Source organism: Gilliamella sp. WF3-4, assembly GCF_001690275.1.
GTDB lineage: Bacteria > Pseudomonadota > Gammaproteobacteria > Enterobacterales > Orbaceae > Gilliamella > Gilliamella apicola_C.
Window position 1 is genome coordinate 1 of the sequence record NZ_LZGW01000022.1, and the last position, 57,671, is coordinate 57,671.

Below are 57,671 nucleotides of genomic sequence, written 5' to 3' on the forward strand. Positions count from 1 at the left end.
AAGATGGTCAACTCAATTCAAGCGCAAGTTATTGGCATGATTTTCCGTTATCATTAGCGAACATCCCTACAGAGGAAGACAAAAATACGGTATTAAGCTCACGCACCCTATCGCTCAATGCATTAGCGCATGACGGCTTGATAGCGATAGATGAAGACAACACAACATGGGTAAAAGTGACAGCACTGGATAAGCAAAGCCTAATGATACACGGTTGGGTCAATATAAAAGACAATGCGCAAGCACATATCAAACGGTGTAGCCCATGGCACTGGCCTGGGTTTGAAACGATAGAAGAAAAAGCCTCGATAGGTGAATTATCTAACAAGATTGGCAAAAATAAAGTGGCGAAATTGGATTTAGAAGATTACACGCCAGCGATGCACGCATTACACCAAATTTTGACAGGAACACTGATATATTCAACACAACGAAAAAAAGGTCTACCGCCACCTACTTTTACAGAAAGGGATTTAAAGGAAGCGCTACGCAGAAGTTGGGCCGCAGAGCTGATAGGGCATTTACTGGTCAAATATGAAAGTGAATGGTATGCCGATGAAGCATTAAGCAAATGGAACGAAGTTGATGACTTGTTTGAAGAAGAAAGACAACAGAAAAAAGAGATGATTGAAGCAGGCTTAAACGAGCTCGGCATCACCCAACCTTACCTACGTGATTATGCCTTCAAGTTGGTGGACGAAGCGTTTAAATATATTCAAACTAATTGGAAAATAGAAAAAGAGCAACGCATTAAACCGTCACTGTGGTGGAAAGAAGTGGCACAGGCACAAGCTCAAAACCCAACCGCAAACACTGATGCCAATACCCCTAAACTGTCCAATCTATCCGCAGACGGCAAGGCATGGTTTATTCATCCCGTGGCGATGATAGATTATTTTAATGTTATTAAAACTAGAACAACATTTGATGAAAAATATATCCCAGAAGATAATGAGGTTTATATAAATGTCATTGTACCTTCGCACCGTGGATTAGAGGGGCCTTTAATTGTATTTGATAGAAGTGAAATTTATTTTAAAACTCATGCACTTTGTCTTGGGACTAGTACGAATCGTACAAAAGCAAGTGGAGATGGCGATACACCTACTGGTAGGACAAAGACAACATATTATCCAAATAGGCATAAAGGTGAATGGAGTTTTGGTAATTATGGATTTATTGAACTAATCGGAGATAGTGGTGAATTTTTAACTGCAACTAAAAATGGACGAGATGGAATAGGCATACATTCTGGGCATACTTCAGGGTATTATAGAAAATCTTTGGAAGATTTAGGTAATCTTATGAACACTCATGGGTGTATTCGGGTTTATAATGAAGCAATGAAAGAGTTAGGGGCTTTGTATACTAGGTTAAAAAGTGAAGGTAAAACAATATATTGTTACATAGAAGATTATGTTGGAGATATAAAAGATGTTTATGAATATTATGGTTTAGCTCCCGATCCTAAAGACACTGTAAGAAAAGGGAGAGTAAAAACACAATGATTCTAAATAAAATCCCCTGTTTTGTTTTTTTTGCTTTTTTTACGTTAATAGTTTCAGCTCAAACTGAAAAAGAAGAGTTAGATCAATTAATGCATATATGGGCAGAAAGAGATTTTGCCGAAGAAGTCAGTATAGTTTCTGACTTTTTGAAAAGCAAAGGTTATAAAATTCCTAGCGAAAAGAGCTTTAAACAAAGAAGTTTAGATTATTTTGGTATTGATGTGGATACAATAACATTTGATTGTCAATATATGATTAGTAAATATGATTATAGCTGTTTTACTAAGAATGGACGTTTTTTACTAACATACACAGAATCATTTCTGATGAGTGAATACAAAGGATTTGATGTTCCGCTTACTCCTAAGCAGGGTTTAGAGTTATTAAATAGCCCTAATAATGAGTATTCTCCTCATCTTATTGCTTATAATAAATTACTTTTTAATGATAATACTGATACTTTTGTAAAAAACTATTTTTTATCAAATCGGAAAAATTCGTTGCAAGAAGTTGTGATTTATTTCAATTATGAAAAAAATAGTTTGTTATATGAGGTTTCATTACCTGTATGGGATGACGATCTGAGAAATATGTGGCATTTCATTTTTTATAACAATTCACAAAAAGGGTATCGGAAACGTTTATTAAATGATTTGTATATACAATCGGGTGAACATGTTATTTCAATTTTATTAAAAGATTTGTCCGATAATTGGTATATTTACCCAACAGGAATTCCTATTTCAGAAAATAAAAAAATTACGATTACCTCAGCATCACAAGATAAAGCTTTATTGCATCTGATTAAATTACAAAGTCAGCATCAGAGCGAGGAAGCAAGTTTAACCGATAGCCAACGTAAAGCCTACCAATACCTGATTAATTTTTACGAAATAGATAATAAACTTGAATCAAGGCTTAAGGAAAATAATTTTTATAATATGGGGTTAAAAGTATCCGCTGAAGAACAAAAAGTCATTTCGGAAAGTAAAAACACACTAATAGAAAATCACTATATTACGAAATCAAATGATAATTATATTAATTTCCGCAGCCAACCAAATTCTAAAGCACCGATTATAAATAAATTATTAAATGATATAGATCTTATCAAAATTAATGTACAAGGTGAATGGTTATATGTCAAATTAAAGGACTCCCCCTCCATAAAGGGTTATGTTCATCTTAGTCAATTAGAATATAACGATAATAATTGAATGCATGTATCAATAAACATGATTAACTAGGTTAAATAATAATGATTAACAAAATAGGAAAGAAACTTATTATAGTTCTCGCTCTTTTTTCAATAAATGTGTTGGCTGATACAGAATCAGAGTTTGCATCAGCTAATTATTCAGATAAAACTATAAATATGATTTCAAAAATGCTTCAGCAAGAACATTATCAACTACTTAATTTAGAAGAATTTAAACAAAAAATTGATGATTATTTTGGTTCAGATACTGGCCTCAGCAAGAATAAAAATATTTGTCAAACATATACAGGTGAAGATAACTATTATGGCATAACAAATAATGGTAAATTTATTTATTCTTGTTTATTAACGAATTCATTTACGAATGGAATATTAGATAATTCAAATAATAAATATGTTCAACAGTTAGTTGCTTATAATAAACTACTTTTTAATGATGATGATTCTGCTAAAAAATATATATTAAATCATAAGTATGATTATTTACCTGAAATCGTGATTAACTTTAATTATGAAAATGATGCTTTACTCTATGAAACAGCTGTTGTGAATCCATATATTTCCGACGAGTATAAATGGCATTTTTTATTTTATAATAACGAATTAAAAGGGTACAGAAAGCGTTTTTTAAATGACATGCTATTGGATAAAGCTTATTTTCGTGGTTTATTGATATCTTTATTTGTTAATTGGAATGTTGAACATAAAGACATTGGTATACAAGGAAAAAAGGTAAGAATCCCACAATCTACTAAAGATAAAGTATTAATTCATCTAATTAAATATCGTAGTCAACTACAAAGTAATGGTGAAACTTTAGAACGTAGCCAACACTTAGCCTATCAATACTTGACGGATTTTTTTAACAAAGATAACCAGTTAAAAGAGAGATTGGAGAAGAATGAATATTATAACATGGGTATAACTGTTTTAGAGGATAAAAAAAAAGTAATTTCCTATAGTCATGATGAATTATTGGAAAATCACTATTATACAAAGTCTTCAGAAAAAGTTGTTAACTTATTAAATAAGCCAGATATAAAATCTTCTATTATCATGACACTACCGAATAAAACTGATGTGATCAAGTTATATTCGAAATTTATTGATAGAGAAAAAAAACAAGAATGGTTATATGTTGGTTTAGCTAATGATAGAACTACAACGGGGTATATACATCTTAGCCAATTAGAATTTAAGGATAAACATTTCTAATAAATTGTTGTAGTTATAGGCTAGCGATAGATATTAAAGCAATTTTAGGGGGGGATTTCCCCATGGCACTGGCCTGGGTTTGAAACGATAGAAGAAAAAGCCTCGATAAGTGAATTATCTAACAAGATTGGCAAAAATAAAGTGGCGAAATTGGATTTAGAAGATTACACGCCAGCGATGAAGGAATTACATCAAATCTTAACGGGAACTTTGCGTTATTCCAATCAGCGAAAAAAAACACACTTACCTTCTTTTACGGATAACTATTTAAAGGAAGGTCTACGCCGAAGTTGGGCCGCAGAGCTGATAGGGCGTTTACTGGTAAAATATGAAAGTGAATGGTATGCCGATGAAGCATTAAGTAAATGGAATGAGATAGATGAGCTGTTTGAAGAAGAAAAGCAACAAAAAAAAGAGTCTATTGAAGCGATATTAGATAAAATAGGCATAATCGAGCCCTATCATCGAGACTTTGTCATGAAAAAATTGGACGAAGCCCACGAGCATGTCAAAAACAACTGGCAATTGGAAAAAGAGCAACGCATTAAACCGTCACTGTGGTGGAAAGAAGTGGCACAGGCACAAGCTCAAAACCCAACCGCAAACACTGATGCCAATACGCCTAAACTGTCCAATCTATCCGCAGACGGCAAGGCATGGTTTATTCATCCGGTGGCGATGATGGATTATTTTAATATTAGAAATACTGAAATTATTTTCCCATTAAAAGTAAAACCAATAAACAATTTTGATATGCAATTTGGTAAAAACTTTAATTGGACTAAAAATAATAATCAAACAGCATTTGTAACTATCCCCTAAAATAGTACAGCCAAAAAGTAGAAAATTCTCTATGATAAAAGTAAAAGAGGATTTAATTATGAAAAAAATGACTGAACATCAAATCATCGCTATTTTAAAAGAAGCTGAAGCGGGTATTCCCGTTAAAGAGCTGTGCCGTAAATAGGGCATGGGTAATTCAACTTTCTATAAATGGCGGGAAAAATAGGGCGGAATGGAAACGCCGGATATCAAACGATTAAAGGAGCTAGAGGCTGAAAACCGCAAGCTTAAGCAGATGTTTGCCGAACTGAGCTTAAAATCCCAGCTTCAGGAAGAAATCATAAAAAAGCTTTAGTGCCAACTGAGGCACGTAAAACGTGGGCACAGCAACTACAACAAAATCATTCAGTTACTATTGCTATGAGCTGTGCCATTGTTGGCTTAAGCCGTTGTGCTTACTATTATCAATCTAAGTTACAGGATGATTCGGTGATTGTTTCGGTGTTGAATGCTATCACAGACCGGCATTTACGCTGGGGCTTTCCTAAATGTTTTAATCGTATCAGAAAGCTCGGCTATCAATGGAATCATAAACGGGTATATCGGGTGTATTGTGAGCTAAAGCTTAATCTTAAAACAAAACGAAAACAACGAATTCCACCTCGGGCGCCAGAAAAGTTATCGGTTCCCAATAAACAAGGCGAATGTTGGTCAATGGATTGTATGAGTGATAGTCGTTGCAATCAACGTCGCTTTAGAACATTCAATGTCATCGATGACTTTAATCGTGAGGCGTTAAGAATTGATATTGCAGTTATTTTACCTGCAGGAGGGTTATCCGTTATCTAGATAAACTGGGCTAAATCACATGATATAGCCATTGATTATATCCAGTCCGGTAGCCCATATCAAAATGGCTATATTGAACGATTTAATCATACCTATCACACTGAGGTACTCGATTTATATCTATTTAATAATCTAGAACAAGCAAGAAAGGTAACCGAAGAATGGCTAACCATTTATAACACCGAAAGACCGCATGAGGCATTAAATAACATGACACCGATTGAGTATAAAACACTAAAACAAGCAGCGTGATTTTCTACGTGAGTTATGTACTAAGTTTGGGGTATTTACACAGCCCAGTTTTTCTGTCTAAATATTGTCCCTGATGTCTGAGGTTTTGTTCTACTGAGTCGTGTTCGATTTCATGAATCCGTTTACCCCAGAGCGGATAGCTACATTCCCAGATGATGTCACCGTTTGCTACGGTAAGCTCTTCTGGTGCACCGTTTAGAACGGTGTAGGAGTACATAACTTTTTCGGAGCATTACCTCTTTTATCTATGCGTGCCAGTAGTTGGTAGCTGCTTTGGTCGGTATAGATATACAGCCTGCTGTGCTGATTCGAGCTGGTTTTCTGATCATTTTTTAGCCGAACCATAGAAAGCGGGCACGATTGTAGGGGTTGCCTGCATTGTTTAGTTGATGTTTTTCAACACGTACTTCGCTCAAGCGGTAGTTGGCGTTGTAGTGGTAGTGCCACTAATCATCCTGATTTAATTTCAGTTTTTTAACTTAGAAATATTTTTTCAATATATTCGCTTAATTTTGAATTAATATTACTTATATACTTCATGTCTTCATAAGAGCCAAATTTTAAAGCGCCCTCTAAATTGTCATGCAGGACTAAAAGATTATATGCCAATTCCTTTGAAATAAGATCTTTTTCTTTATAATGAGTTACCATTTCATCCAGTGAAGTATAGAGATCATTAATTGTTTTTTCATCTAACTTATCTTGTAATCTAATTTTTTCAATTACACTGATAATCTTTTCATGAACATCAGAATTTATAATTTTCATAAAATACCTAATTAATTATTTTTATTGCATTTGTTGGTATAGGGCAGTCAAATAGTGCTTCTCAAGCACCTTTAGTTAATCGTCTTTAAATTGATTACTTAAAAGGTCAAGACCTTTAGTAAAAGATATATCAATTGTTCCACCCAAAATTTTACTTAAGTCTATTTCAACTATTCTAGTTCCAATTTTATTAGCCCATTTTTCAGCAATACTTAAATCTTTGGTTGCAGATATAAACTGAGATGGAGAACGACATCTCTGATGTTACATGTCCTACAACTGTTTCTATATTATTAGGGTTTAGTGAAAACAATCCAGAAGATATGTTTTTGCCTTGTCTAATAACTGTATAGACTTTGCCACTTTTTATACGATCGAACTCACTTACTTTAGCACATGGTGCTAATCCTAATGGATCAATCAAAGTTAACCCATTAGGCGCATACTGATAAAGATTAAACTCGCCCAGCAGCCCAATCGGATCCGGCTGGGTAAATTTACCTATATCCGGATGATAGTACCTGAAAGTATTGTAATGTAAGCCAGTTTCTCTGTCTAAATATTGTCCCTGATATCTGAGGTTCTGTTGTATCGGGATGTGTTCGATTTCATGAATTCGCTTACCCATAACTGAAAGCTGCAGTCCCACAGTATTTTACCGTTTGCATCGGTGAGCTCTTCTGGACAGCCATTCAGGTCGGTGTGGGAAGTAGCGGATATGTTGTTCATGGTTGCCGTCTATGCCTATTGCGCTAGTGGTTCGTAGCTGTTCTAGTTAGTATATATGAAAAATTCAATTATCCTTGCCAAAATAAATATTAGACAGTATTTAATTCTATCACTCTAGTTGATTTTTCTATTTAAAATTTAAATAATTGTTCATTTTTATATTTCCTTTTATTTATATGGTGACATCAATTTATTAACATCTTCAACAGATAAGCTAAAGGAATCTATGATATTAATGTTTATATTCATATTTAGTTGGTCATTTATTCGGTTCAACCAATGATAAAAATCAATAAAGATATTCTCATTCTCTTTTGTTAACTCCATAAAACCAGAGTCTGTATGAGATAGCTCTAATGAATCTAAGATAAATCGAAAAATATCTTTATTTTGGATTAAATCATCAGTTTTAATGATCATTAATTCTTTAATTATTAATATTTCTTCTGATATACCCATTATGGTTGGGAGGGATAAAACTCTATCCTTTATTTTTTGTAAATTCATATTAATTACCTTAATAAAATGATCCGTTAAGGGGAATATGTGCACTGTTAGGATCTGATTTGAATGTTCCCCATATCCCATCAGTTCTATAATTTTGCCCATTTATAGTATTTTTAATACTAGCCGTTGGGCCATTTGCTGAGTTAGCTGTTGGCCATTTTGCTTTTGTAGTAGGATCTATGCCATTTCCATGTCCATGTACTTGGTACCCTTGACCTTCATATCTAAACTCTCCACTCGGGAAACGCTTAGGATCTGCATGCCAAGTATTTGGTATTCCTCTTTGTGTGGCCCATGCATCTATGTCTGCTTTATTTACCTTCCCATATCTAGCTAATTCTGATGGATCAGTTGGGCGTTTGGTAAAACGTCCTGTTTCATTATTACGCCAACGATTCGACTTACTATTAAAACTACAGCTCAAACCAAACGGATCCACCCGAATCAACCCACTAGGCGCATACTGATACAGATTAAACCAGCCCAACAACCCAATCGGATCCGGCTGAGTAAATCTACCTATATCTGGATCATAATACCTGAAAGTATTGTAATGTAAGCCGGTTTCTCTGTCTAAATATTGTCCCTGATATCTGAGGTTATGTTGTATTGATATGTGTTCGATTTCCTGAATCCGTTTACCCCAGAGCTGAAAACTGCATTCCCAGACGATGTCACCGCTTGCTACGATAAGCTCTTCTGATGCACCGTTCAGATCGGTATGGAAGTTCATGACTATTTCGGGGGCATTACCCCTTTTTATCTATGTGCGCCAGTGGTTCGTAGTTGTTCTGGCCGGTGTAGATATACAACCTGCTGTGCTGATTCGGACTGGTTTTTTGAATTATTTTTAACACGTCCCACAGGAAGCGGGTACGGTTGTAGGGGTGCCTGCGTTGTCTAGCTGATGTTTTTCGATACGCCGGCCAAGGGCGTCGTAGACTCCGCCGTAACGCTGGCTGCGGTCTGTTTGTTCAATGCGTACTTCGCTCAGGGGGTAGTCGTCGTAGTGGTGGTGCTGGGGGCACCGATGGTTTGTTTGTTATGGGGTTGACCGTGCTCATCGTAGCGGTAGTGGTGTCCTCTGAAATTCAGGATCTGGTTACAGCAGATGACGTTCTGATTACTAGGGTCTAATTCTATTGGTCGTCTGTGATCTAATAGGTTGGTGGTGGCATCGTATTGCGGGATTTTCCTGTATCTGTGGTTGCGACAGCCTTCAATTCTGCCGGTGCGATCATAGTAGTAATCGGCCTGTCTGTGCTTGCTGTATTTTTTGTTTACCAGTCGGTCGAGGTTGTCGTACTGGTAGCTGCGTTTGATGTGGATATCAGGAAGAATCGAATTTTGATTACGCCGAATCTGCTTGTGTTGCAGGGCGGCTGTAATAATTATATTTTTTAAAATAGTTTGCAAGATTAATTCAATTAAAAAGCCTGTGCAATAAGGCTAAGATTTGTGTGGCAGGCAAAGCTTACCAACTATTTGCATGTTAATATTAAAGCTTAAATGCGTCTATATATTTAAGCCCGTTATAATTTTCTTTATAAGGTTTTTTTAACACTACTTCTCTTGCTTCATACCAAACTAAGGCATTGGTTTTGCTTAGTTGATGACATTTGAGCGAGATTAAATTATCAATGAGTTCTCCTATATCAATCTATTTTTTCAATAGTTTATAATATTCAGTCAAATCTTTAATAATATAAATGTATAAAAATATATTTTTTATTTTAATCTTTTATAGTTAAATAATCTGAAAAAATTCTAAATATAGATAGTAATTCATTAAATGAAGTAAATTCTTCCCTTTTATTAATTTTATATTGATCAGTATTTAAATCTATTATTTCGGACATGCAACTTAGATTATCCCAAATAGTAAATCGGGCAATATAAATATCATTTTCAAAATCAATAACGATACTTTCTGATAAATCATTTTTATGATAAACATAAGAATAGTTAGTATGTTGGGATATCCAAAATTTAAATTTATTTAACATATTGATTGTATTTTCCTTTAATTTTTTCTACTTTAACACGAATGTTATTTGCTTTAGGCACCTCAGAGACAGGAACTCCCTTACGTTGTGCAAAGCGACTTTCTAAAGAATTTGGCTCTACTATTTTTGCTTATTCTTGATTTGTGGGAATTATAAATTTTTTAGGAATATTAAATTCAACATATAAAGTTCCATTTTTTGCTTGTTTATCAAAAGCCTTAACATCTGCTAGGTAAGCCATGTGAGTAGTTGTCCCTGTTATGTTTTGTATTGTTTTATCGCTATCTATTATTTCTTGATATTCTGCTGCTGCCATCCAGTTGCCAACTGTAACTAATGATAGTTGCCACGGAACAATCCAAATCAACCCATTAGGCGCATACTGATACAGATTAAATTTTCCCGAGTAATTTAATGCTTAGAGTAAAATTTGAACTCCTAAGATTAAAAAAATGTTCGAGCGTTATAAGTATTAGAGATTTTTCAAATAAATAACCTTTACATTGAGGATTTATTACAATTTAGAGGCTATTTATTCATAGTTCTTTTTATTAATAGTTCTTTTTATTAATAGCTGAATCCATGGATTTCCATTTTCTAATAATTGCTTATCTACTGAAAAATCGGCACTCGATTCAATAAGATGTAATAGTGACCAAGCTAATCCATAACTTTCATTATTACCAAAAAAGGTAATTAGTTTAGTTGCTTCTTCATTTGATAAAGGTGGTTGAATGTTATGTAAAATATTTTGATATTTTTGAATAAAGTCAATGTCATAACTCTCCTCTGAAGGCAAAGACCCCATTTTAATAAGTTCATTAAAAGATTGCCTCATAGAATCTCCAAATCATTTTTTCATTAATTCTGGATAGTTTGGTATAGCTAGTAATGGCACGCCAAACTATTTCCCGTTGTTCATTAGTGAGCTCAATTGGCAAAATATTGGTTAAAGTCGCTTAAATATAATCTGAATTTAAAAACAAAAAAATCCGAAAAAATATAGAAGATCTTTCCAGCTTTTTTATTAAAGTAATGCATATATTTTCTTTAACTGTTCACAATATTTTTTACTATAAGGTATTTTGATTTTTTTTAGATAATTAATCAGGTTACCTGCATCGCTAGTAATTAAATAATATTCTAATAAATGAATAATAAGAAAATCTTCATAGGGATCATCCACTGAAATAGTGACATCTTTCTCATCATTTCCTTCTTGTTCATCTGGTTCATCTTGAAGGACGACTAACTTAATTGCTATATACTTCAAAAAAGAAGTAAGACTATTCGACAATATGTTTTCTAAATCAGATAAAGTAGCGCCAGATAAATGGATTTTATTTGCATCATATTCGAACAATACCGATGGCAATTCTTCTCCGTTTGTCGTAATTTTATATTTTTGTTGCAATTTATTTAATGCTGTTTTATATAATGCACTATTTATAAAATCTTGAATTTCATTGATATTTACCATTAATTAATATCCTTTATTATATTTATAACATCATAATCAGTATGTTTATACGGAGCAACTGCTTCATGCTCCCACGGAGTTAATTTTGCAAGATTGTCATGATTATGAACATTGTCACCCCCAACCTATTGTAAAATATCTTTATGGCGCAATTCTATCTGTACATCTTTTGGTTTCCTTTTTGCCGGATTTTCTATTATTACTTCAAGTTGTAATTTGGGTGCTTTACCCTCCTTTATTAATTTAATATTATTTTTCGAATACATACTAGGATTATTTTTAGCTTCATTTTTCCAAAATTTCTTTCTTGGTGCACGCCAACAACTCAATTCTCACGGAGCATAGTATCTGAACGTATTGTAATGTAAGCTGGTTTTTCTGTCTAAATATTGCCTTGATATCTGAGATTCTGCTCTATGGGCTCGGGTTTGATTGCCTGAATGTGCTTTCCCCATAACTGAAAGCTATATTCCCAGAGCAATTCGCCGTTTGTATCGGTTAGCTCTTCCTGACAGGCATTTAGGTCGGTGTGGTAATAGCGGATATGCTGTTCTTGGTTGCCGTTTGTGCCTATCCATACCAGTGGTTCGTAGCTGTTTGGGTCGGTATAGATATACAGGCTACAGTGCTGATTCGGGCTAGTTTCCTGAATCATTGTTAAGTTGTTCCACAGGAAGTGGGTACGCTTGTAGGGGGCCTGCGAGGTCTAGCGGATGTTTTCGATGCACCGACTTAATGAAAATTTATTTCATCTTTATTTTTAATCCCATCTTTCATCTATATAGGGAGTTATACTTTCTATAATTAAAAACTTTGATTTACAGTAAAGCTGTAATTTATCATGTTTAACGGTTATTTCAGAATAATCAGTAAAAGAAGTGATCGTTGGTGAACAGAAAAAACCAACTCTTGAACCAGACATATTTAACTGAACTATCTCATTAAAAGTAATAATTAAACTTAATGCATTAAATTCAACTTTATCCCATTTTTTAGGGTAAATTTTGGGAATTTCTTTGCAAGTTAAATGGCATTTCACCTCAGAATAGCTTTCAAATGAAACACTATTTAATTCAATAGATTGAAAGTTAAATTCATTATTAAACATAAATTGAATTTTTTCTCTGCCTAACGCGTTTTTAAACCACATATCCATTCCTTAAGGGAAATTATAATGACCATAAGTTCCAGAAACATGATCAGTATTCAGGTTATTTGAAAGTCTAACATTAAAGTGTGGCTCAGCACCATGATCTGATTCTGCTTTAGTGTGCTAAAGACTATAATATTGAATAAAATTGATTTTTTGTTTTTATCAATAAATTCATATTGCCGAGTCTTTATTGGTTGATCGTTTCTAGCGATCATAGTATTGCCATGACATCTCGTAAAGATAGTCGTGTAATGGCTCTAGGCTATTGATTCATCGGTATACCTGCATTGTGCTTAACCTGTCTAAATGGATCTCTTCGACTTTTACTATCATACGATGTTTTCTTATTTTTTACCCCACATGCTTTTAAACCAAATGGATCAATCAAGCCAACCCATTAGGCGCATACTGATACAAATTCAAGCCACCCAGCAATCCTATCGGGTCAGGTTGAGTAAATCTACCTATATCCGGATCATAATACCTGAAAGTATTTTAATGCAGTCCAGTTTTTCGTCTAAATATTGTTCCTGATATCCGAGGTTTTGCTCTATTGATTGGAGCTCAATTTACTGAATCTTCTTTCTCCATAACTGAAAGCTACATTCTCAGAATAATTCGCCGTTTGCATCAGTTATCCCTTCCGGACAGCCAAATATATAAAATTTAATAGAATCTAAAATAATTAATAGATTCCATTCAACTAAAAAATTATTCCATTGAAATCATTATATATTTCTTTGGAAGATACTGTTTCGGTTTTTAACTAACGCTATTTTTACAAAAGTCCTTCTTCTTTAAATTTAGCGAGTACTTCGCGCCCTTTTTCAGATAACTCCAATTTTTTTAAATAAATTTTGAGTCTATTTTCTGACGCCGTAAAAAAAAACTTTGAATATTTGAGCATTGACGGTAATGCTTCATCTGGGAAAGGAATGTTAGGATTATTATATTCATCTTCATCAGGATCATAATCATCCTCAACTTCACTTTTAATAATCATTGATAAAAAGGCATCAAACGAATTTGCAACAAACTTCAGATTAGTATTTTGTTCTAGATAACCATTTTTTACAGACATGTCAAAATAGAGATCATTCACTTCATGATCCCAATAATAGACTTCACCATTTGGGCTTAAGCAAAGCAAATCGCCGTAATTAAGTGTTGCTACGGCAAAATAATCCTCAGGTATCCTATTTAAATAGCCATCGTTGGTAGCCAATAAATCTTCTCTATCTTCCTTTGAAAAACCCAAAATGACCTCTAAGGGCAATGACTCGCCCTCACAATCAATACAGTAGTCAATATTGGCTTCATTATCAAAAACAACAACATTATATTTTTTCAAAAAATCAATATAAGAATTGTTTGAATCTATTTTTAACTTTAACTTTGAAATGCGTTTATCAATGTTTTTGGGAACATTATATTTTGATTTAAACATTCTAACTCCTAAATATTACCATGTATAAGAACGGATGCACTGCCAGTGTGAGGAAAACTGTTATGCAAATCTGCATCCAGAATAATCATATAATCTTTATCAACATGATGCCAAACCTTTTCAGGAAGGGCCTTGTCACCAGAATAGCCAATTTGTTTATTTGCTATCCTATTATCATGTTTTCGATTGCCATTAAACTTGTTTGATTTTGCATATTGTTCCTTATATGGACTAAAATCTGGAATGCCGTCTTTACTATATGTTACTTAAGCCGTCCTACAGGAAGCGAGTATTGTTGTAGGGGGCGCTGTCTAGCTGATATTTTTCTATACGCTGGCTTAAGGCATCGTAGATGTAGTCGTAACGCTAACTGTCGCTAACAATTATTTGGTCTTACAATAAGCCTACTGTGATATATTTTCCCGCCTCTATTTATCATAATAAATGTACTGTTCCATTGTTAGTTTATGTGCCAGTTGACTCGTTTTACCCCATTTATAGTCTGCCTTTTGCTCTAGATCGTATAGCTATAGCACAAAATATTGCTAATATATAATGCTTATTTATATTTACTAAATTTTTCTATCCAGCCTTTTTTTGTGACCAGTTCACCAGATAAACTATCACTGATATCAAGAATGTTTTTTTCATTTTTACCATTTTGAGATATTAATAATTTTATATTTTCTTCATTTTGTTCTAGCATATTTAATGTATTGTAAATAACACTATCAATAGCAGTCAAAACAACTTTTTTTAAAATTTCAATCTGGTTTTTGTCAAATGTTTTTAATTCATTATTTAATTTAACCGTATTTTCAGATTTCATTTTACCTTGAACCATTGCTTCAAATTCAAAAATGGCTTGATCTCTAACACTACAAATGATCTTTTGACCAAAAATATCAAGTAATTCTTTATCTAACATATTAATATTCTCCAGTTTAATTCCAAGGGATATTTCATGGGGAAGTGACACCTTGAGAGCTTACATTCCATAAAGATTGGGCAACAAGATTTTTTGCTTGTTGATGAGTAACTTCACCTGCTTTCAAAGCACTTACATCAATTCTCGTGTGCTCTGCCAAGGTATTTGGTTGACCACTATTAAAAAGTTCTTCTATTGACCGTCTGAGGTCTAACAGGTTGGAGGGATCATCATATTGCAGGGTTTCTCAGTATCTTTGGTTACTGTAGCTTTCAATTCTGCCGGTGCGATCATAGTGGTAATCGATTTGCCCGTGTTTACTTTGTTTTTGCTTAATAGACGGTCGAGGTTGCCGTATTGGTTTCTGTGTTCGATGAGGATGTCGGGTAGGTGAAATTCTGATTACGCCGTATCTGTTTATGTTGCAGGCACTGTAATGATTATATTCTTAAAGTAGTTCGCTAGATTAATTCAATTAAAAAGCCTGAGAGGTAAGACTCAGACTTTTGTTGCAGATTATTGCAAAGCTTACCAACTATCTGCATGTTGATATTAAAACTTAAGTACGCCTATATATTATGAAGTATTTAATATTTACCGTCAGCATTCATTAAAGGATCTTGATAAATTTAATGTTCGAATTAATTTTCTTAACCATTGAAGCATTAAACCAGAGGATTTTTTTACTTTTGGGCTGTACTATTTTTGGAAATCGTGACAGCTAACATGATATTTTATTTAAACATCTTTACTTGAAGAGAAAGGATGTAAACATGCTTTAAATAATTCTAATATCAATTTTTCATCTGCTTTGTTTAGCGTTTCATCCTGATCTTTTTGTATTTTTTTACGGATAAATTGCTCATTAGTCACATTTTCCTGTTTATAAAAATATTTAGATTCTGCTTTAAAATCATCAATTTCCAATAATTTATCAAAGATATTGTTAATTAGTGGGCTACCTGCATATAATAGCGATTCTGCTTCTTTACATGAAAATTTAATGTACATAATCAGTTTTTTCAATGCGTTGATTTCGCTTTGTTTTAAAACTAAACATTTTTCTGTAGTATTACTCATGTTAATAACAACCTCTAGCTTTTAGTTGATTTTGCATCATGTTAAGTCTTTTATCATAGTTTAGGCTATTAAATCTTTCATAAGGGTTTTTATCTATATGAATTATTTGAGAGCGTTCTAATTTAATTTTACCTGTATGATAATATTCTAATTCTGATGACTTTTTTATATTAGTCATGTAAACCTTAGCTTTTACATGCTTTTCTATTATACCAGTATTTTGAATTCCTTCTAATCTTGCTAGATTGGTATAATATATAAATACATTTTCACCGCTTAGTCCTAAAGGATCAATCCAATTCAACCCATTAGGCACATACCGAGATTGTAGGGATTGCTTGCGTTGTCTCGCTGAAGTTTTTCGATACGCCAGCCAAGGCGTCGTAGACATAGCCGTAACGCTGGCTGCGGTTTAGTGGTTTTATACATACTCCGCTTAGGCGATGTGCGGCATCGTTGTAGTAGCGTTGGATGCTGATGGCGGTTTGTTTTTTTTGCTTACCCACAGGGCATCAGTAAAGCAATTTACACCAAAATATCAGAGAATAAATTAACAGCGTAATACGCGACGTCATCAAAAAAGTATAAAGTCTTCTCGGCTGATGATTTGGTAAAGAAAGTAATTTATTTAGCAATATAAATTAGTATGAAGAAGATAAACAGATATTGACTTGCAACTGGAAAGCATAATGAACCGCTTTATGACAGAATTTGGTGACAGAATTAACGGTTATCTGTAAAAGAGAAATACACAAAAAATTAAGATGTGGCCTATAATATTCAAATTAATACTCATGGTATTTGTTGTAAAATAGCTCTTTTAGTTGCCGGTGAGAAATATTTTGGCCAAATAGTATATTTATCATATATTGCCCCTATAAAACTAGCCTCATTTATTCTGATTGCATTTACATTTGCACCTTTTAAATTACTTCCGTTGAAATTTGCATTAAATAAATCAGCTCCTGATAAATTAACTCCTTGCAAATTAGCATTTAATAAAAAAGCTCCATTTAACTTACAGTTAGACATATCAGCATTTAATAATGATGAATTCATTAAATTTGAATTCATTAATAATGAATTTGTAAAATCAGTATTATCTAAAATACAACCTGAAAAATTTGCACTACGTAAATTAGCATATTTAAAATTTGCATTACGCAAAGAATACCCTGCAAATATAGCGGTATGTAATATCGAACTACTAAAATCGAACCCCTCAAATGTTGTTACATCAAATTCTTGCGTGCAACCAGATTCAAAATGAATTTTAATCATTAATAATTTCCCTAGCCAAAAGGTCAATTTTTGTGTCAGACATAGGTTTAATTTTTGGAATATTACTTGGTGCAAGTGTTCCTTGAGTTTTAGGTGGTAATACGCCTACAATTTTTTCAGCCACATAACGTTGAACTGCTGGAAGAAAAATGATTCCTTGTGTTGTCTGCATAGCATCCTCCTTTTAAAGCTTTTTTAACCACACTAGGGGCAATTTAGAAGACTTTGGTAATTGGATATTTAGCTAACCCCCACGGATCGACCAAGTTAACCCATTAAGCGTATACTGATACAGATTAAAATCACCAGTCAGCCCAATCGGCTTAGGCTAGGTAAAGCGTCCTATATCCAGATCATAATACCTGAAAGTATTGTAATGTAATCCGGTTTCTCTGTCTAAAATATTGTCCCGTATTTGAATTTGGTGTTCAGGCATCCCTGACCCTGAGTGCGTGATATTTCGTGGTGTAGCTTGTCGTGTTCGATGTCGCTGATGAAGTGGCCGTCGATATTTATCTGGTGCAGGTGGCTGGAGACGTAATACAGGCTGTTGATGGTGCGTCCATCCGTCAGGGTGGTAGCGATGCGGTTGCAGTGGGTCGTAAGTAACTCTATTTGTAGTTTTAAACCTATTTAGACGAATTTATTATTCGCATCGTGATCAGCCGCATCACCACCTGTACCAGTAATTGATGTCATATTATCAACAGCCCAAAATCATCAATTAGGACTAGTAGCTATCTATATAGTCCTACTTCTACTTTCCATCTATCAAATTACCAAACGCTAAAGTAAGATAATGAACGGGCTGGATGTAAGTCTGTATTATGACGATAAAATTAAAGGTTATAGACAAATTTTTGCTATTTAATTTACGTTTGAACTAGCTCATAAAATTCTAAAAATGAATGATCAAAATCAAGTGATAATATTTTATTTTTAAGTTTTTCTGAAATAATAATATTAAATGCCCCATCCCATTCATTTAAACAAAATGCATCTAAATGTTTAGGAATTTTATTTACGTGGATAGCTGGTTTTAGAAAAAAACGCCCACGTTTTGATTCCCATTCTTTTGGAACATAGCCTGATGGCCATAAGTCTATTTCAGATAAATCCTAGTTAACACAATCAACACATTCAAAAGGGTACATTATTAAATATGTTTTTTCTGGCTTCTCACTATCAGAAATAGGAATTAATTTAACACCATTACCTGATATATTGTTTATTTTATTAATTTTACTATCAAAAAGGAGATATTTAGCTCCAATTGTACTTATTGGTGAGAAATAACCATCCCTTAATTTTTTTTAAAAAAGCTTTTTGTTTGTAGGTATTTTTATTAAAGACAAAAAATCAACGGGAATTACATTATCTCCATCATCAATCAACTCATCACGTGGAATAATACATCCTCGCCACTTTTTGCTGTTAACATTTGGATTCAGTTTAAAGTATTTCATTTATTAATCACTGTTAGTTAATATTTTATTTAACCATGAATTGGGGTCACGGCTTCTTTACCAAGTTCTGCTAAAGCTTATTTAAATGCTTCTGGACTTTTATCACTAGCTTGTTTTAAACGTTTATATATTTCTTGATGTATTTCTTCTGGGTATAGACCTTTATGTCCTGGAACATCTATTTTATTTAATGGATCATTAAAAACATCCTTTCGCCAATTTCCATTCTTAAATTTACCCAGCCCATTCTTTTTAAATAGGTTTTTAAATAGATCAAACCAATAAGAGTGTTTGTTTGTGGCAAGATGATGGGGCGGCGCATAAGCAGAAAGTCCCCATGGATCAATCCAAGTCAACCCATTTAGGCGCATACTGATACAGATTAAAATCACCAATCAGCCCAATCGGCTCAGGCTAGGTAAAGCGTCCTATATCAAGATCATAATACCTGAAGGTATTGTAATGTAAGCCGGTTTATCTGTCTAAATATTGTCCCTGATATCTGAGGTTTTGCTCTATTGAGTGATGTTCGATTTCATGAATCCGTTTACCCCAGAGCTGAAAACTGCATTCCCATAGTATTTTACCGTTTTCGTCGGTCAACTCTTCAGGACAGCCATTCAGGTCGGTGTGGATTACCCTTTCTGGGTGATTACCTCGTTGACACGATTCATAATAGCTTTCTTTAAGCACTCAGCATAGTTGTTTAGCTGTAACTTCTTTACCCCAAGGTATTTTAGTGTGTATATTTAAGTCAATAACCTCATATCTGATACTTTTGCTAATTTCTATTTATATCTAGATTAGGTTCCCATTCGACTATTCTATCGCTTGCTGAGTGGAGTAACTTCGGCAGGAGTCCAAATTGACCGTTTCCATTGTATGAAGTTATTAGTTAGAATTTCTTTTATGTAACTTTCAAATTTAGAATTAAAGTATTTATCAGATGTTATTGTTATTTTAAGAGTATAATGTTCATCACATAATAACTCACTAAGCCTATCAATTTTGTCGATAACGGCAATGCTAAAATTATCCAACTCCGCTCTGGCAATATAACGACCTTTTTCATCTTTACAGGATAATTTACATTTAAATGCCAGTTCTATCTTAGTCAGCATTTCTTTAAATGAATTATTACTATCAATCAGTACAAAAGTTAATCGTCTTTCATTTATATTCATAAATCTATTATCCTTGAAAAATTTAACGTTGAAATATTAAATCCAACAATTATATCTTATAAAAAACAAAAAATTCGTTTTTATTTACAGCCAATTTTGCGCTGAATGTCACCCTTTCGAGCAAATTCCATTAACTCGTGAGTTTTAAAAATTCTAAAACCAAAGGATTCTTTTTTTAGCCACGGAAAAATTAAACGTAATTTACGGTCTATAGACGCTTCTATTTCCTTCATACCTTTAATTTCTGAAGCATCACGGCGTCTGTTTGTATATACCGGATCATGAGCTTTACTAATACCACTAGCAGCACTTCCTCTATAACCTATTTCGGCATTAGGATCGATTGCTTGTATTGCTGGCAAGTGTTCTCTAAGAATATCGTCAATTTGTTGTTGAACTCTATTTAAACTAATTAACCCCCACGGATCCGCCCAAGTCAACCCATTAGGCGCATACTGATACAGATTAAAGCCACCGGCTAAACCTATCGGATCAGGCTGGGTAAAGCGACCTATATCCGGATCATAATACCTGAAGGTATTGTAATGTAAGCCGGTTTATCTGTCTAAATATTGTCCCTGATATCTGAGGTTTTGCTCTATTGAGTGATGTTCGATTTCATGAATCCGTTTACCCCAGAGCTGATGGCTGTATTCCTTGAATAATTCGCCGTTTGTATCGGCAAGCTCTTTTAGTGCACCGTTTAGAGCGGTGTGGAAGTACATTACCTTTTGTGGTTCATTACTTCGTTTGTTTATGCGTGCAAGATGTTCGTAGCAGCTCTGGTTAGTATAGCTATACAGGCTGTTGTGCTGATTAAGACTGGTTTCCTGAATCGTTGTTAAGCCATCCCACAGTAAGTGGGTACGGTTGTAGGGGGTGCCTGTGCTGTTTAACTGATGTTTTTCGATACGCCGGCCAAGGGCGTTGTAGATGTAGCCGTAACGCTAACTGCGGTCTGATTGTTCGATGCGTACTTTGTTCAGGCGGTGTTCGACGTCGTAGTGGTAGTACAGGGTAGAGCCGATGGTTTGTTTGCTCTGGGTTCGACCGTGCTCATCGTAGCGGTAGCTCTAGTCTCTGAATTTAAGTAGCTGGTTACAGCGGATCAGGTTGTGGTTGCTTGTCCAGATATTTTTTGCTAGTACACTTCTAATTAATTCAAGTTTGACTGACCCTTATTCGTAAAAAGCATCTACCCTTGAGCCATTGCTAGACCCATAATACTTTCTGTTTTATTTAAGTTATACTCCTAAATAAATACAAAATAATTCCTCACATTGGATTTTTAAAAATATATTTAATCAATCATAAATAGAATTGTTGATAACAATATAATTCAATTAATAAGCAACTTTGAATTGACAGCTTTTTAGAACAGTAAACAAAATTTTAATTTTATATAGCGGATTAGAATATTTAAATTTAAAAAGTAATTGATATATCTAATGCTTAGCTATTATTTTGCTTTTTCCAGATATTTAATCGTATTTACGATAGAATTCTAGTAATTATTACAATGGATATTTGTCCCAATTATTATCAAACTTATCATATACCTCTTTTTTATCAATACGCCACTCATGTTTTTTGTAATGCAAGGTATAACGAAATTGACTTTTTGTACGATTTTGTTGTTGAGTGTAAATAACTACTTTATTCCCTTTGAGTTCTTCTATTTTTAATATTTCTTCATCTGGTGAGTACTCTGGTGGGTTTCCACAAGATAATGCTGCTTGTCGACCATATTTTCGTTCTTTTTTTGTACAGAATTTATCAAATATAAAATTCAAATCTTTAGTCATTTGTAAATAAGCTTCTTCTGAAGAATCACTTTTTAATTTTGGATAGCAACGTATTTCCCAATGATTCATCGCAATAATGAATTCTTTTAATACGTTTTTCGCAATTTCAATATTCATTTAGTTTACCTAATTTTTAAAAATATTATTTAATACATTCTTACCACTTTTGGAAAACTGAGTATTCTATTTGGGGGGCTTGTGCCTTCTTTGCCATAAATAAAATTCCATTTAATATCCACAGCTCCATATTCTTGAATATACTGTTTAATTGTTTTTTCAAAAGCTCGATATTGACCACGATTTATTCCTTTTAACTGAGGGAAAACATTATCTATGCCTCCTGAACCGCCTAATATTTTCGCTAAAATATATCCCGCATCATCATCTGCGTTACCTAACCTTCTAGCAAATGCGCTTGGAAAAAGGTTAGTTGCTGTGCCTGATCCTATATCAGCTCTTGAAACTGTCGCTTTTGCTGAAAGAGGTTGCCCCTGTGCTCCTCGTTTACCTTTTACTTCACAAATCCATCTCCACGGATCAATCCAAGTTAACCCATTAGGCGCCAGATTCAACCCACCTAGCAATTCTATCGGATCCGGCTGGGTAAAACGACCAATATCCGGATCATAGTACCCGAAAGTATTGTAATGTAAGCTGGTTTCCCTGTATAAATATTGTTTTCAATACCAACAGAGATGCAGTTAACCTTACGGTTATTATTTATAAACCATATAAATCATTTATATCATCTTCACACACTAATTTAGAAATAAATTCATTAAAACTATTGCATAGAAAAAAAGTACTCTTATCTTGATTATCCGTTAAAGATAAATTATCAGACCATGTGTCAAGAGTATAGTAGTATATTTTCCCATTATTAATATCGATGCAGAAATAATTACCACCCGCGTCAATCGCAAAAGGTAAAAAAGTTTCCGGTAATAACTTTCTACTCCATAAATTTTCTGCTTTGGAAGGCATTAAATAGTTCTTGTCATTATTAAACTTTTTATAGTATTTAACGGGTATTAGTTCATGAATTGCAACCCATTCAAATTCACTTTCAGGATCCAGCCAAGCATTATTCTCTGGCATTCCTCCATTGTGTTGTAACAGGAATTGTCTTAGTTGAACAGGAATTTTTATCTTTAAAAGTTTTTCAACCTCATTTAGGTCAGTGGTATTAATTGCTTGTTGAGAATTGTAGAATTTGTTGCTTGTTCTTGGTTTAATATCTTCATCTTCAATGGTTTCTATTTTGTCTTGATCTTCATCACAAATTAAAGCATTTAAGAAATTTTCTAATGAATCAGATAAATAGATACTATTTTTTTTAAAATTTTGCTCTGTATTTAGGGTGTCATCCCATTCTAATCTGAGATATTGATATATCGCACCAGTATTAATATTCATACACAAAAAACCATTACTTAAATCGCGAGCAAAAGGTAACAGCTCCTTAGGTAACTTTTTATTATCCCAATGTTTGAAAGCAATACCTTCCATGATAAAATCTGGGTCATTCCTAAATGCTTTATTATATTTTATAGGAATAAAATTAAAAACTTTAAGTTTGTATGGAGGAACAGTTGTTTTCCAAATATCTTTATATACCATTCCTCCATTACAATTAAGATAAAACTGTCTTAAAGAATCTGGAATTGTGATACCTAACCTCTTTTCACAAGCATTTAAATCTTTATCAGTCAGCTTTTTTTCGCAGTCATAAAAGTTATCTATATTAATCATATTAATTCCCAAATTATATTGCGTCTTTAATTAACAAAATTTACTTATTAGCTCTTTTAGTCTCTTCGGTACTCTACCTGTTAACCACCCTTGTGTATATGAATAGTCTACTGCTTGTGGTGAGCCATATTTAGTGCCCGAATGTGCACCAAATTGAGAAACTGAACCTTTATGACGAATTGCTTTATGAGTTTCCGTTTTAATTAATTGCATAGTAGTTTTACCAGTTTTCGGATCAAAATCGTCAACATGATGCCAAGTATATCCTACGGCATCTTTCTTTTTGATTCCAGCCGCTTTAAATGCAGCAGCAAAATCTCTAGACCTAGTCCCTTGCATTGTGATTTGAACAATATTTTTTTGACCTTCTTTTACAGGGCATAATCTGGAGAATCTGTAAAATCTATTCCTTGTAATGCTAGCCTCCATGGATCAACCCAAGTTAACCCATTTAGGCGCATACTGATACAGATTAAAGTCACCAATCAGCCCGATTGGCTCAGGCTAGGTAAAGCGTCCTATATCCGGATCATAATACCTGAAAGTATTGTAATGTAAGCCGGTTTCTCTGTCTAAATATTGTCCCTGATATCTGAGGTTTTGCTCTATGGGCTCGAGTTCGATTTCATGAATCCGTTTACCCCAGAGCTGATAGCTGTATTCCCAGAGTAATTTACTGTTTGCATCGGCAAGCTCTTTTAGTGCACCGTTTAGAGCGGTGTGGAAGTAAATTATCTTTTGTGGTTCATTACTTCGTTTGTCTATGCGTGCAAGATGTTCGTAGCTGTTCTGGTCGGTATAGATATACAGGCTGCTGTGCTGATTAAAACTGGTTTCCTGAATCATTGTTAAGCCATCCCACAGGAATCGGGTACGGTTGTAGGGTTTGCCTGCGCTGTCTAGCTGATGTTTTTCGATACGCTGGCCAAGGGCGTCGTAGATGTAGCCGTAACGCTGGCTGCGGTCTGTTTGTTCGATGCGTACTTCGCTCAGGCGGTGCTCGGTGTCGTAGTGGTAGTGTTGGGTTGCGCCGATGGCATCGCGTTTGAAACGGTGGATGATTTCGGCACTGCTGCCGGCAGCAAAGTGTATATTGCTGACGTTGTCGAGTAGTTCATAATCTAAATTTTATTTGCGTTCTTCCGAGAAATGTTTGCTCTTTTAATCAGCCTTACCAAATAAAGACTACAATATTTTTAATTTTTCGGTTAACTCTTTTATACATGTGTCTGCCAATTTTTTGTATTCTATAGCAATTTTTCCTGAATACTTCTCATCAACCATTTTTTCAAACTCTTGAAATGTGCCAAAAAAGTCATTCATTTGAATAGCGAATCCGTTATTAACCCAACAAGCAAAAATAGTTTGTGAGTTATCTTCGCAGTTTTTGCAATAAGCTATATTTTGTATTTTATCTATATCTAAATATAAACCGGTGCCAACAGATAAATTGTCAGGTAATTCTCGAATACTTGTTGATTCTATACTTAATTTACCTCCAATCGATAAATTTTCAGGTAATATTTTGATTTTTGAGTATTTTAAATCTAAATCACCTTTAATTGAGAAATTTTCAGGTAACGCTTCTATTTCAGTAAACCCTAAATATAAACTACCTCCAATAAAAAAATTTTTAGGTAATACTTTGATTTTTGTCATTGTTAAATTTAGATCACCTTTAACAGATAGGCTTTCCGGTAGTGCTGTTATTTCTGTATTCGCTAAATTTAGACTACCACTTATAGAAAAATTTTTAGGTAATGCTTTGATTTCCGTATTTGTTAAATATAAATAACCTCCAATAAATACCTTTTCAGGTATAGTTTTGATTTCTGTATTTCTTAAATCTAAATCACCACTAACAGAAAAATTTTTAGGTAGTGCTTCAATTTTTGTATGAGTTAAAATCAAATCACCGTTAATAGATAAGTTCTCAGGTAATGCTTTAATTCCTCTGTTTCTTAAATTTAAATTACCATCAATAGTGATTTTATTGTCTTGAATGAGATACTTTATACCTTTTTTATTTAGTAATTCTAAAAGTTTCTTCATAATCTCTCTTTAGCAATAAAAACGGCTTTAAATAGGCTGCATTAATGCGATTGACAACGGTAAATCTTACTATTACAGATTTATGCTTAATACTGGAAAAGTCAAAAAAAGACCTTTCCAGTATTATTAATCTAAAAAATCATCATTTTCAAGGTAGTAAATAATAGCATCTAATAAATCTTCTTTTGTAGCATTAGGATGATGATCTAATTTATTGTCAATAATATCTAAAAAAGTTTGATATTCCAACCAATCTCGATATTTATCAGGGTACTTATTACACAGCTCACCCATTTCATCATCATCATCATCAGTTTCAGGAAGGTAAAAAGTACCTTCTCTTATATCCTTTTTTTTATTACCTATCTTAATATTTGTAAATAAAAAATACCATAATTCAGGACGATCTTTATAAATAGTTAATAGTCCATTGATACCTTCGATAATTTTCATTCATAATCTCCAATTATTATTTACGACAAATTGTACCACCGCCCCATTTTTTGCGACCACCCGAACCATCTGGGTGATATATTTTATGATATTTATTGTGATCTTTTCGATCAACTAATTTTAATGAACCTGGGGTATTTACACTTTCAACTTACAATGCGAAATCTATAAATCAATATTTAATAATGAGTTATCAATTAAATTTGAATCTATTACTAACGAATTTGTAAAATGAGTTTATCTAAAATACAATCAGAAAAAATCTACACTTGTAAATACCCCAAACTTAGTACACAACTCACGTAGAAAATCATGTTGCTTGTTTTAGTGTTTTATACTCAATCGGTATCATGTTATTTAATGCCTCATGCGGTCTTTCGGTGTTATAAATGGTTAGCCATTCTTCGGTTATCTTTCTTACTTGTTCTAGATTATTAAATAGATATAAATCGAGTACTTCAGTACGATAGGGTTCAATATAGCCATTTTGATATGGGCTACCGGGCTGGATATAATCAATGGTTATACCATGTAATTTAGCCCAGTTGGTAAAGGTTTTTCCTGTAAATTCTGGGCCATTATCGACCCGTATTTTTAATGGATACCCATGATATTCGGCCAGTTTATCTAAGTAACGGGTAATCCTTCCTGCGGGTAAGCTTACTGCAATATCAATCCCTAATGCATCACGATTAAAGTCATCGATGACATTGAATGTTCTAAAGCGACGTTGATTACGGCTACTGTCACTCATAAAATCCATTGACCAACATTCACCTTGTTTATTGGGAGCCAATAACTTTTCTGGCTCCCGAGGTGGCATTCGTTGTTTTCGTTTTGTTTTAAGATTCAGTTTTAACTCACAATACACTCGATAAACACGTTTATGATTCCATTGATAGCTGAGCTTTCTGATACGATTAAAACATTTAGGAAAGCCCCATCGTAAATGCCAGTCTGTGATAGCATTCAACACCGAAATAATCACGAATCATCCTGTAACTTAGATTGATAGTAGTAAGCACAACGGCTTAAGCCAACAATAGCACAACTCATAACAATAGTAACTGAATGATTTTGTTGTAGTTGCTGTGCCCACGTTTTACGTGCCTTTGTGGGCACTAAAGCTTTTTTATGATTTCTTCCTGAAGCTGGGATTTTAAGCTCAGTTCGGCAAACATCTGCTTAAGCTTACGGTTTTCAACCTCCAGCTCCTTTAAGCATTTAATATCCGACGTTTCCATACCGCCGTATTTTTCTCGCCATTTATAGAAAGTTGAATTACCCATGCTCTATTTACGGCACAGTTCTTTAACGGGAATACCCGCTTCTGCTTCTTTTAAAATAGCTACGATTTGATGTTCAGTCATTTTTTTCATAATTGAATCCTCTTTTACTTTTATCATAGAGAATTTTCTACTTTTTTGCTGTACTATTTTAGGGGGATAGTTACAGTACCTTCTATTAAATTTATTTTTATAGCAAATATAGAGCAATTTTCGAACTCTCTTAACTATAGTGGTGAAATATGGATTAGTTGTTTAATTTGGGATAATTTTGTTAACGATCTGGTTACATTAAAAAAAATAGCTATTTTGTATGATATGAATAAAATGTTTTCTATAAAAATAGAAAAAGATGAAAAAAACATTAAATATTCATGGTCTGTGACTCGTCAGGGAATATTTAAGGATATTGTGCAGTCAAGTTATCAAACCATTATTTCAGAAGATACATTGAATTATGTTAAATCACAATTTACCAATTATCCTAAGTGGTGGTAATTATAAAATTCCACGTTTTAAAACAGCTAGAATGTTTCTTTTTTACTTTGTTATTTTATTTATCATTAAAAAATCAAATAAAATCAATGATTTTTCTGAACAATTATTATAAAAATAACACAATAACCTTTTCGTATATCCAAAAGTTATTTTACTATATTAGTACGACAAATACGGCAATGTTAATTGAGAAAGAGTTTGAAATCATTTATTTGATGAATGTTTAAAGGAATTTAGCATTCAGCGGTCATTAAGTCATAAGGGATGACCCTATGATAATGCGATTGCTGATGCGACATTTAAAGCGGTGAAGACTAAATTTGTGTCAAAAAAGTATGGACACACCATTTGCGCTAAAATCAGCTTATATGACAAATAGTCTAAAACATAACAATACATAATTAATCTCATTTTTTTGACAATAAATTATCATTATTAAATAATTAGTTAGAATTTTATGCTTAAATCTTATTGGTTATTAGCGTTGTTAAAATTTCACTTTGCAAGTAAATAATCTAAAAAATAATACTATAACATTTTCATTTATTTAGATATTTTATAAATGATAGTGCTTGCTATTACGTTTATTTTGATTAGAATTTCTGCAATTTTTAATTAATAAGGCGTGAGTGTAATGAGCATTAGTAAATCAATCATTTTAATCACTCAATTTATTGGTATTACATATTATCCTCCTTTTTGGGGGATTTTTTTTACCTATTCCATACAATTATTTCACTCCTATTTAAAACAATTGAATTATAGAGGCTAATTATGATTGAGCATAAAAAAATGTTGTTAACCACAAGAGACCAAAGTTTAAAAGCCTATTTAATGAATAAAATTAAGCAAAATGGCGGATGGGTTAATGCTCATATGCATGCTGATCGAGCTTTTACCATCTCGGTTGATAGCTTTGATGTTTATCAAAAGCAGACTTTGATTGAAAAATGGGACACCCTTGATAAAGTGAAAGCAGCAATGAGCGAAGATGATTACTATCGTCATTTTAGTATGGCTGTTGAACGAATGATTGAGCAAGGTGTGAGTGCGATGGGATCTTTTGTTGATATCGATCCGATTGCGGAAGAACGAGCAATTAAAGGCGCTTTAAGAGCACGAGAAACTTATAAAAATGACATCATTATAAAACTAGTCAATCAAACTTTAAAAGGCGTTATTGATAAAAATGCTCGTTATTGGTTTGATAAAGGCGCTGATTTAGTTGATATTATTGGTGGTTTACCTCGCCGTGATGAGCGTGATCATGGCAAAGATATGGGACTTAAGCATCTTGATGTGTTAATGCAAACAGGCAAATCACTCGGCAAAATGGTGCATGTGCATGTTGATCAGTTTAATTCACAAGATGAAATAGAAACCGAGCAACTTACCGATAAAACTCTTGAGCATGGCATGCATGGGAGAGTTGTTGCCATTCATAGTATTTCGATTACAGCTCATAGTTTAGAATACCGCCAAAAGCTCTACAAAAAAATGAAAGAAGCAAAAATGATGGTGATTGCTTGTCCTTTTGCTTGGATTGATAGCCCTCGCCGTGAAGAACAAGGCCCTACTCGTAACTCATTAACACCCGTGGATGAACTTGCAACAGCGGGGATCCCTGTTGCTATTGGTACCGATAATGTGAGCGATTATATGTTGCCATTTTCAACGGGAAATATGTGGGAAGAGCTTAAGCTGTTAGTAACAGGATGCCGCTATACTGATTTAGATAATGTGATTAATGTAGCGACAAAAAATGGAAGAATGGTGCTTGGGCTTGAGTAAGTAATAAAGTGGATTGAGATAGGCTACACTAATTTAGCACCTATTTTATCAGATGATTTGTAATATTCTTTACGTAACTATGAGATTAAGATGAAACAAATATATTTTACACATGTTAATTAAAATAACATTCAAATATATCATGCAGGGTTTGGTGCAAAAGTTGTTTATATAGCCCTGCAAAAATAAAAATTTGTGTTTTATTATTCTATACATTCACCATCTTTACAATAAAAATCAATGATTTTCATCAGTCTATGGTGAAATTCTAATATTGAATCCCCTCCCAAGTTAGCTATTTCTTGTTTCGTAAATTGGCGCCACTTAGCTATTGTATGTAGTTGACAACCAACTTGAACATATTCACCATGACTAATTGATATAAAATATTTTTCACCTACGATTATGAATGTTGATTCGGGTAATTCAGCACTGCTCAAATCAACGCCGCGTAAATCAGTATTACGCAAATTAACAGTACTCAAATCAACACAATACAGATCAGCTCCACTCAAATGAGAACTACGTAAATCCACATCATGCAAATTAGCTTCACGTAAATTAGCATCGCGCAAATCAGCATTTCGCAAATTGGCCCCCCTCAAATTAGCACCATATAAATTTGTACCACGTAAATCCGCATCAGACAAATTAGCGCTACTTAAATCAGAGCGATACAAATTTGCATGACGTAAATCGGCATTGCGCAAATCAGCATTAATTAGTTTAGCGTGACTTAAGTCGGCACCACGCAAATCAGCGCCACACAAAGTCGCACCACGTAAATTAAGACTGTTTAAATCAGCTTCACATAAATTAGCTCTTTTGCCTATTCTCCCACCACTATCAAAGAAGATTTTGTTTTGTTCTAAAATTTTGTTAATATCCATTTTATCATCCCAAAAATTAATGATTGAGCAATTCACTATTATGACTAACTGGCTTCAAACGATTTGGTGCTTAAATCTTCTTCCTAAACAACAAAGTTTTACGACTTAACCAACAAATATTTTTTTACCTATGATTATGAATGTCTATTCCGGTAGATCAGTATTACGCAAATCCGTGTTGCTCAAATCAATATTATGCAAATCCGCCCCACGTAAATCAACATCACGCAAATCCGTATAACATAGATTAGCTCCACGCAAATCAGCATTACGTAAATTAGTGTCACCAAAATTAGCTTTAAACAAATTAGCATTATTCAAATTAGAACAACTTAAATCAGCATTATACAAATCAACAGATCGCAAATCGGCATTCTGCAAATTCGCGCCACATAAATTAACATTAGCCCAATCAATATTGCGTAAATCAGAACACCTCAAATCGGTATCGCTCAAATCAGCCCCCCGTAAATTAGTACCATGCAAATTAGCACGTCTCAAATCGGCACCTTTCAAATTAGCTATTTTACCAGTTTTGCCAAAGCTATTAAGATAAATCCTATGTTGTTCTAATATTTCATTTATATCCATTGTATTATTCCAAAAATAAGGTTTACAAGTATGCTATGCATTAATTCATTAACTCATCAAGAAATGATAAATTAATATGTCATTTAATACTCTGTTTTGCAAATCGGTCAAAACAGATAACCAAAAATTAATTCATTCGTTTTTAGATAAATACAATATTCTGGCTGATGTCTTTATAACTCATACCCAGCGCATACATACTCAGAATTTTTTGTTTTTCCATATTTATCCGATCAAACCATGTATCTATGCCATCAATAAATCTAATATTGCTGTCATAAGATTCAAAATATTTTTTACTGATTCAAATTTTTTACTTTGCCTTTTCAATCATTAAGTGCATATGTGCAAGGATCTCGTCATCTTTTTTTTCTTCTTTTCATAATAAATATTCCTTAAACTTGTTAATTTATTTTAAAACACTTGGATTAAAACACGAAGTGCAATGTTAAACTCAGAGATAACCCTTTTCATGTAAGGCGTGTCAGATTAAATAAAAATAAACTGACACAACATATTGAATACTCTGAATTTTAAATACAGATCAACATTAACTATAGATATGAAAGATCTCTAATAATGTCTTCTAGCCTTAATTTTACTTCGTTTAATTGTTGTTTTTGAGCTAGTTCAAGCAATCTTTCTCTACTTTGTAAAGTGCCTTCACTGTAATTATGTAAATTTGATGGCACGTTACCAGAATAAATATAATCATATTTTGCAGATGTCTGCTCAATATTAAAAGATCGGCTGTAACTATACGCACCATGAGCTTCAATTTCAGTAGTCAATGTTAATTTATTGCTGTGGGTCACCGTTTGTAAATTATATTGCTGATCTTTGTAGGTTTTGACTTGATTTTTATTACCGTTATCGTCAACCATTTCAATAAATTTATCAAATACTTTTTCAGTTTTAGTTTGATTGTTAACTGATTGTCCAAGGTCTGAAAATTCAACATTACTTTTTATACGCATGATAACATCAGCTTCACTCGGATTGTAAATAACAAATTGAATAAAATCTTTACGCAAAATATCTCTTACATAAGAGCGTAATTCTGTAGAATTATAATAAATTCTAACTATTCCTTTGTTAGTATATTTGTCAGATTGAAAAGTTGCATCACGATAAGCGCCGTATTGTCTGTAAGCTGAAGCGGCCCAGGCATAGTATTTGGCTACTTCGCGAAATTCGTAACGGTGCGTTGCGGTATTTGCGAGTTGTTGTGCCTGCTGGTAATATTTTTCTGCTTCTTGTGCACAATGTTTTCGATCATTATCGACAGCAAGCTTGCCACTATCTTTGTATTTCCCAAGTGGTTGGTATACCTCTGAAGCATTATTAAATGCCTCTGCTGCAGCTTTATAGTTACCTTGCTGCTCTAACATTTTGCCTTGATTATAATAATCTTTAGCTGCAAGTTGCATATATTTTGTTTTTGCATTTTTATATAAGTTTTCAATATTTTTATAGTTATATTGCTCAAATCCTTTTTGATATAAATCAGCTCTTTTTCTGTAACTTTCGCTGTCGGTTCCAGTTATAGAGTTACCATAATCATAATATTGTTTAGCAATTGTTTCTTCTAACTTTTTGATATCGTATTTATCATTAAAAAAGCTGACAGTTTGGCTATAAAAACGATCGCTCAACATCATTTTCATTTTAAGTAAACTTTGATAAGCGTTAATACGATGTTGATAATCTGTATTTGCTGTGTGAGCCAAATCCGCCTCATAATGAGCCATAACATTACTTACTATAGTGCGTAACTTTTCAGCTCTACCTTTATCAAATTTTGCTTGACCTTTTTCATCAATACTGGCAGTTAATAAACTGATACTTTCCAAATACTTTCCTTCTTTATATGCTTGATCAGCCGTTCGAGCATGACAAGCAGATAAAAGAAAAAGAAAAAAAATTGTTATGGCTATCCGCATAATATTTCCTTTAAATAGATTTAATTAAATTATCAATTCATTGCAGGTAAAATCATTTTATTATTTTTAACTAATTGATCTGCGATTAATTAGTGCAAATTAGTGTATAGAAAATTTTAAACAATTTATTAACCATTTTTGCTAAAAAAGCGAACAAAAATAGTCTCTATTCAAAAAATATCAATATACTTATTTTTAGAGAATATAAAAGGTAAGATAAAGTGATCAGACAATACTCTCAATAAAATGAACTTTATTGAGAGTTATAACATGTTATTTTCTAGTTGGCTTTTTAGCTGTCGCTTGGCGAGGCGCGTGGGATGCTCTAGACAAATTGGTCAATTTAGCCCGCTTAGGTCTTATTATACGTTTGTCTGACGATGATCCTGTTGTAAAGCTTTGGGCTTCTGGCGGTAATCCAACAAGTTCACGTAGATAATTCACAGAGTCTATGCCTAATTCCATCCACGTTCCACGTGACAGCCCTTTAGGTAAAGTGATATTGCCATAACGAATACGCAGCAATCGGCTAACTTGTACTTCAATAGCTTCCCACATTCTGCGAACTTCTCGATTGCGACCTTCAGTGATAACCACATTAAACCATTGGTTAAGTCCATCACCACCTTGTGCTTTAATTGATTGAAATGAAGCAGGGCCATCTTCGAGTTGTACCCCTTTACGAAGTTGGTTAATCTGTTGATCAGTCACATTACCAAATACGCGAACAGCATACTCACGCTCAATTTCATGCCGTGGATGCATTAAGCGATTAGCCAGTTCACCATCAGTGGTAAATAATAGTAAGCCAGAAGTATTGATATCAAGTCTACCAATATTAATCCAGCGAGCATTTTTTAAGCGAGGTAACCGTTCAAAAACCGTTGCTCGCCCCTGTGGATCGTTACGAGAACAGATTTCACCTTCTGGTTTATAATAAGCAAGGACACGACAAACTTCTTTTTCTTTACTTCTAAGCTGAACCAGATGTCCATTAATACGTATTTTAGGATTAGCATTAACATCAACGCGATCGCCTAATGTAGCAATTTTACCATCCACACTAATTTTACCTGCTGCAATCATTGCCTCAATTTCACGACGCGATCCATTTCCTAAATTAGCTAATACCTTTTGTAGTTTTTCAGTATTATCAGGTGGCAAATTTTTACGAGCTACGGTTGCTGGGCAAAACGCTTTCGTTTTTTTATTGGATTGTTCATCTTTATTATTGATTTTATTATTTTTTTTACTAACTTGTGAAAATGTAGATCTGCTATGTTTCATATTATCCTCGCTGTTACCTTCTCAGGTATCATTTTATCTATTCACACTATTGTCGAAATATCGGCAATAAAAAATGGTTGCTTATTCAAATGGTTTAGTGTCACCACTTCCTTTACGAATAATTTCGGGATAGTCATTAGTTAAGTCAATTACACTGGTTGGTTGTTGGCTAATATAACCGCCATGTACAATTGCATCGAGCTGATGGCCTATTTTATCTTCTATCTCGTCGGGATCTGATTGTGCCTGATCATCATTAGGTAAAATCAGCGTGGTGGTCATTAATGGCTGCCCTAATAATTCAAGTAGTGCTAAATCAATTTTATCATCTGGAATTCGTAATCCTATTGTTTTACGCTTTTCATTCAATAATCGACGTGGTACTTCTTTGCTAGCTTGTAAAATAAAGACATATTTTCCTGGTGTATTATTTTTTAATAACCGAAAAGTGGTATTATCCACATAAGCATAACAAGACAGTTCAGAAAGGTCACTGCACATTAACGTAAAATGATGACGCTTATCAAGCTGGCGAATTTGACAAATACGATCAACACCTTGTTTATTATCAAGCAAGCACCCTAGTGAATAACCCGAATCAGTTGGAAAAGCGATAACGCCGCCATCATTTAATATATTAACAACTTGCTCTAATAGTCGTTTTTGGGGGTTATCAGGGTGAATATAAAAAGTTTGGCTCATAATTGTTCTATATCAATATAATTTTAATGTTGAAGATGATACCATCAAGTATTTGATGGAACGTAAATATCAAACCTTTTTAACCCATTATTATTAGCGTTACCAATTATGCCAAATTGGTGTAACGCTACCAGGCAATGGTGTTGTTTTACCTAAATCTAAATAGGTATCAACGCCATGAAAATCCGATCCTTGCGATGCCAACAGGTCAAATTCATTGGCTAATTTAGCTAATCGAGTTAAATCATCTTGCGTTTGCCGGCTTTGCGAAACTTCAATTGCCACACCACCACAAACTTTAAACTCACTGACTAATAGCTTCAATTTAGTTAAGGTTAGATCGTAACGACTTGGGTGAGCAAGTACCGCTTGTCCGCCTGCGGCTTGAATAGCATTAACCGCATCAGCAATGCAGCACCATGTTGCTGGCACATAAGCATACCCTCCTTTGCCCAAATACTTTTTAAATGCCCTTTTGATATCCTTAACATAACCGTTAGCGACTAAAAATCTTGCAAAATGGGCACGTGAAACAATATCACCTTTAGCAAAATGTTGTGCTTGTTGATAAGCATTTTCTATACTGACTTTAGCTAGTTTATCACTTATAGCTAACGCTCGATTAATGCGTCCTTGTTCTTGTGAAGATAGTAATGCCAATAACTGTGGATTTTCAATATCAATATTCAACCCTACAATATGAATTTCGCTGTTTTTCCACGCTGTTGATATTTCAACGCCACACACTAATTTAACGGGTAAATTTTCATTAGCAATCACTTTTTGCGCTTCAGGTAAACCTTTAACGGTATCATGATCAGTAATAGCCAAAAGAGCGATTTGATTATCCACCGCTCTTTTGATAAGTTGGCTTGGCGTTAAAACACCATCTGATGCAGTGGTATGAGAATGTAAATCAACAATCACTTTTTTCTCGAAAATTATTTTGAAACGTGTAATATACCACACAAATTGCATGACCACGAAAAGGTATATTATGAAAGATCAAATTATTCTTGCTCAGCAAGATACTAACGCTATTATTGAAGAACTATTAGAAGATGGTAGCGATCCTCATGCGCTTTATATTATTGAACACCATGTTTCATCGCAAGATTTTGATAAATTAGAAAAAGTAGCAGTAGAAGCCTATAAATTGGGTTATGAGGCAACCGATCCTGATGAAGATGTAGATGATGCAGGCAACGTTGTTATTGGTTTTGATATTATTGCCGAAAGCCCGCTTAATGCTGAATTAATCAATGCGCAAATTGCTGAAATAATCAACCTTACCGCCCAGTTTGGCGTCAATTATGATGGCTGGGGCACGTATTTTGAAGATGGCAGCGATGACGATTTTGATGATGCTGAGTTGATGGAAACCGTGCACTAAACATTATCCATATCTTTTTAAATACCTACTGTTATCCATCAAACAACGGATAACAGTAGTTGATTAGATTAGCATAACTTATTTTACTTCCTCTATACGACTCGTTCTTTTTTGATTTGGCGATACACTTCGCACACAAACGGTTTCACCCTTTTTAATATTAACTGGCTCATTATAACGGTGCCATTGTTTTCCTTGGTTGGTTGAATATTCAATAGTTAAGCCAGGAAAAACAATATTTGCTATTAATTTATTATTTTCAATTTTAGCACCCGGTATAGGCAAGCGATAATTGATATTGGCTAAATCAAGTTTTTGCAACTCGCGTTGCCCAACTAAATTTGCAAATCGAGTCCAATCATTCAGTAATTTTTGTTGATTAACATAATGCGTGGTTGTTTGAGAAAATTCACGATCTTTTTGGTAGTCAATTTCCCAATCAGCTTGATGCCAAGCTCGTTCAGCTACGGCTAACAAACGGGGAAAAGCCATGTATTCCATTTTTTTATCGGTACGAATATCTTCAGTCCAAATCTGAGCAGATAGCCCATAAGCACCAGACCAATTCATTGTACCTTTAGCTGTAAATGGGTTACCATCGCGATCAACAGATGTTTCTGCATTTTGTGGTAAATTATTTGGCGCAAAGCTAAACATCTTTCTTTCATCATTAAAACGCGTAGCCCAATAATAACCACTTTCTTTTGGGTTGACTTCATAAGGCATATCTAAATAAACATAATCAGGGTTAGATATTATGACTTGATAGCCTTTATTTGCCCACTCGTTCACAGAGTCAAAACCACCCCAATATAATGTATCCCAAAAATTGACCGTAACTTTATCTACTGCAAACGATTTTGCATTAGTCGCGTGCTTCATGCCATCTTGCCAAGCTTGCATATGATTTATACCATGATTTTTAATTATTGAGCTAACTTCTTGAGCAAAATAACTAGGAAGGTGTTCAATATCGTTAACAATGCCATTATTTACCATTGTTTGGCAAGCTTGTGATTTAGCCCACGGGTAATCTTCTTGACTTTGATCTATTGTGCCTTTAGCCTCCGTTTTATCTTTGGCTTTTATATCTTGATACCCAGCGCCTAAGCGAATATTTTTTGCTTCATCGCCACCAAAATGCCAAGTACTAAGCGGTTGATCGGCCTCAACATGCATTTTTGCGATCTCATCAATAATTTTATTTACGAAACGTTTCGATGAATCAAGACAAGGATTTAAATAGCTTAAACGGTTATAAAATTGTACTGTTGTGGTATTTGACGTATCGGTTGGATCAACTAGTCGAAACTCATTGGCTTGTGCTTCTTTTCCTTCTGCCATTAAACGTTTATAACGTGCCTCCATAGACACAATGGCAGCCCGTGCATGAGCTGGCATGTCAATTTCTGGTATAACCTCGATAAAACGAGCTTTAGCATATTTAACAATATCAATATAATCTTGACGGCTTAAAAAACCAGATCCCGTGGTATTGTTTTCAGGGCCGGAACCGAGTTGTGGCAATAAGCATTGCTGTTCATTAAGATCATGACAACGTTTACTGCCGATTTCAGTTAGCTCGGGTAATCCAGGAATTTCAATACGCCATCCCTCATCATCACTTAAATGAAAATGAAATTTATTCATTTTATATTTTGCCATTTGATCTAATAAGCGCATGATTGATTCTTTAGTTTTAAAATTACGACCAATATCGAGCATAATGCCTCGATAGGCAAACCGTGGCGAATCAAAAGCATTAAGTGATGGAATGGTTTTGATATCGTTTACAGGAATCAACGATAAAATAGATTGCACAGCATAAAATATCCCTCTTTGGTCATAAGCTGATATTAGCGTTTCATCATTTTTAATATCTAATTGATACGCTTCTAATTGACCTTGCTTGAATTGTTTAGGATCAATGATTGCTTTTATCTTGTATCCATTTTCCGTTACAGGAATATTTAGTGCGTTAAATTCTGCCTTTAAAATAGCTAAACTGTCTTGATTTAAACCATCAAGAATTAAATTAACGCCTTGCTGACCAATAGATATATCTTGTTTATTTAATGTGATTTTAGTTGGTGTTGGTAAAATTTGCCCACGTAGCGATTCAGCCGATAATGTTTTAATATCCGAGTTATATTGAAAACGGTTAACTGGATTCATTATTGTATTGTGATCGTCGGCGGTCCTTTTCCACTGCTGTGTAATTGGAGCTACAAATGCCGATAAGTCATCGGAATCTGTATTTGTATTAGCAATTATTTTGGGTTTAGCATTACTTGATGTCACATACCAACGAGGCATTGCATCGCTTTCACTCACAACCCAATATTCGCCAATAATGGGAATATTAATCGTGGAATTAGCAGGAATCGATGTGAATTTTTCTGTTGGTTCAATTTTATGAAGATCGCCTGTAATATGAGTAATTTTAAACTGATCATTGTTTATTGCTAAAATCATGCGAATATTATTAAAATAAATAGCCCAATCTTTATCTTTAATTTCTGGGCCATTATTCTTTAGTGAAATCATCATTTTGTTACAAGCAGCCCAATCGGCACCTAAAGCCGAGCAATTTACACCATGTGCCCCTGCTTGATTATCGATTACCTCATATTGAACATTGAGTTGTGAACTCATCACATCAACAATTTGTTGAGAAGCTGAAACAGCTTGAACGGCACAAACATTTAACAAAGAGGCGATTGAAGTGGCTAATATTGCTGTTTTAATCTTTTTCATAAAATTTTACCTATTTTTGTTTAGCATTAAATACAGTGAATGGAATAGTCACAATAAACTTGATATCACGCTCATCTTGGAAGATATTGCCGTATCCTCCTCCCCAGCTTGGTATACTATTTGAGTGATTATTATATTTGGTATAGTGTAGTTGGAATGAAGTATCTTTTGCTAAACCATTTTGTATGCTATAACTTAGATCAAAATTATAAGCAGATTCAATTAAGCGTTGTTTTTGATTTTTTGCTGTAGAATTTGGCTTTGCATCCCAACCATAAGCATAAGAAGCACCCGTTTTCCAACCGGCGAAATAATTAGATACATCACTTAAATCGTAAGTGACTTCGGCAAATACGGCCTTTTCGCCATTAGCATTAAAGTCTGAACGAGAATTCCACCATATATCTAAACGGCCATTTGATGAGGCATAATCAGGTGTCATACGTTGTAAAAAAAAGCCTTGTTCGCCTTCCGCTTTAACTGTTACACCTTCAAGTCGAAAATTAACTGGCCCTACTTGATAACCCAATGTTGCTGCTTGTAACCAAGCTAAACCATCGTAAACATCTTTGCCTTTATGTGATTGATCTTTGGCGCCATAAAATTGATAGCTAAGAGTGAGAGGATTATCCAGTAGATTTGTTTTATAAGAGGCTTTGCCAAAAAATTGGTTCATATAATTTTGTGCCTGCCCAAATGCGCTTTCTAATACTAAATCATTTTTAAAATCGTACTTCAAACCCGCAGAATGCAAAAAGTCAATTTTTTTACCTGCTCCCCACTGACGAAACTCATAAAGCTTTTTATACCATGGTGCTTTATATTTATCAGCCCACATATACGACATGGATAACACGCCAGAAGTATCAAAATCAATTGTTGAACCCAGTTCAAATCCACGATAAGTACCTGGTAATAAGCTCCAATGAGGAGCCAGCAAAGTTTGCCCAGAAGGTTGAATATAACCCGTTTTTATCCAGAATAACTCATCAATTTTAAAATTTGCCTGTGCTTTATAAAAGCTCAGCCCACTAACATCTTTTTTCCAATTCTCGTCCCAACGAGTATTAGCCCCACTGAATCCTATTTCATTGGGATGCCCATTTCCACCATTACTCACTTCCCATGCGCCATAACCGCCAAGTTCAATAGCAAACTTATCTGCGATATAACCTGATCTAAAATCTAAATTAGCGTTAAATGAGGTGTGTCTTAAATTTTTCTCGTACTTATGCTCATCAATATCTTTACGTTCTCGATCTCGACTCCAAAAAAAGACATTACCTGTTAATGAAGAATCATCAATAAATTGATTAGCATTAGATGCATAAACGGGAATTGTACTTGTTAAAACAGATAAGGATAAAATTAGTTTAGTTAAAAAATTAAATCGACATGGTATTATTTGTGCATTATAGATAATCATATGTTATTCCTATAATTATTCTGTTTAATTAACAATTAAATTCATCAAGATCTAACTCATTCAATTGATAACTTGTTTGTGAATATGCGTTTTTATAATGCATAAACATATTTTATCTAGCAAATTAAACAATCTAAAATCGTGATCAAAATCACCAAAAAATACATTTTTAATGTGAATTTTTAGAGAAAAATCACAACTTTTTTTATTCTAAAAAATAAAAACAACGCACATCGTTTTAACAAATTGTAACTATCGTACTGAGGTACTCGATTTATATCTATTTAATAATCTAGAACAAGCAAGAAAGGTAACCGAAGAATGGCTAACCATTTATAACGCCGAAAGACCACATCAGGCGTTAAATAACATGACACTGCTCGAATATAAAACGTTAAAATGGGTAGCTTAATTTTCTACGTGAGTTGTGTACTAAGTTTGGGGTATTTACAAAATGACAAATAATGATATAAATTTTAGATTATAAAAAGTGGTGGTAAAAGTGATAAATGGCGTAGACGTAGAAAAGAAAAAGGATGAAATAAAAAAAGAGAAACTCCTAAAATTTCTCTTTTTACTACATAAAAAAATAAAATTTAATTCACAATCAATACTATTGATTATAAATTATTGAAAAATCATCTTAACTTAATTTTCAGTATCAATTTCTTCAAAACTTTTGACTAACTCATCAATGGCTTTCATTTGCTTTAAGAAAGGCTCAAGTTTTGCTAATGGTAACGCAGATGGACCATCGCATTTGGCATGGCTTGGATCTGGGTGTGATTCTAAAAATAGTCCAGCAATGCCAACTGCCATACCTGAGCGCGCAAGCTCGGTTACTTGACCACGACGCCCACCTGATGCTGCGCCCATTGGATCACGGCATTGTAGAGCATGAGTAACATCAAAAATAACAGGAGAGCCTTTGCTTGCTTTTTTCATAATGTTAAAACCAAGCATATCAACCACTAAGTTGTCATAGCCAAAACAACTACCACGATCACAAAGAATTATTTGGTTATTACCAGCTTCTTCAAACTTTTCAACAATATTACCCATTTGACCTGGGCTGACAAATTGTGGCTTTTTAACATTAATTACCGCACCAGTTTTAGCCATTGCAACAACAAGATCGGTTTGTCTTGCTAAAAAAGCGGGTAATTGAATAACATCAACTACATCAGCGACTGGTTGGCATTGTGCTTCGGTATGTACATCAGTAATAATTTTAACGCCAAATTGTTGTTTAAGTTCTTGGAAAATTTTAAGCCCTTCTTCTAAACCTGGCCCACGATATGAATGAACAGAAGAGCGATTAGCTTTATCAAATGAAGCTTTAAAAATATAAGGGATATTTAGTTTATTAGTGATAGAAACATAATGTTCACAGATTTTCATTGCTAAATCACGAGATTCGAGCACATTCATACCACCAAATAATACAAATGGTAGGTCATTGGCGACAGTAATATCACCAACATTTACTTTTTTTTGTTGCATCATAACATATTCCTAGTTAGGGTTTAAACCAGCGACCAAGGGTAACTCTATCATTACCGCTATAGTCAGCAAAGGTTTCGACTAATTGAAATCCGTGTTGTTTAAATATAGTTTGTACTGCCTCACCCTGTTTCCAACCATGTTCTATCAGTAACCAGCCATATTGATTTAAATGTTTAGTTGCGCCATAAACAATGAGTTTAATATCGGCTAAACCGTCATCTTCTGAAACTAATGCACTTCTTGGCTCGTAACGGACATCGCCTTGTGCTAGATGAATATCTGTTGGTTCAATATAAGGTGGATTACTGATAATCATTGAAAATTTTCGGTTTTTTATTGGCTTATACCAGTCACCTTGTAAAAAATAAACATTGTTGACCCCTATTTGGGTTGCATTTTGTTGCGCTAAAATCAACGCATCTTTATTTTTTTCAATTGCGGTAAATAAACAGTCTTGACGCTCAGTTGCCATGGCGATAACTATTGCACCAGTACCCGTACCGAGATCCAACACTTCGCATGGCACTTTAGGTAGATACTCTAAACCTAATTCAACTAATTTTTCAGTATCCGGTCTAGGGATTAATGTAGCGTTAGAGACATTAAACTTTAAAGACCAAAATTCTTTTTCGCCAGTAATATAAGCAATAGGCTCACCATTTTGCCTACGTTGTAAACATTCAGATAAAGCAATCAGCTCATCATCAGTGAGCAATGTTTCACTAAATGCCATTAAAAATGTGCGTGTTTTGTGCGTAACAAAACTTAGCAAAATTTCAGCATCACGCTTTGGGCTTTCACTATCAGTTAAAGTTTGAGATGCACTTTTAAGCCATTGTAAATAGGTCATTCATCTTGTTCCGATAAAGCGGCTAGTTGATCTGCTTGATATTCCTGTACAATTGGATCGATTAGCATCTCTAATTTTCCTGCCATGACTTCATCCAATCGGTAAAGTGTTAGGTTAATACGATGATCCGTAACACGTCCTTGAGGATAATTGTATGTTCTAATTCTATCAGAACGATCACCTGAGCCTAATAGATTACGCCTTGTTGAGGCTTCTTCTTGTTGGCGTTTGCGCAGTTCGGCATCTTGAATTCGTGCAGCCAATACAGACATTGCTTTAGCTCTATTTTTATGCTGTGAGCGCTCATCTTGACATTCAACAACAATACCCGTTGGAAGGTGCGTAATACGAATCGCTGAATCCGTCGTGTTAACATGCTGACCACCAGCCCCAGATGAACGATAGGTATCAATTTTTAAATCAGCAGGGTTGATTTCTGGCATTTCAGCCTCGGGAACTTCTGGTAAAACAGCAACAGTACAAGCAGAAGTATGAATGCGCCCTTGTGATTCAGTTTCTGGCACGCGTTGAACTCGGTGACCACCTGATTCAAATTTCAAATTGCCATAAACTCCATCACCACTGACTAACATAATGACTTCTTTATAACCACCGTGCTCACCATCACTCGCACTCATAATTTCAACGCGCCAATTGCGTGATTCAGCATATCGTGTATACATTCGGGCTAAGTCACCAGCAAAAATAGCGGCTTCATCACCACCTGTTCCCGCTCTAACTTCAACAAAACAGTTATAATCGTCATTAGGATCTTTAGGTAATAATAACACTTGTAATTGCTTTTCTTGCTCTTCAACTTGGCTTAGTGCTTCGTTTAATTCCTCTTGTGCCATTTCGCTCATTTCAGGATCTGATAACATCATTTTAGCCGTTTCGATATCTTCTTGGGTTTGCTGCCAATCGGAAAAACACTTAACCACCGCAGTTAATTGTGAGTATTCTTTAGATAGCGTACGAAAGCGATTTTGATCTGCTATAACTGAAGGATCAGATAATAATGCTTGAACCTCTTCATAACGCTCTTGTAGTGTTTCTAACTTATTGATAATTGAAGGTTTCATAAAAATATATTTTGATAGAGATTAGTTGAGTTTGTGTAACATTATATACTTAATTGCCTTTAAAATACAGTTTTCGACTTGTTTCAAGCTTATCTCTTATTATCACTTTAACAGGAGATAATAAAGCAATCAAATAAGCAGGAATATTATATGTATTTTAAAAAGAGGTTTTAGCTATGTAGCATTACTTAATGTTTTAATTGAAATAATTTACATTGCACTAACTGTTAGTTTTTATCAACGCCATTAACTATAGTATTTATTTTATTCGTTAACCCTCAATTTGCTAAAATCGAAGCTAATGAATTATTAGCGCTTGTCTGATTAAATTTGAACTACTATAGTTAAGGCTATTCAGTTTACATTTTGGTATCTATTTTTTGGCGAACAATTTCAAATAAACAAACCCCCGTTGCAACAGAGACATTGAGTGATGAGACAATCCCCGCCATTGGAATGCTAACTAATTCATCACAGTGTTCTTTAGTTAAACGGCGCATACCTTCACCTTCAGCTCCCATAACTAACGCAAGTGAAATTGTTTTTGATGTTTTATAAAAATTTGTTTGATAAAGTGTTTTATTAGCTTCACCAGCAGTCCCAACAATCCAAACTTGATATTCGTCTTGCAACATTCGCATGGTGCGTGCCAAATTGGTCACTCTAACCACAGGTACACTTTCTGCCGCGCCACACGCCACTTTTTGAGCTGTTGAGTTGAGTGGTGCTGAGCGATCTTTAGGAACAATAATAAAATCCACACCCGCCGCATCAGCCGTTCGAATGCAAGCACCTAAATTATGTGGATCGGTTACGCCATCTAAAATTAAAATAACAGGATTTGGCTGCCGTTCCATAAGTAGAGGAATATCATTTTCTTGATAACCTCGATTAGGCTTAACCATAGCCAAAATACCTTGATGTACTCCATTTTTCGCTTTTTCATCTAACCATTGACGTTGAGCAACTTTAACAGGCAAACCTAGTTGCTCTAATTGACGTACAATAGCGATAAGACGTTTGTCTTCTCGGCCTTTAATAATAAATACTTCAATAATTCTTTCTGGCGAGCGAGCTAATAATGCTTCAATTGCGTGCAAGCCGTAAACTGTTTCACTCATTTATGTTCTACTCTTTTATTTTATTAACTGATTTTGTTTTATTACTTGATTTTGGTTTACTTCGTTTTTTGCTTTTACTTTTGCTTTTATCTTTAACTTTTTTAGTAAGCGGTTTTGCACTATTTTTATTGGTTGATTTTTTGCTTTTTCGTTTAACAGGCAAATCAACTTTCTGATCGGTTTTTACTTGTTTTGATTTATCCTTGGCAGTCTTGCCTTGGCGTTTTGGCTTATTATTACTGCCAACTAAAGAAAAATCAATTTTACGTTCTTCAGGATTAACATTATCGACTTTAACTTGCACTTTATCGCCTAAGCGATAAGCAAAACGGGTATTTTCGCCAATTAAGCGATTATGTGCAGCATCAAAAAGATAATAGTCGTTTTCTAACGACGAAACATGCACTAAGCCGTCAATGAACAATTCATCTAATCGAACAAAGAAACCAAAATTAACGACACTTGAAATGGTACCATTAAATACTTCGCCAACATGATCTTGCATATAATCACATTTAAGCCAATCGACCACATCACGCACCGCTTCGTCAGCACGACGTTCAGTCATTGAACAATGTTCACCGAAATAGAGCATTTCATTTGTGGTATAACAATACCCGCCAGTTTTACTGGTTTTATGCTGTTTGTCAGCTAAAACCCATTTAATCGTTCGGTGTAATAATAAATCAGGATAACGACGAATTGGCGAGGTAAAATGTGCATATTCTTCAAGTGCTAAACCAAAATGACCACGGTTTTCTGGATCATAAATAGCTTGCTTCATAGAGCGTAAAATTACCGTTTGCAACATGTCATGATCTGGGCGAGTTTCAACTATCGCCATTAATTCGGCAATATCTTTAGGTTTTGGGCTAACCCCGCCACCAAGTGATAATCCAAGTTCACTTAGAATGCTACGCAAGTTATTTATTCTGTCTTCATCTGGTCTGTCATGCACTCGAAATAATGAAGGTACTTGAGCATTAATCACCAGTTTTGCTGCCGAAACATTAGCTAAAATCATACACTCTTCAATGATTTTATGTGCCACATTTCGCTGAGCAATTTCGATACTTTCGATGCGCTTATCGGCGTTAAAAACAAATTTCGGCTCTTCAGACTCAAAACCTATCGCACCGCGAGTGATACGGGCTTTATCGAGCACCTGATATAAGCCATAAAGGTTCTCAAGATGCGGTACCAATTCGTGGTAATGCTCACGCAATTGCTCATCACCGTCTAAAATTTTAGCCACTTTAGTATAAGTTAATCGAGCATGTGAATTCATCACGGCTTCGTAAAACTCATACCCTGTTAAACGTCCTTTATTTGATACGGTCATTTCGCAAACTAAACATAAACGATCAACTTGTGGATTTAACGAACACAGCCCATTTGATAGCTGTTCTGGCAACATCGGTACAACTCGTGATGGAAAATAAACCGATGTACCACGCAAGCAGGCCTCTTTATCCAACGCTTTGCCTAATCTGACATAATAACTGACATCGGCAATGGCAACCCATAAACGATAGCCACCACCACGATTTTTTTGACAATAAACGGCATCATCAAAATCACGTGCATCTTCGCCATCAATAGTAACTAAAGGCAATTGGCGCAAATCCTTTCGCCCTTTTTTAGCGCTTTCTGGTACGTGTTCAGTAAATTTACTTACCTCTTTTTCGACTGTTTTAGGTAGTTCGTAAGGAATTTCGTGATTACGCAAGGCAATATCAATAGCTAAATTGGTACCCATTATTTCACCAAGCACTTCTTTTATGATACCAACAGCTTTTTGATGGCGTTCTGGACGCTTTTGTAACTCAACGACAACCACGGTTCCCATTCGAACAGTACGATTGGGTTTACCTGCAATTAAAATATCGAAGTTTAAACGGCTGTCATCAGGAACAACAAAGCCCACACCTTGTTCGATAAAATATCGCCCGACAATTTGATTATTGCGTGGCTCTAAAATCCGCACTACACGAGCTTCCATTTTACCGCGATATTGTGTTCCCATTGGCTGTGCTAAAATCACATCGCCTTGTAACACTTTTTTCATCTGTTCTGGTGATAAAAAATAGTCTTCAGGGTTGCCTTCTACTCGTAAAAAACCAAAACCATCACGGTGTGCAATCACGCTACCTTTGACCATATCTAATTTTTCAGGCAGCGCATAACATTTACGTCGAGTAAATACCACTTGACCGTCACGCTCCATTGCCCGTAAGCGACGATGTAACGCTATTTTTTGTTCTTCGTTTTTAATTGCTACCGCTTGGGCAATTTTTTCTAGACTTGCGGGTTTCGCTTCTTGTTTAAGGTAATCTAAAATAAGTTCACGGCTGGCAATGGGGGAATCGTACTTTTCGGCTTCGCGGGCATAAAAGGGATCTTTTATCATAAAGGAATATCCTGTGCTCAAATATTAACGCTAGCATAACATAGAGAGATATAACTTAAAATAAACATTCAATTTATAAACAATAATATCTTTAATTAAAAAGACTAAACTTTAACGGAATACTTTTAATCGCGAATCGATTTAATATAATTTTTTGTTATTTTGTAAAATAATTATAATGTTAGTTCCATTTTTTTCTTTTTTTATAGCGTTTCGGTCGAACGAGAAAATCGATGAAATAAATATACAAAATAAGAATTAAAAGAGCCCAATGTCGTTTACGATTTAACGTTTTATCATTAGTATAGACCGTTGCAATATATCCCGAAAAATAATACCGAATAAAAAATCCAATAATAGATAAAAAATAATAACTCATACAGACTAAAATACTCATGTACATCGACCTTATTTTATAATATTACCAGCCCTATCTTTTCGATATGTTGAACCATCACTGCTTTCACAACGATAATAATCGGGTGCATCGTTGTTACCTATTGTCATTATCAATGAACAGTTCTCAACAATTTGTCCAACATTAATGATTGTTTTCTATCATGTGATCCTCGCCCAAAAAACGGACAAATGTCACCTTTATGATATAACTAACAATTATAGGAGAACACATTATGTATCAAAAAATTTAGTGCACAAGTCGGCGAGGTACCAATAGAAGTGCTAATATATGAAGCAACATCTGTTACCATACCCATTACCGCTAATCTGCCGTCAGTTAAAAGTTAGCGTATCGGGTTATTCTGTTTGGCTAAAGCATGAACCAAATTAAATGAGCTATTTGAGAATATCAAAGCACTTTATTGGCAACATGAAGCCCGTTTAGATGCACCAAGCTTAGTACATGATATCAGGGGGCAAGGGCTAGGATGTATCATACAGAAAGGTTAGTTGAGTATGATAAAAATCAGTCAGAAAAGCAATTGATTTTATTAAAGTTTTTATTTTATGGCATAATAAAAAATAATCACATTAATCCTTTTGCTACAAACCTATTATTATGATGTGCTGACTAATACATAAAGTATATTAATAAGTATTTAATTTGTAACTCGCTCAAAAATGCTTTATTTTGTTGTCGATTTCCTAAAGGGATATTATTACCAGTGACCAAGAAAACCAAATATTGCAGTGCTAATTTTAAGCAGTGAGTGTTACAACATGGACTTAGCCAAAGTATGCTCCGAGCAGGCAATTGTTAGGATAATGCCATTACCGAAAGTTTTTCATACGTGAAAAACCGTATTATTCATGATGACAAAATACGGCAAGAAGCCAATAAAAAGCTATTTGAATAGATTGAAACTGATTATAATCAAGTTTGCTGACATTTAACTCATGGTTAGATATCGCCTGAACAATATAAAAAGCAGTATTACGTTAATAACATATTTATAGAAGCGAGTACTGTCTAATATTTTGGCGAGAATCAACTAGCGGTTTTATAAGAGCGCCTAATAATTATGACTTAGAATACGTTACACATAATCGGTCACACAAAAAATGAGGGCAACCACATAAAAACTGAATATTTTGTTGGATAAGCTGAAAAATCAGCCTATTTTTAATACTTTTAATAAAGTGAGATAAGTATGAAAGAACTTTCGAATGTAGATCCTGATTTAGAGCAAAATATCATATCTATTGTAGAAGACGGCAACGTTTTTAATGTCAATAAAAACTATTCTTCAGCTTTACAAAATTATCAGAAAGCATGGGCGCTTCTACCAGAACCCAAATTAGAATGGGAATTGATCAGTTTATGGTTATCAGGCTCTTTTTATACAACTTATTTTAATTTAAAAGACTATGAAAATGCCAAAATTTGGGCGCATTCTAAGCTGGCAGCGACAAGTTCTGATATTGATACAGGCCCGTATATTGATCTTGGCATGGTTTATTATGAATTAGGCCAATATGATGAAGCTTATAAATATTTTAATGCAGCCTATGAATGTGGCAAAACCCGAGCATTCAAAGAACGACCTAAAAAATATTTAGAATTCTATTTAAAAGAGACACAACAAAAGGATAAAAAATAATTTCTAGTTAGCGAAACTAAAGTAATCAAAACCACCTGCCATATCCAGCACAACAACGCCGAACACTGCCTGAGCTAAGTACGCACGAACAAACAGATCGCAACCAGCGTTACGGCTATGTCTATCTGGCATAAATCATGGAGATATAAAAAAATATAATGTCAGCAGAATTTCAATTATTTTTTAATGATGAAAAATGGTATATAGACCATAAAGATAAAATTGCAAATAAAATTAAAACATTAAATACTTATATTAAAAAAAATGACTCCGCATATCTTTTATCAGGGATAGGATCTATTTCTAATAAAGGAAATTGGCCGTTTGATGTTCGCTTTTTTTTTGAAGATAAACGTATTTTTATTGAAATAAGTGCTCATCCCCTAAGTATTGAGAAAGATTTAAAGGCCTTATTTACATGGTTAAGAAAACAGACAGGAATAGTCATATTAGATGAAGATGGAGAATTAGCAGGATGGTGAATATGATCCACTAAAAACTCACTTGTCTATGTTGATAGTGCACTAATGAATGAAACATTGTAAATATCCCATACTTAGTACAATAATCACATAAAAAGTTTTGTTATATATTATTTAATACTACTAAACAGCTACTGACCTATACCAACCCCGCGGCCACTGCATCCACTACCAGAGCGACCCTTGCGGACTGGTGCACACCCGCATTGATGCTACCTGACGCAAACTCGGCTTTAACTACGATGCCTATGGCGTCTTACCCCCCCTCATATCTGAATGGCTATCCGGAAGAGTTGACCGACGAAAACGGTAAAATATAGTGGGAATGTAGCTTTCAGTTATGGGGGAAACGGGTTCAGAAAATTGAACACCAATCAATAAAGCAAAACCTCAGATATCAGGAACAATATTTAGACAGAAAAACCGACTTACATTACAATACGTTCAGGTACTATGAGCTGGATATAGGCTACTTTACCTAGCTACACCCGATTAGATTGCTGGGTGATTAATCGGTATCAGTATGCGCTTAGATGAGTTGATTTGGGTGGATTGTGTGGGGGGACTGCCCGCCGTCTAGAAAAGAGCTTACCACTTTCTGATGCTACTAAAATTTATAGAATGAGTACGGATTTGATTTCAATCCTCGATAAATAGAAGCTATAAAAGTAAACTATTGGGCATTTTCAAAGGATGTAAAGGGTAATGGTGAAAGACTATATTGTTTCATTTAGAGATAAACAGAGATATGCTCTTATAGAATACAAAAAAATTGAAAAGTTTGATCATTATTATGAAGGCGTGATTATTGAATCTCATTTTCCGAAAGCAGTAACTTTTTTTATTAATGAATGTAATTTGATTATTAATGATATGGCGATATCCCTTTTGGATGAGATTGAAGAAAAATTATATTCTTATGATATTGGTTTAGAAAACAGTTGTTCTAGAATTTTTGATATTGAATTTATTGATAAAAATAAAATTTCTTTTTTTACAAAATACCCCTCAAGTAGGGGTTATTTAGATAAATATCCGAATAGTTAATTAATATAAAAATCGTCATATTCATGAGTCACTGGCGCGGATAGATAAACGAGGCAATGAACCCAAAAGGGTAATGAACATCCACACCAACCTGAACGGTTGTTTAGAAGAACTTACCGATGCAAACAGCGAATTAGATAGATTTACCTAGTCTGATACGATTAGATTTAATCTGTATCATTATGCGCTTAGTGGGTTGACTTGGATTGATCCGTGGGGGGATTATCCGCAGGATGTGGTTCTGATTCACAAAATTAGCTAAACCTGTCCAAGATTTATACATCGGAACATATGGCAAATCTAGAGCAGCTAATATAAAAAGCGGACTTAATCCAACTCATACTCCACATCATGTAGTTCAAAATGCAGTAAGCCCAACAACTCATAGAAAAGGAATAACTATTGATTTAACAAAATATCTTCATGAATTAACTTGGGCTTATAGAAAGCCTATTATTTCAAGATTAAACAATCGAGAATATTTAACAAGAGATATTCGTGACCTTAAAAAAATATTAAACAATGCTGAATATAGTTGTGAGGTAATAAACAGACAATTAAGTGAAATAATTAGGCAAAACAAAAATCTTGGAATGATTAAAACTATGACTAAAGATGACGCATTAAATTTCTTATTAAGACATCAACCCATGCCTTGTGATAAAGATCTAACTCAAGATATTATTAACAAATATGATGACGTACGAAAGTTTTTTATTAAAAATCCAGATAGAAAAGCAATTGAGTTATTTTTAAGATCTTTTGGTGAAGGTGATGGATGGGGCGTATATCAGTTGGTAGAAGATTTCTTTTATCAATGCTGTAATATTGATGTAAAAAAAGAAATCCAAAAAGTTCTTGAAGATATAACAATACCAGACAGTATTAGATATTGGGTTACACAAATAGCCGCAGCTTTTAGTGATGAAATATTAAGAAATGGACTTCAAGTATCTTTGCAATCTAAAAATATTGATATAAGAGATGCGGCCAAAGTGGCAATTAATCAATTAGATGAATATAAAAAGAAAAACTAAATTAGAATGCTAAAAAATAAAGTGCTGAAAACATCCGAAAAAATCAACGTCAAGTAGATATAAAAGGTAATGAAGTTAGTAAAAATAAGCCAGATATTCAATTTGATTTAGATGGTAAACACTATAATATTTAAAACACTATAATATTTAATTGGATACAACATTAAAGGGGGAGTTTTGGATATCAAAAATATAATTCTAAGACTTGATCCTAATGCCAGAAATACATTTTGATTAATTGATAATTTAGGAAATATTTTAAATGGCTTTTCAAGATACTAATAAGGTGTTAGCGTTTTCCATAGTTAATAGTAATCTCACCGAGATTGAAAGCATTATTCAAAATGGATTAAACTGGTCGTGTGAACCGCAAAAAAGTAGAAAACGAATTGAAGAAATACATTTGAATGTTCAAAAAGGCAGCGCTTTACCACCAGTAGGCGCTTTTTATTATTCATGTGTGAATGATAATAAACTAATCTTTGTATCTAATTTATCTGATGGTTGGGATTCCTTACTCTATTGTATAACGGAAGCAAACCATTCAAGCTATCTATCATTTAGAATACTAAGTGGAGCTTACCCCTTAGTAGAAATGAGTTTTATCGATTCTGGAGAAACTGTCCGCTTAGTTAGAGCAATGAAAGAAGATAAATGGCTTTTCTATGAAAAAGGTGATCTTTTATGGTTTGAAGACAAAGAACAATATAATAAAAAACGAATTAGAGATAGGGTTACCTATGATCTATTACTTTCATATGCAAAAAAGAATGATATTGACTTTACTTCCTCTAATTTTTTTAAAACAAAAAAAGAGTCATTATGGGTATATAAAATACGGTAGTTTTAAAAAAACAAAACAATAAAAGTTATTAGCACAGCTGTAAAAATAAGCTTTTCCTAACCAAAAGGGCATAATAAATTATTACCACTAATAGCCATATTAAAATAAATATCAGAATATTAACGTTACGTAACTGTCTAATCGTTAACCAATGGAGTGCGAGCCACTGGGCAACCGCATCACCACCACCCTGCCGGATAGGCGCACCATCAACTCCAAGGTCTCCTCAATATAATAAAAGAGAAACCAACATCAGCATTTGATAGTCAATCTAATGTTGATAAATTAGTACGTGATACATTAGCATATGGAAATCCAATACCAAATCAACTGCGTAAGCTACGATTTGGAAACTGGTAGTCATGTTGGAACGGGCCCTAATAAAGGAGCCAAACTAAAATCAGGGTTCATGTCGACTTTAAAGGCGAAGCACATGGACATCCTGCAAGAAGAGAGCTTTGACATTAATGTATAAACAAAAAAAAGAAAGGATCTTATGTGATATTCTAAATGCATATCATGATTTAAAAAAACCAGATTTCCATTTCGTGATGGAAACATATAATTCACTAAAATATAAAGAGGTAATAAATGATATTTATTCTTTATTTAGATTTAAAGTTAAAGATAATACCGATTTAAATTATGATGTTTGCATATCATTAGAATTTGATTATCTAAATAAATCAATGTGTTTATATTTGTCCTTAGTGTCAACTTATGCTTTTTTACTTTATGATGATAAAGTTATTGATTGCCATGATGATGTTTATCAATCATTTACTAATTTAATAGATATACTATTTTCTAATAATTTTGTTCTATTAAAAAAAAACGAGCTGTTATATGAATTTGATATAGATACCTCACCTTTCAGTGTTAAGGATAAAAAGGCATCAATTTTAGGGTTGCTATTTTCATTTGGTTTGTCGGTTAACTAAAAACAATAGCCTTTTTATTTGGGCACAGCGTGGAAATAATTGAAGGGCATATTATCTCCTTCCCCTAAAACTCAATGAAGACTTGTTCCAGATAATATCCAAAAAATTAATCTCACGTGTAAAAAAGTATTTACAGTGTGGTATGTCCTGGTATGTCCACACTTTTTAGTACCAAAAAGATAAGGTCATAGATTCATTTTATATTCAATGGGTGACTGGTAATTTAAAGACGAATGAAGCCTATTGTAATTAAACCAAACCACATAGTGATTAAATTGCAACCTGAGTTGTTCAAGTGAATCAAAAATCGTGTTTGACACAAATTCAGTTTTCACCGCTTTAAATGTTGCTTCAGCAACAGCATTATCATAAGGACATCCCTTATGGCTTAATGAACGCTCAATGCCAAATTCCTTTAAACATTCATTAAGGAGATGATTATCAAATTCTTTTCCTCTATCTGAATGAAATAACTCAACTGAATTTAAGTTAATAGGGATTTGGCTGATAGCATCCATAACCAGTTGAGCATTTTTATGTTTTCCAGCACTTCGTCCCACGATTTCTCGATTGCTTACATCAATAATCACACAAAGGTAATGCCATTGTTGTTTTACTCTCACATAAGTTAAATCAGTCACTAACACTTTTCGTTGTTGGCCTACGGTAAACTCACGATTAAGTTGATTACTTACTGTTGATTTGTTGCTTTGTTCTGTATTAGCACAATATTTTTTACAGGTATATTTTGATACTAATCCGTTTTCTTGCATGATTCTACCAATTCGGCGACGGGATAATAGTATGCTTTTCTCCCTAAGCTCTGCTTGTAGTCGCCTTGTTCCATAGGCTTGATAGTTATCGTTAAATATCGCTTTCACTTTTTTACTAAGCTCTTTGTCTGTTTTTTTACTGGTTAATGGTTGTTGATAATAAAATCGATTTCTTGACACTTGTAAACATCGACATAACGCACGTAAGCTATATCGATGTTGATTCTCGGTGATTAATTTGATTTTCGTTCTATTATCAACGCCGCTTGCTTTAGGATGTCATTCTCCATTAACAATCGCTTATTCTCTTTACGTAGGGTTATGAGCTCATTTTCTTGAGTACTACGATTAGCTTGAGCTGTAAACTCACCAATAGTTTGATATTGCTTTATCCACTTATCTAATGCGGATTTAGTCAGGTCGTATTCGGTGACAATATCCGCTCGTTTTTTGCCATTTTGGTATAACATTACCCTCTGTTTTTTAAATTCATTACTAAAACTGCGTTTTTCTCTTCTTGAAATGAGATTTGTCATTGTTGGTTCCTTTTGTTTTTTGGTTATCATAACAATGACCTTATTAAACTGGTACTAATTAGTGTAGCCTGTCCAAACCTAATCTAAAACAAGCCATGACCTATTGGCGTAATCAAAAAAGCACTATAGGCTTAACAGGCAAAATTTCACCATAGTCTAAGATATGCCTTTGCTCAGGATATGACTCAACACTACATCAAACAAGGTTATACTGAAAAAGAAGCCCTAGCCCTCACTTCTATGGATTTAGGGCATGGGGATGGCTAAAAAAGTTTATTTGAATTATTATCCTATTAATTAGTTTTCTACTGCTAAAGTTTGCACCTAAACCAGTATTCAAATATACAATCCCTATATTTTTTGGTGCTACTTTTTTAGTTTTTTTGTTTGCTAGGTTTTATCTTAGTATAGTTGTTTTTTAAGGCGAATTATTGTTTAAAAAATATTTGAGGTATGTTTAAGAAAATGTTTGGTTATACATGGTATTGAGTCTATCATTAAAGAATATGATAATTTTCTATATAAAGTAACAACAAATTAAGGAATGAATATTTATGGCTAGAATAGATTATTCGTCTTGGGCAAGGTTGTCCCTATCTATTTCAAATCTGAAACTAGATAAAAATAATCCCAGAATTCCATATTACATACCAACAAAAACAACTAAAGATATTCTTTCTTATTTATTTGAACATGAAGATATAGAAAAATTAGCTGAAAAGATAGTAGGTAAAGGCTTTATCAATCATGAACCAATATATGTAACAAAAGAGAATGATTCTTATGTTGTTATTGAAGGTAATCGAAGAATATCAGCTTTAAAATGTTTACTAAACCCATCACAAGCCCCATCTGTTAAATTGACAAGAAAGTTTGAGAAATTAAAAAATAAATTAGGAAATGATCTTATAGATAAAGTTGAAGTATATGTTGCACCATCTAGGATTGATGCTCAAAATGTGTTATTTGAATTACATGCAGAAGGAAAATTACAATGGAACCGTCAGCAAAAAAACAATTTTATTGTTGGCGCTGGCGCAACTAGTGGGGAATCAATAGAAGAAATTGCTGCTAGATTTAATGTGAAACCCTCTGAGATTCAAGATTCTGTGCAAGAATACTACTTAAATCGATATTTTACCGAATTAGGTTTGCCAACTGATATAGAAGAAAAAGCTCTAAATACTAATTTTAGCCTAACTAATTTATCTAGATTGGTTAATACTAATTTATTTAAACAAATAACTGGTTTTAAAATTAATGATGGAAAATTACAAACCCAAATATCCAAAAATAAATTTAATTATCTTATAAGCTACTTTGTTCGAGATATAATTGATAAAAAAATAGACTCAAGAAAACTGAATAAAGTTGAAAAAATTGAGGAATATATTAATAAAATTTACAATTCAATACCTGATGATATTGAAGATAATGGTGCGGTTGATTTTGGGCCAGAGAATACTCAAAATGTAGACGAACCTCCTATTAACAAAAAAGAAAAAAAGAAAAGAAAATTTCCCGAAATGTTAATACCTAAAAATAAGACTTACCATACAGGATCACAAAAATTAGATATTCTTATTGAGGAGGCTCAAGGTATAATTATTGATATGCATAAAAATGCAAGTGCATTATTGTTAAGGACAATATTAGAATTGGCTGTTGTGAGAACATTTGAAATACATAACTCTAGAAATCAATGTATTAATCAAAATGGAAGAACTAAAAATCTTTCTGATAATTTAAATGCCTTAACTAAAAGAGATAGTTGGTTTAGTAATAAAGCATATTTGTATGATTTAAAAAAATTCATTGATAATCAAAGCACAAATTGGAATAGCCTAGAATCTTTAAATCGATATGCTCATGGCGAATTTATTTTACCCGATAAAGAAATGTTGAGAGCTGTTTGGTTGATTACAGAACCACTCATTTTGATGTGCGAAAATAAGAATTGACTCTATCTTTGATGTGGCCATAATATTATTTTTAATATATTATGGTCATTTAAACAATAAACTAAAGCATTTATGACAAATAACAGTTCACCACTAAGATATCCTGGAGGAAAAGCAAAATTTGCTCCTCACATTGAGTCCATAATCAAATCAAATCAAATTACTGGTGGCGATTATTATGAAGTTTATGCTGGTGGTGCAGGCGTTGCATTGAAACTTCTTTTTAGTGATTATTGTAAAAATATTCACATTAATGATGCAGATTTAGCAATTTATTCTTTTTGGAAATCAATAACAGAAAATACAGATGCTTTCATTCAATTAGTAAATGATACAGAAGTGTCTATTGATGAGTGGCATAAACAAAAGAAAATATTAAATGATCCACTTAATTACTCAATGACTCAATTAGGATTTGCCACATTTTTCCTAAATCGTACAAATCGCTCAGGAATATTGAAAGGTGGTGTTATTGGAGGGCTAAAACAGCAAGGAAATTACAAAATTGATGCAAGATTTAATAAACATAACTTAATAAAA

General features: G+C 33.8%; 60 protein-coding genes and 11 pseudogenes (1 of these 71 running past the window's edge). 20 read left to right on the forward strand and 51 right to left on the reverse strand.

Going from position 1 to position 57,671, the window contains the following annotated elements; all coding sequences use genetic code 11:
- The 5 genes and pseudogenes from A9G47_RS05440 to A9G47_RS05465 all read left to right on the forward strand — a co-directional run.
- A partial coding sequence (locus A9G47_RS05440) for a L,D-transpeptidase (protein ID WP_141674818.1) occupies positions 1-1,508 on the forward strand: 1,508 nt, incomplete at its 5' end.
- A complete protein-coding gene (locus tag A9G47_RS05445; RefSeq protein ID WP_065642375.1) occupies positions 1,505-2,725 on the forward strand; it encodes an SH3 domain-containing protein in 1,221 nt (406 codons plus the stop codon). The genes A9G47_RS05440 and A9G47_RS05445, both read left to right, overlap by 4 nt.
- 41 nt (positions 2,726-2,766) lie before the next feature.
- Positions 2,767-3,942, forward strand: coding sequence for a hypothetical protein (locus tag A9G47_RS05450; RefSeq protein WP_065642376.1), 1,176 nt, complete (start codon positions 2,767-2,769; stop codon positions 3,940-3,942).
- Positions 3,943-4,083: 141 nt separating this feature from the next.
- Positions 4,084-4,764 carry a hypothetical protein gene (locus A9G47_RS05455; protein ID WP_065642377.1) on the forward strand — a complete coding sequence of 227 codons (681 nt, stop codon included), beginning with the start codon at positions 4,084-4,086 and terminating at the stop codon, positions 4,762-4,764.
- A 58-nt stretch (positions 4,765-4,822) separates the two neighbouring features.
- Positions 4,823-5,826, forward strand: a pseudogene (locus A9G47_RS05465) (IS3 family transposase).
- A gap of 474 nt (positions 5,827-6,300) precedes the next feature.
- Here A9G47_RS05465 and A9G47_RS05470 read toward each other — a convergent pair.
- The 22 genes and pseudogenes from A9G47_RS05470 to A9G47_RS14920 all read right to left on the reverse strand — a co-directional run.
- Positions 6,301-6,594 carry a hypothetical protein gene (locus tag A9G47_RS05470; protein ID WP_065642378.1) on the reverse strand — a complete coding sequence of 98 codons (294 nt, stop codon included), beginning with the start codon at positions 6,592-6,594 and terminating at the stop codon, positions 6,301-6,303.
- Positions 6,595-6,985: 391 nt separating this feature from the next.
- Positions 6,986-7,299, reverse strand: a pseudogene (locus tag A9G47_RS14890) (RHS repeat domain-containing protein); the annotation flags it as partial.
- A 192-nt stretch (positions 7,300-7,491) separates the two neighbouring features.
- The gene (locus A9G47_RS05480) at positions 7,492-7,830 is read right to left on the reverse strand and encodes a hypothetical protein (protein WP_065580222.1); all 339 of its coding nucleotides are present in this window, start codon (positions 7,828-7,830) and stop codon (positions 7,492-7,494) included.
- Between the two features lie 10 nt (positions 7,831-7,840).
- A complete protein-coding gene (locus tag A9G47_RS14895) occupies positions 7,841-8,269 on the reverse strand; it encodes a hypothetical protein (RefSeq protein WP_442903236.1) in 429 nt (142 codons plus the stop codon).
- Between the two features lie 42 nt (positions 8,270-8,311).
- Positions 8,312-8,563 (reverse strand): annotated as a pseudogene (locus A9G47_RS14900) (RHS repeat domain-containing protein); the annotation flags it as partial.
- A 257-nt stretch (positions 8,564-8,820) separates the two neighbouring features.
- On the reverse strand, positions 8,821-9,246 hold the full coding sequence (locus A9G47_RS13930; protein WP_141673581.1) for a hypothetical protein: 426 nt from the start codon (positions 9,244-9,246) through the stop codon (positions 8,821-8,823).
- Positions 9,247-9,563: 317 nt separating this feature from the next.
- Positions 9,564-9,836 carry an immunity protein TriTu family protein gene (locus tag A9G47_RS05490; RefSeq protein ID WP_065567519.1) on the reverse strand — a complete coding sequence of 91 codons (273 nt, stop codon included), beginning with the start codon at positions 9,834-9,836 and terminating at the stop codon, positions 9,564-9,566.
- Between the two features lie 130 nt (positions 9,837-9,966).
- Positions 9,967-10,203 (reverse strand): TreTu family toxin, encoded by a 237-nt coding sequence (locus A9G47_RS05495; protein ID WP_442903232.1) that lies wholly within the window; start codon positions 10,201-10,203, stop codon positions 9,967-9,969.
- A 165-nt stretch (positions 10,204-10,368) separates the two neighbouring features.
- Positions 10,369-10,674 carry a hypothetical protein gene (locus tag A9G47_RS05500; protein WP_065642380.1) on the reverse strand — a complete coding sequence of 102 codons (306 nt, stop codon included), beginning with the start codon at positions 10,672-10,674 and terminating at the stop codon, positions 10,369-10,371.
- A 189-nt stretch (positions 10,675-10,863) separates the two neighbouring features.
- A complete protein-coding gene (locus A9G47_RS13540) occupies positions 10,864-11,316 on the reverse strand; it encodes a hypothetical protein (protein ID WP_081303534.1) in 453 nt (150 codons plus the stop codon).
- A gap of 125 nt (positions 11,317-11,441) precedes the next feature.
- Positions 11,442-11,645 (reverse strand): hypothetical protein, encoded by a 204-nt coding sequence (locus A9G47_RS14905; protein WP_176700659.1) that lies wholly within the window; start codon positions 11,643-11,645, stop codon positions 11,442-11,444.
- A 53-nt stretch (positions 11,646-11,698) separates the two neighbouring features.
- Positions 11,699-11,971: an RHS domain-containing protein gene (locus A9G47_RS05510; protein ID WP_065642381.1), complete on the reverse strand. Its 273-nt coding sequence runs from the start codon at positions 11,969-11,971 to the stop codon at positions 11,699-11,701.
- Between the two features lie 105 nt (positions 11,972-12,076).
- Positions 12,077-12,466 carry an Imm50 family immunity protein gene (locus A9G47_RS05515; protein ID WP_065642382.1) on the reverse strand — a complete coding sequence of 130 codons (390 nt, stop codon included), beginning with the start codon at positions 12,464-12,466 and terminating at the stop codon, positions 12,077-12,079.
- Positions 12,467-12,475: 9 nt separating this feature from the next.
- Positions 12,476-12,577, reverse strand: a pseudogene (locus A9G47_RS14910) (HNH/endonuclease VII fold putative polymorphic toxin); the annotation flags it as partial.
- Between the two features lie 258 nt (positions 12,578-12,835).
- Positions 12,836-13,020 (reverse strand): annotated as a pseudogene (locus tag A9G47_RS14915) (RHS repeat-associated core domain-containing protein); the annotation flags it as partial.
- A gap of 227 nt (positions 13,021-13,247) precedes the next feature.
- Positions 13,248-13,916: an SMI1/KNR4 family protein gene (locus A9G47_RS05520; protein ID WP_065580226.1), complete on the reverse strand. Its 669-nt coding sequence runs from the start codon at positions 13,914-13,916 to the stop codon at positions 13,248-13,250.
- 559 nt (positions 13,917-14,475) lie between these two features.
- Positions 14,476-14,844, reverse strand: a complete 369-nt coding sequence (locus A9G47_RS05525; RefSeq protein ID WP_065566454.1) for a hypothetical protein — start codon at positions 14,842-14,844, stop codon at positions 14,476-14,478.
- A 738-nt stretch (positions 14,845-15,582) separates the two neighbouring features.
- Positions 15,583-15,924, reverse strand: coding sequence for a hypothetical protein (locus tag A9G47_RS05530; RefSeq protein WP_065580227.1), 342 nt, complete (start codon positions 15,922-15,924; stop codon positions 15,583-15,585).
- Between the two features lies 1 nt (position 15,925).
- A complete protein-coding gene (locus A9G47_RS05535; RefSeq protein ID WP_065580228.1) occupies positions 15,926-16,315 on the reverse strand; it encodes a hypothetical protein in 390 nt (129 codons plus the stop codon).
- Between the two features lie 401 nt (positions 16,316-16,716).
- On the reverse strand, positions 16,717-17,205 hold the full coding sequence (locus tag A9G47_RS05540) for a pentapeptide repeat-containing protein (protein ID WP_065642383.1): 489 nt from the start codon (positions 17,203-17,205) through the stop codon (positions 16,717-16,719).
- Positions 17,198-17,377, reverse strand: a complete 180-nt coding sequence (locus A9G47_RS05545; protein WP_065642384.1) for a hypothetical protein — start codon at positions 17,375-17,377, stop codon at positions 17,198-17,200. The genes A9G47_RS05540 and A9G47_RS05545 overlap by 8 nt, the downstream gene beginning before the upstream one ends.
- 76 nt (positions 17,378-17,453) lie before the next feature.
- A pseudogene (locus A9G47_RS14920) lies at positions 17,454-17,608 on the reverse strand (RHS repeat-associated core domain-containing protein); the annotation flags it as partial.
- Positions 17,609-17,682: 74 nt separating this feature from the next.
- Here A9G47_RS14920 and A9G47_RS14635 point away from each other — a divergent pair.
- The gene (locus tag A9G47_RS14635) at positions 17,683-17,814 is read left to right on the forward strand and encodes a hypothetical protein (RefSeq protein WP_255309210.1); all 132 of its coding nucleotides are present in this window, start codon (positions 17,683-17,685) and stop codon (positions 17,812-17,814) included.
- A gap of 1,189 nt (positions 17,815-19,003) precedes the next feature.
- Here the strand turns inward: A9G47_RS14635 and A9G47_RS14925 are convergent.
- The 10 genes and pseudogenes from A9G47_RS14925 to A9G47_RS14500 all read right to left on the reverse strand — a co-directional run.
- Positions 19,004-19,304, reverse strand: a pseudogene (locus tag A9G47_RS14925) (RHS repeat domain-containing protein); the annotation flags it as partial.
- Positions 19,305-19,495: 191 nt separating this feature from the next.
- Positions 19,496-19,855, reverse strand: coding sequence for a hypothetical protein (locus A9G47_RS05555; RefSeq protein ID WP_065566450.1), 360 nt, complete (start codon positions 19,853-19,855; stop codon positions 19,496-19,498).
- Positions 19,856-19,935: 80 nt separating this feature from the next.
- The gene (locus tag A9G47_RS05560) at positions 19,936-20,295 is read right to left on the reverse strand and encodes a hypothetical protein (RefSeq protein ID WP_065566449.1); all 360 of its coding nucleotides are present in this window, start codon (positions 20,293-20,295) and stop codon (positions 19,936-19,938) included.
- Positions 20,272-20,457 (reverse strand): annotated as a pseudogene (locus A9G47_RS14930) (RHS repeat-associated core domain-containing protein); the annotation flags it as partial. The pseudogene A9G47_RS14930 and the gene A9G47_RS05560, both read right to left, overlap by 24 nt.
- 912 nt (positions 20,458-21,369) lie before the next feature.
- Positions 21,370-21,777 (reverse strand): NTF2 fold immunity protein, encoded by a 408-nt coding sequence (locus A9G47_RS05565; RefSeq protein WP_065642386.1) that lies wholly within the window; start codon positions 21,775-21,777, stop codon positions 21,370-21,372.
- A 29-nt stretch (positions 21,778-21,806) separates the two neighbouring features.
- On the reverse strand, positions 21,807-22,202 hold the full coding sequence (locus A9G47_RS05570; RefSeq protein WP_442903233.1) for a DNA/RNA non-specific endonuclease: 396 nt from the start codon (positions 22,200-22,202) through the stop codon (positions 21,807-21,809).
- Positions 22,194-22,337: pseudogene (locus A9G47_RS14640) on the reverse strand (RHS repeat-associated core domain-containing protein); the annotation flags it as partial. The gene A9G47_RS05570 and the pseudogene A9G47_RS14640, both read right to left, overlap by 9 nt.
- A 43-nt stretch (positions 22,338-22,380) precedes the next feature.
- Positions 22,381-23,412, reverse strand: coding sequence for an SMI1/KNR4 family protein (locus A9G47_RS05575; RefSeq protein WP_065642388.1), 1,032 nt, complete (start codon positions 23,410-23,412; stop codon positions 22,381-22,383).
- A 30-nt stretch (positions 23,413-23,442) separates the two neighbouring features.
- Positions 23,443-23,751, reverse strand: a complete 309-nt coding sequence (locus A9G47_RS14495; protein ID WP_176702141.1) for an HNH endonuclease signature motif containing protein — start codon at positions 23,749-23,751, stop codon at positions 23,443-23,445.
- Positions 23,752-23,916: 165 nt separating this feature from the next.
- The gene (locus A9G47_RS14500; protein WP_065642389.1) at positions 23,917-24,258 is read right to left on the reverse strand and encodes an RHS repeat domain-containing protein; all 342 of its coding nucleotides are present in this window, start codon (positions 24,256-24,258) and stop codon (positions 23,917-23,919) included.
- Between the two features lie 60 nt (positions 24,259-24,318).
- Between A9G47_RS14500 and A9G47_RS05590 the strand changes: the two genes are divergently transcribed.
- On the forward strand, positions 24,319-24,525 hold the full coding sequence (locus A9G47_RS05590; protein WP_065566440.1) for a hypothetical protein: 207 nt from the start codon (positions 24,319-24,321) through the stop codon (positions 24,523-24,525).
- A gap of 72 nt (positions 24,526-24,597) precedes the next feature.
- Here A9G47_RS05590 and A9G47_RS05595 read toward each other — a convergent pair whose 3' ends face one another.
- The 5 genes from A9G47_RS05595 to A9G47_RS14935 all read right to left on the reverse strand — a co-directional run bounded on the left by A9G47_RS05595 (position 24,598) and on the right by A9G47_RS14935 (position 27,206).
- The gene (locus tag A9G47_RS05595) at positions 24,598-25,464 is read right to left on the reverse strand and encodes a hypothetical protein (RefSeq protein ID WP_065642390.1); all 867 of its coding nucleotides are present in this window, start codon (positions 25,462-25,464) and stop codon (positions 24,598-24,600) included.
- Between the two features lie 126 nt (positions 25,465-25,590).
- Positions 25,591-25,917 (reverse strand): DUF7716 domain-containing protein, encoded by a 327-nt coding sequence (locus tag A9G47_RS05600; RefSeq protein ID WP_065642391.1) that lies wholly within the window; start codon positions 25,915-25,917, stop codon positions 25,591-25,593.
- 310 nt (positions 25,918-26,227) lie between these two features.
- Positions 26,228-26,905, reverse strand: coding sequence for an IS3 family transposase (locus A9G47_RS05605; protein WP_081303537.1), 678 nt, complete (start codon positions 26,903-26,905; stop codon positions 26,228-26,230).
- Positions 26,902-27,039 (reverse strand): hypothetical protein, encoded by a 138-nt coding sequence (locus A9G47_RS14205; protein WP_176700660.1) that lies wholly within the window; start codon positions 27,037-27,039, stop codon positions 26,902-26,904. The genes A9G47_RS05605 and A9G47_RS14205 overlap by 4 nt, the downstream gene beginning before the upstream one ends.
- Positions 27,039-27,206 (reverse strand): transposase, encoded by a 168-nt coding sequence (locus A9G47_RS14935; RefSeq protein ID WP_141674819.1) that lies wholly within the window; start codon positions 27,204-27,206, stop codon positions 27,039-27,041. Before A9G47_RS14935 ends, A9G47_RS14205 begins: the two co-directional genes overlap by 1 nt.
- Positions 27,207-28,475: 1,269 nt before the next feature.
- Between A9G47_RS14935 and A9G47_RS05620 the strand changes: the two genes are divergently transcribed.
- The gene (locus A9G47_RS05620) at positions 28,476-29,492 is read left to right on the forward strand and encodes an amidohydrolase family protein (protein WP_218057096.1); all 1,017 of its coding nucleotides are present in this window, start codon (positions 28,476-28,478) and stop codon (positions 29,490-29,492) included.
- Between the two features lie 203 nt (positions 29,493-29,695).
- Here A9G47_RS05620 and A9G47_RS05625 read toward each other — a convergent pair whose 3' ends face one another.
- The 6 genes from A9G47_RS05625 to rnm form a co-directional block, all read right to left on the reverse strand.
- Positions 29,696-30,382, reverse strand: a complete 687-nt coding sequence (locus A9G47_RS05625) for a pentapeptide repeat-containing protein (RefSeq protein WP_081303539.1) — start codon at positions 30,380-30,382, stop codon at positions 29,696-29,698.
- Between the two features lie 144 nt (positions 30,383-30,526).
- Positions 30,527-30,973 (reverse strand): pentapeptide repeat-containing protein, encoded by a 447-nt coding sequence (locus A9G47_RS05630; protein ID WP_065642393.1) that lies wholly within the window; start codon positions 30,971-30,973, stop codon positions 30,527-30,529.
- A gap of 554 nt (positions 30,974-31,527) precedes the next feature.
- Positions 31,528-32,916, reverse strand: coding sequence for a hypothetical protein (locus A9G47_RS05635; protein WP_065579660.1), 1,389 nt, complete (start codon positions 32,914-32,916; stop codon positions 31,528-31,530).
- Between the two features lie 273 nt (positions 32,917-33,189).
- Entirely contained in the window at positions 33,190-34,203 is a 1,014-nt protein-coding gene (gene rluB / locus A9G47_RS05640) for a 23S rRNA pseudouridine(2605) synthase RluB (RefSeq protein ID WP_081303540.1), read from the reverse strand.
- Between the two features lie 81 nt (positions 34,204-34,284).
- Entirely contained in the window at positions 34,285-34,905 is a 621-nt protein-coding gene (locus tag A9G47_RS05645; RefSeq protein ID WP_065566756.1) for an L-threonylcarbamoyladenylate synthase, read from the reverse strand.
- Positions 34,906-35,004: 99 nt separating this feature from the next.
- Positions 35,005-35,832: an RNase RNM gene (gene rnm / locus A9G47_RS05650; RefSeq protein WP_218057097.1), complete on the reverse strand. Its 828-nt coding sequence runs from the start codon at positions 35,830-35,832 to the stop codon at positions 35,005-35,007.
- Positions 35,833-35,902: 70 nt separating this feature from the next.
- Between rnm and rraB the strand changes: the two genes are divergently transcribed.
- Positions 35,903-36,298 carry a ribonuclease E inhibitor RraB gene (gene rraB, locus A9G47_RS05655; protein ID WP_065566757.1) on the forward strand — a complete coding sequence of 132 codons (396 nt, stop codon included), beginning with the start codon at positions 35,903-35,905 and terminating at the stop codon, positions 36,296-36,298.
- Between the two features lie 78 nt (positions 36,299-36,376).
- On the opposite strand, the gene A9G47_RS05660 is transcribed toward rraB, so the two are convergent.
- Positions 36,377-39,055, reverse strand: a complete 2,679-nt coding sequence (locus A9G47_RS05660; RefSeq protein WP_065642394.1) for a beta-N-acetylhexosaminidase — start codon at positions 39,053-39,055, stop codon at positions 36,377-36,379.
- Positions 39,056-39,065: 10 nt separating this feature from the next.
- Positions 39,066-40,478 (reverse strand): OprD family outer membrane porin, encoded by a 1,413-nt coding sequence (locus A9G47_RS05665; RefSeq protein WP_442903234.1) that lies wholly within the window; start codon positions 40,476-40,478, stop codon positions 39,066-39,068.
- Positions 40,479-40,713: 235 nt separating this feature from the next.
- Here A9G47_RS05665 and A9G47_RS14940 point away from each other — a divergent pair, with 235 nt between their 5' ends.
- Positions 40,714-40,893: an integrase core domain-containing protein gene (locus A9G47_RS14940; protein WP_442903235.1), complete on the forward strand. Its 180-nt coding sequence runs from the start codon at positions 40,714-40,716 to the stop codon at positions 40,891-40,893.
- A gap of 236 nt (positions 40,894-41,129) precedes the next feature.
- Here A9G47_RS14940 and kdsA read toward each other — a convergent pair whose 3' ends face one another.
- The 5 genes from kdsA to rnr form a co-directional block, all read right to left on the reverse strand.
- The gene (kdsA, locus tag A9G47_RS05670) at positions 41,130-41,984 is read right to left on the reverse strand and encodes a 3-deoxy-8-phosphooctulonate synthase (protein ID WP_065580430.1); all 855 of its coding nucleotides are present in this window, start codon (positions 41,982-41,984) and stop codon (positions 41,130-41,132) included.
- Between the two features lie 16 nt (positions 41,985-42,000).
- Positions 42,001-42,837, reverse strand: a complete 837-nt coding sequence (prmC, locus tag A9G47_RS05675) for a peptide chain release factor N(5)-glutamine methyltransferase (RefSeq protein WP_065566428.1) — start codon at positions 42,835-42,837, stop codon at positions 42,001-42,003.
- Complete coding sequence (prfA, locus tag A9G47_RS05680) at positions 42,834-43,919, reverse strand: peptide chain release factor 1 (protein ID WP_065566429.1); 1,086 nt, start codon at positions 43,917-43,919, stop codon at positions 42,834-42,836. The genes prmC and prfA overlap by 4 nt, the downstream gene beginning before the upstream one ends.
- 359 nt (positions 43,920-44,278) lie before the next feature.
- Positions 44,279-45,040: a 23S rRNA (guanosine(2251)-2'-O)-methyltransferase RlmB gene (rlmB, locus tag A9G47_RS05685; protein ID WP_065580427.1), complete on the reverse strand. Its 762-nt coding sequence runs from the start codon at positions 45,038-45,040 to the stop codon at positions 44,279-44,281.
- 7 nt (positions 45,041-45,047) lie between these two features.
- Positions 45,048-47,450 (reverse strand): ribonuclease R, encoded by a 2,403-nt coding sequence (rnr, locus tag A9G47_RS05690; protein ID WP_065642396.1) that lies wholly within the window; start codon positions 47,448-47,450, stop codon positions 45,048-45,050.
- Positions 47,451-49,060: 1,610 nt separating this feature from the next.
- Between rnr and A9G47_RS05695 the strand changes: the two genes are divergently transcribed.
- The 7 genes and pseudogenes from A9G47_RS05695 to A9G47_RS05720 all read left to right on the forward strand — a co-directional run bounded on the left by A9G47_RS05695 (position 49,061) and on the right by A9G47_RS05720 (position 53,861).
- A complete protein-coding gene (locus tag A9G47_RS05695; protein ID WP_065580426.1) occupies positions 49,061-49,510 on the forward strand; it encodes a tetratricopeptide repeat protein in 450 nt (149 codons plus the stop codon).
- Positions 49,511-49,668: 158 nt separating this feature from the next.
- A complete protein-coding gene (locus tag A9G47_RS05700) occupies positions 49,669-49,992 on the forward strand; it encodes a hypothetical protein (protein WP_081303542.1) in 324 nt (107 codons plus the stop codon).
- A 347-nt stretch (positions 49,993-50,339) separates the two neighbouring features.
- Positions 50,340-50,474: pseudogene (locus A9G47_RS14945) on the forward strand (RHS repeat-associated core domain-containing protein); the annotation flags it as partial.
- Between the two features lie 223 nt (positions 50,475-50,697).
- Entirely contained in the window at positions 50,698-51,039 is a 342-nt protein-coding gene (locus A9G47_RS05705) for a hypothetical protein (RefSeq protein ID WP_065566434.1), read from the forward strand.
- 650 nt (positions 51,040-51,689) lie between these two features.
- The gene (locus tag A9G47_RS05710; protein WP_081297890.1) at positions 51,690-52,076 is read left to right on the forward strand and encodes a hypothetical protein; all 387 of its coding nucleotides are present in this window, start codon (positions 51,690-51,692) and stop codon (positions 52,074-52,076) included.
- 262 nt (positions 52,077-52,338) lie between these two features.
- Positions 52,339-52,920 carry a hypothetical protein gene (locus tag A9G47_RS05715; protein WP_065642398.1) on the forward strand — a complete coding sequence of 194 codons (582 nt, stop codon included), beginning with the start codon at positions 52,339-52,341 and terminating at the stop codon, positions 52,918-52,920.
- Between the two features lie 467 nt (positions 52,921-53,387).
- A complete protein-coding gene (locus tag A9G47_RS05720; RefSeq protein ID WP_065642399.1) occupies positions 53,388-53,861 on the forward strand; it encodes a hypothetical protein in 474 nt (157 codons plus the stop codon).
- Positions 53,862-54,046: 185 nt separating this feature from the next.
- Here the strand turns inward: A9G47_RS05720 and A9G47_RS05725 are convergent.
- A protein-coding gene (locus A9G47_RS05725; RefSeq protein ID WP_141674822.1) for an IS3 family transposase occupies positions 54,047-55,158 on the reverse strand; the annotation gives its coding sequence in 2 pieces (ribosomal slippage) (positions 54,047-54,909 and positions 54,909-55,158; 1,113 coding nt in all).
- Positions 55,159-55,238: 80 nt separating this feature from the next.
- Here A9G47_RS05725 and A9G47_RS14950 point away from each other — a divergent pair.
- The 3 genes and pseudogenes from A9G47_RS14950 to A9G47_RS05740 form a co-directional block, all read left to right on the forward strand.
- Positions 55,239-55,437, forward strand: a pseudogene (locus A9G47_RS14950) (integrase domain-containing protein); the annotation flags it as partial.
- Between the two features lie 287 nt (positions 55,438-55,724).
- Entirely contained in the window at positions 55,725-57,131 is a 1,407-nt protein-coding gene (locus A9G47_RS05735; RefSeq protein ID WP_065642401.1) for a ParB N-terminal domain-containing protein, read from the forward strand.
- A 72-nt stretch (positions 57,132-57,203) separates the two neighbouring features.
- Positions 57,204-57,671: the 5' portion of a DNA adenine methylase gene (locus A9G47_RS05740; protein ID WP_065642402.1), read on the forward strand. It continues 366 nt past the right edge of the window; only the first 468 of its 834 coding nucleotides appear in the window; the start codon lies at positions 57,204-57,206; its stop codon lies off the right edge, out of view.

Bases quoted from the DNA above. Each gene is read 5' to 3' on its own strand.
- A9G47_RS05445 (WP_065642375.1), top strand. From the start codon at position 1,505: ATGATTCTAAATAAAATCCCCTGTTTTGTTTTTTTTGCTTTTTTTACG.
- A9G47_RS05450 (WP_065642376.1), top strand. From the start codon at position 2,767: ATGATTAACAAAATAGGAAAGAAACTTATTATAGTTCTCGCTCTTTTT.
- A9G47_RS05470 (WP_065642378.1), bottom strand. From the start codon at position 6,594: ATGAAAATTATAAATTCTGATGTTCATGAAAAGATTATCAGTGTAATT.
- A9G47_RS05480 (WP_065580222.1), bottom strand. From the start codon at position 7,830: ATGAATTTACAAAAAATAAAGGATAGAGTTTTATCCCTCCCAACCATA.
- A9G47_RS05490 (WP_065567519.1), bottom strand. From the start codon at position 9,836: ATGTTAAATAAATTTAAATTTTGGATATCCCAACATACTAACTATTCT.
- A9G47_RS05500 (WP_065642380.1), bottom strand. From the start codon at position 10,674: ATGAGGCAATCTTTTAATGAACTTATTAAAATGGGGTCTTTGCCTTCA.
- A9G47_RS13540 (WP_081303534.1), bottom strand. From the start codon at position 11,316: ATGGTAAATATCAATGAAATTCAAGATTTTATAAATAGTGCATTATAT.
- A9G47_RS05510 (WP_065642381.1), bottom strand. From the start codon at position 11,971: ATGATTCAGGAAACTAGCCCGAATCAGCACTGTAGCCTGTATATCTAT.
- A9G47_RS05515 (WP_065642382.1), bottom strand. From the start codon at position 12,466: ATGTGGTTTAAAAACGCGTTAGGCAGAGAAAAAATTCAATTTATGTTT.
- A9G47_RS05520 (WP_065580226.1), bottom strand. From the start codon at position 13,916: ATGTTTAAATCAAAATATAATGTTCCCAAAAACATTGATAAACGCATT.
- A9G47_RS05525 (WP_065566454.1), bottom strand. From the start codon at position 14,844: ATGTTAGATAAAGAATTACTTGATATTTTTGGTCAAAAGATCATTTGT.
- A9G47_RS05530 (WP_065580227.1), bottom strand. From the start codon at position 15,924: ATGAGTAATACTACAGAAAAATGTTTAGTTTTAAAACAAAGCGAAATC.
- A9G47_RS05535 (WP_065580228.1), bottom strand. From the start codon at position 16,315: ATGTCTACGACGCCTTGGCTGGCGTATCGAAAAACTTCAGCGAGACAA.
- A9G47_RS05540 (WP_065642383.1), bottom strand. From the start codon at position 17,205: ATGATTAAAATTCATTTTGAATCTGGTTGCACGCAAGAATTTGATGTA.
- A9G47_RS05545 (WP_065642384.1), bottom strand. From the start codon at position 17,377: ATGCAGACAACACAAGGAATCATTTTTCTTCCAGCAGTTCAACGTTAT.
- A9G47_RS05555 (WP_065566450.1), bottom strand. From the start codon at position 19,855: ATGAATATAAATGAAAGACGATTAACTTTTGTACTGATTGATAGTAAT.
- A9G47_RS05565 (WP_065642386.1), bottom strand. From the start codon at position 21,777: ATGAATATTGAAATTGCGAAAAACGTATTAAAAGAATTCATTATTGCG.
- A9G47_RS05575 (WP_065642388.1), bottom strand. From the start codon at position 23,412: ATGATTAATATAGATAACTTTTATGACTGCGAAAAAAAGCTGACTGAT.
- A9G47_RS14495 (WP_176702141.1), bottom strand. From the start codon at position 23,751: ATGCAAGGGACTAGGTCTAGAGATTTTGCTGCTGCATTTAAAGCGGCT.
- A9G47_RS14500 (WP_065642389.1), bottom strand. From the start codon at position 24,258: ATGATTCAGGAAACCAGTTTTAATCAGCACAGCAGCCTGTATATCTAT.
- A9G47_RS05590 (WP_065566440.1), top strand. From the start codon at position 24,319: ATGTTTTTCGATACGCTGGCCAAGGGCGTCGTAGATGTAGCCGTAACG.
- A9G47_RS05595 (WP_065642390.1), bottom strand. From the start codon at position 25,464: ATGAAGAAACTTTTAGAATTACTAAATAAAAAAGGTATAAAGTATCTC.
- A9G47_RS05600 (WP_065642391.1), bottom strand. From the start codon at position 25,917: ATGAAAATTATCGAAGGTATCAATGGACTATTAACTATTTATAAAGAT.
- A9G47_RS14935 (WP_141674819.1), bottom strand. From the start codon at position 27,206: ATGGGTAATTCAACTTTCTATAAATGGCGAGAAAAATACGGCGGTATG.
- A9G47_RS05620 (WP_218057096.1), top strand. From the start codon at position 28,476: ATGATTGAGCATAAAAAAATGTTGTTAACCACAAGAGACCAAAGTTTA.
- A9G47_RS05625 (WP_081303539.1), bottom strand. From the start codon at position 30,382: ATGGATATTAACAAAATTTTAGAACAAAACAAAATCTTCTTTGATAGT.
- A9G47_RS05630 (WP_065642393.1), bottom strand. From the start codon at position 30,973: ATGGATATAAATGAAATATTAGAACAACATAGGATTTATCTTAATAGC.
- A9G47_RS05635 (WP_065579660.1), bottom strand. From the start codon at position 32,916: ATGCGGATAGCCATAACAATTTTTTTTCTTTTTCTTTTATCTGCTTGT.
- rluB (WP_081303540.1), bottom strand. From the start codon at position 34,203: ATGAAACATAGCAGATCTACATTTTCACAAGTTAGTAAAAAAAATAAT.
- A9G47_RS05645 (WP_065566756.1), bottom strand. From the start codon at position 34,905: ATGAGCCAAACTTTTTATATTCACCCTGATAACCCCCAAAAACGACTA.
- rraB (WP_065566757.1), top strand. From the start codon at position 35,903: ATGAAAGATCAAATTATTCTTGCTCAGCAAGATACTAACGCTATTATT.
- A9G47_RS05660 (WP_065642394.1), bottom strand. From the start codon at position 39,055: ATGAAAAAGATTAAAACAGCAATATTAGCCACTTCAATCGCCTCTTTG.
- kdsA (WP_065580430.1), bottom strand. From the start codon at position 41,984: ATGCAACAAAAAAAAGTAAATGTTGGTGATATTACTGTCGCCAATGAC.
- prmC (WP_065566428.1), bottom strand. From the start codon at position 42,837: ATGACCTATTTACAATGGCTTAAAAGTGCATCTCAAACTTTAACTGAT.
- prfA (WP_065566429.1), bottom strand. From the start codon at position 43,919: ATGAAACCTTCAATTATCAATAAGTTAGAAACACTACAAGAGCGTTAT.
- rlmB (WP_065580427.1), bottom strand. From the start codon at position 45,040: ATGAGTGAAACAGTTTACGGCTTGCACGCAATTGAAGCATTATTAGCT.
- rnr (WP_065642396.1), bottom strand. From the start codon at position 47,450: ATGATAAAAGATCCCTTTTATGCCCGCGAAGCCGAAAAGTACGATTCC.
- A9G47_RS05695 (WP_065580426.1), top strand. From the start codon at position 49,061: ATGAAAGAACTTTCGAATGTAGATCCTGATTTAGAGCAAAATATCATA.
- A9G47_RS05700 (WP_081303542.1), top strand. From the start codon at position 49,669: ATGTCAGCAGAATTTCAATTATTTTTTAATGATGAAAAATGGTATATA.
- A9G47_RS05705 (WP_065566434.1), top strand. From the start codon at position 50,698: ATGGTGAAAGACTATATTGTTTCATTTAGAGATAAACAGAGATATGCT.
- A9G47_RS05710 (WP_081297890.1), top strand. From the start codon at position 51,690: ATGCCTTGTGATAAAGATCTAACTCAAGATATTATTAACAAATATGAT.
- A9G47_RS05715 (WP_065642398.1), top strand. From the start codon at position 52,339: ATGGCTTTTCAAGATACTAATAAGGTGTTAGCGTTTTCCATAGTTAAT.
- A9G47_RS05720 (WP_065642399.1), top strand. From the start codon at position 53,388: ATGTATAAACAAAAAAAAGAAAGGATCTTATGTGATATTCTAAATGCA.
- A9G47_RS05735 (WP_065642401.1), top strand. From the start codon at position 55,725: ATGGCTAGAATAGATTATTCGTCTTGGGCAAGGTTGTCCCTATCTATT.